The organism is Vibrio sp. St2, from assembly GCF_947311885.1.
GTDB classification, from domain to species: Bacteria; Pseudomonadota; Gammaproteobacteria; order Enterobacterales; family Vibrionaceae; genus Vibrio; species Vibrio coralliilyticus.
In genome coordinates this window covers 1-40,732 of record NZ_CAMZNA010000020.1, presented here as the reverse complement: position 1 = coordinate 40,732, position 40,732 = coordinate 1, and the positions used below count along the sequence as shown (strand labels likewise).

The 40,732-nt window shown below is 47.0% G+C and carries 42 protein-coding genes and 5 tRNA genes; 32 read left to right on the top strand and 15 right to left on the bottom strand.

From position 1 onward, the window contains the following. The first annotated feature begins 106 nt into the window (after nucleotides 1–106). Nucleotides 107–183: transfer RNA gene (locus tag QMA41_RS24995), tRNA-Asp, on the top strand. A gap of 233 nt (nucleotides 184–416) precedes the next feature. Here QMA41_RS24995 and argE read toward each other — a convergent pair. Continuing rightward, nucleotides 417–1,553, bottom strand: coding sequence for an acetylornithine deacetylase (argE, locus tag QMA41_RS24990; protein WP_281630856.1), 1,137 nt, complete (start codon nucleotides 1,551–1,553; stop codon nucleotides 417–419). Between the two features lie 154 nt (nucleotides 1,554–1,707). Here argE and argC point away from each other — a divergent pair, with 154 nt between their 5' ends. The 4 genes from argC (at nucleotide 1,708) to argH (ending at nucleotide 6,962) form a co-directional block, all read left to right on the top strand. Then, complete coding sequence (gene argC / locus QMA41_RS24985; RefSeq protein ID WP_281630855.1) at nucleotides 1,708–2,712, top strand: N-acetyl-gamma-glutamyl-phosphate reductase; 1,005 nt, start codon at nucleotides 1,708–1,710, stop codon at nucleotides 2,710–2,712. Nucleotides 2,713–2,735: 23 nt separating this feature from the next. Then, a complete protein-coding gene (argB, locus tag QMA41_RS24980) occupies nucleotides 2,736–3,530 on the top strand; it encodes an acetylglutamate kinase (protein ID WP_172847971.1) in 795 nt (264 codons plus the stop codon). A gap of 95 nt (nucleotides 3,531–3,625) precedes the next feature. Then, entirely contained in the window at nucleotides 3,626–4,840 is a 1,215-nt protein-coding gene (locus tag QMA41_RS24975) for an argininosuccinate synthase (RefSeq protein ID WP_038164996.1), read from the top strand. A 247-nt stretch (nucleotides 4,841–5,087) separates the two neighbouring features. After that, nucleotides 5,088–6,962 carry an argininosuccinate lyase gene (gene argH, locus QMA41_RS24970; RefSeq protein ID WP_006957168.1) on the top strand — a complete coding sequence of 625 codons (1,875 nt, stop codon included), beginning with the start codon at nucleotides 5,088–5,090 and terminating at the stop codon, nucleotides 6,960–6,962. A gap of 194 nt (nucleotides 6,963–7,156) precedes the next feature. Here the strand turns inward: argH and QMA41_RS24965 are convergent, their stop codons facing one another. Beyond that, on the bottom strand, nucleotides 7,157–7,411 hold the full coding sequence (locus QMA41_RS24965; protein WP_038509266.1) for a DUF3624 domain-containing protein: 255 nt from the start codon (nucleotides 7,409–7,411) through the stop codon (nucleotides 7,157–7,159). Between the two features lie 64 nt (nucleotides 7,412–7,475). Here QMA41_RS24965 and QMA41_RS24960 point away from each other — a divergent pair, with 64 nt between their 5' ends. After that, complete coding sequence (locus QMA41_RS24960; RefSeq protein ID WP_006957166.1) at nucleotides 7,476–7,823, top strand: RidA family protein; 348 nt, start codon at nucleotides 7,476–7,478, stop codon at nucleotides 7,821–7,823. A gap of 58 nt (nucleotides 7,824–7,881) precedes the next feature. On the opposite strand, the gene QMA41_RS24955 is transcribed toward QMA41_RS24960, so the two are convergent. Next, nucleotides 7,882–9,339, bottom strand: coding sequence for a dihydrolipoyl dehydrogenase (locus QMA41_RS24955; RefSeq protein WP_281630854.1), 1,458 nt, complete (start codon nucleotides 9,337–9,339; stop codon nucleotides 7,882–7,884). A gap of 151 nt (nucleotides 9,340–9,490) precedes the next feature. Next, nucleotides 9,491–10,219: a redoxin family protein gene (locus tag QMA41_RS24950; protein ID WP_038509272.1), complete on the bottom strand. Its 729-nt coding sequence runs from the start codon at nucleotides 10,217–10,219 to the stop codon at nucleotides 9,491–9,493. 174 nt (nucleotides 10,220–10,393) lie between these two features. Between QMA41_RS24950 and oxyR the strand changes: the two genes are divergently transcribed. Next, nucleotides 10,394–11,284, top strand: coding sequence for a DNA-binding transcriptional regulator OxyR (gene oxyR / locus QMA41_RS24945; RefSeq protein ID WP_021458430.1), 891 nt, complete (start codon nucleotides 10,394–10,396; stop codon nucleotides 11,282–11,284). A 60-nt stretch (nucleotides 11,285–11,344) separates the two neighbouring features. On the opposite strand, the gene QMA41_RS24940 is transcribed toward oxyR, so the two are convergent. Continuing rightward, a complete protein-coding gene (locus QMA41_RS24940; protein ID WP_281630853.1) occupies nucleotides 11,345–13,867 on the bottom strand; it encodes a PBP1A family penicillin-binding protein in 2,523 nt (840 codons plus the stop codon). A 139-nt stretch (nucleotides 13,868–14,006) separates the two neighbouring features. On the opposite strand from QMA41_RS24940, the gene pilM reads away from it, so the two are divergent. From pilM to trpS, 12 genes are all read left to right on the top strand, one after another. Then, nucleotides 14,007–14,924: a pilus assembly protein PilM gene (gene pilM / locus QMA41_RS24935; protein ID WP_281630852.1), complete on the top strand. Its 918-nt coding sequence runs from the start codon at nucleotides 14,007–14,009 to the stop codon at nucleotides 14,922–14,924. Beyond that, nucleotides 14,914–15,471, top strand: a complete 558-nt coding sequence (locus QMA41_RS24930; protein ID WP_281630851.1) for a PilN domain-containing protein — start codon at nucleotides 14,914–14,916, stop codon at nucleotides 15,469–15,471. Before pilM ends, QMA41_RS24930 begins: the two co-directional genes overlap by 11 nt. Continuing rightward, complete coding sequence (gene pilO, locus QMA41_RS24925) at nucleotides 15,464–16,054, top strand: type 4a pilus biogenesis protein PilO (protein WP_281630850.1); 591 nt, start codon at nucleotides 15,464–15,466, stop codon at nucleotides 16,052–16,054. Before QMA41_RS24930 ends, pilO begins: the two co-directional genes overlap by 8 nt. Continuing rightward, nucleotides 16,044–16,556, top strand: coding sequence for a pilus assembly protein PilP (locus QMA41_RS24920; protein WP_281630849.1), 513 nt, complete (start codon nucleotides 16,044–16,046; stop codon nucleotides 16,554–16,556). The genes pilO and QMA41_RS24920 overlap by 11 nt, the downstream gene beginning before the upstream one ends. 93 nt (nucleotides 16,557–16,649) lie before the next feature. After that, on the top strand, nucleotides 16,650–17,939 hold the full coding sequence (locus QMA41_RS24915; protein ID WP_281630857.1) for a type IV pilus secretin PilQ family protein: 1,290 nt from the start codon (nucleotides 16,650–16,652) through the stop codon (nucleotides 17,937–17,939). Nucleotides 17,940–18,115: 176 nt separating this feature from the next. Beyond that, on the top strand, nucleotides 18,116–18,634 hold the full coding sequence (aroK, locus tag QMA41_RS24910) for a shikimate kinase AroK (protein ID WP_006957155.1): 519 nt from the start codon (nucleotides 18,116–18,118) through the stop codon (nucleotides 18,632–18,634). Nucleotides 18,635–18,665: 31 nt separating this feature from the next. Further along, on the top strand, nucleotides 18,666–19,754 hold the full coding sequence (aroB, locus tag QMA41_RS24905) for a 3-dehydroquinate synthase (RefSeq protein WP_021458026.1): 1,089 nt from the start codon (nucleotides 18,666–18,668) through the stop codon (nucleotides 19,752–19,754). Nucleotides 19,755–19,795: 41 nt separating this feature from the next. After that, nucleotides 19,796–21,280: an AAA family ATPase gene (locus QMA41_RS24900; protein ID WP_281630848.1), complete on the top strand. Its 1,485-nt coding sequence runs from the start codon at nucleotides 19,796–19,798 to the stop codon at nucleotides 21,278–21,280. 69 nt (nucleotides 21,281–21,349) lie between these two features. After that, nucleotides 21,350–22,177, top strand: coding sequence for a Dam family site-specific DNA-(adenine-N6)-methyltransferase (locus QMA41_RS24895; protein WP_006957149.1), 828 nt, complete (start codon nucleotides 21,350–21,352; stop codon nucleotides 22,175–22,177). 102 nt (nucleotides 22,178–22,279) lie between these two features. After that, a complete protein-coding gene (gene rpe, locus QMA41_RS24890) occupies nucleotides 22,280–22,951 on the top strand; it encodes a ribulose-phosphate 3-epimerase (protein WP_006957145.1) in 672 nt (223 codons plus the stop codon). A 4-nt stretch (nucleotides 22,952–22,955) separates the two neighbouring features. Continuing rightward, nucleotides 22,956–23,636, top strand: a complete 681-nt coding sequence (locus QMA41_RS24885) for a phosphoglycolate phosphatase (RefSeq protein WP_019278104.1) — start codon at nucleotides 22,956–22,958, stop codon at nucleotides 23,634–23,636. A 115-nt stretch (nucleotides 23,637–23,751) separates the two neighbouring features. After that, nucleotides 23,752–24,789, top strand: a complete 1,038-nt coding sequence (gene trpS / locus QMA41_RS24880; RefSeq protein WP_281630847.1) for a tryptophan--tRNA ligase — start codon at nucleotides 23,752–23,754, stop codon at nucleotides 24,787–24,789. 69 nt (nucleotides 24,790–24,858) lie between these two features. Here the strand turns inward: trpS and trmL are convergent, their stop codons facing one another. From trmL to QMA41_RS24860, 4 genes are all read right to left on the bottom strand, one after another. Beyond that, the gene (trmL, locus tag QMA41_RS24875) at nucleotides 24,859–25,335 is read right to left on the bottom strand and encodes a tRNA (uridine(34)/cytosine(34)/5-carboxymethylaminomethyluridine(34)-2'-O)-methyltransferase TrmL (protein WP_021458024.1); all 477 of its coding nucleotides are present in this window, start codon (nucleotides 25,333–25,335) and stop codon (nucleotides 24,859–24,861) included. Nucleotides 25,336–25,421: 86 nt separating this feature from the next. After that, nucleotides 25,422–26,039, bottom strand: a complete 618-nt coding sequence (locus QMA41_RS24870) for a superoxide dismutase (protein ID WP_281630846.1) — start codon at nucleotides 26,037–26,039, stop codon at nucleotides 25,422–25,424. 73 nt (nucleotides 26,040–26,112) lie between these two features. Further along, nucleotides 26,113–27,498 (bottom strand): envelope stress sensor histidine kinase CpxA, encoded by a 1,386-nt coding sequence (gene cpxA, locus QMA41_RS24865; protein WP_281630845.1) that lies wholly within the window; start codon nucleotides 27,496–27,498, stop codon nucleotides 26,113–26,115. Next, entirely contained in the window at nucleotides 27,498–28,184 is a 687-nt protein-coding gene (locus tag QMA41_RS24860) for a response regulator (RefSeq protein ID WP_281630844.1), read from the bottom strand. Before QMA41_RS24860 ends, cpxA begins: the two co-directional genes overlap by 1 nt. 189 nt (nucleotides 28,185–28,373) lie before the next feature. Between QMA41_RS24860 and QMA41_RS24855 the strand changes: the two genes are divergently transcribed. From QMA41_RS24855 to pfkA, 3 genes are all read left to right on the top strand, one after another. Continuing rightward, nucleotides 28,374–28,871 (top strand): CpxP family protein, encoded by a 498-nt coding sequence (locus QMA41_RS24855; RefSeq protein ID WP_006957137.1) that lies wholly within the window; start codon nucleotides 28,374–28,376, stop codon nucleotides 28,869–28,871. 107 nt (nucleotides 28,872–28,978) lie between these two features. Further along, nucleotides 28,979–29,887 (top strand): CDF family cation-efflux transporter FieF, encoded by a 909-nt coding sequence (gene fieF / locus QMA41_RS24850; protein ID WP_006957136.1) that lies wholly within the window; start codon nucleotides 28,979–28,981, stop codon nucleotides 29,885–29,887. Nucleotides 29,888–30,174: 287 nt separating this feature from the next. Beyond that, nucleotides 30,175–31,137 carry a 6-phosphofructokinase gene (gene pfkA, locus QMA41_RS24845; protein WP_281630843.1) on the top strand — a complete coding sequence of 321 codons (963 nt, stop codon included), beginning with the start codon at nucleotides 30,175–30,177 and terminating at the stop codon, nucleotides 31,135–31,137. A gap of 42 nt (nucleotides 31,138–31,179) precedes the next feature. On the opposite strand, the gene QMA41_RS24840 is transcribed toward pfkA, so the two are convergent. The 3 genes from QMA41_RS24840 to epmB form a co-directional block, all read right to left on the bottom strand. Beyond that, complete coding sequence (locus QMA41_RS24840; protein ID WP_281630842.1) at nucleotides 31,180–31,695, bottom strand: MgtC/SapB family protein; 516 nt, start codon at nucleotides 31,693–31,695, stop codon at nucleotides 31,180–31,182. A gap of 82 nt (nucleotides 31,696–31,777) precedes the next feature. Then, nucleotides 31,778–32,269: a type II secretion system protein gene (locus tag QMA41_RS24835; RefSeq protein ID WP_281630841.1), complete on the bottom strand. Its 492-nt coding sequence runs from the start codon at nucleotides 32,267–32,269 to the stop codon at nucleotides 31,778–31,780. A 2-nt stretch (nucleotides 32,270–32,271) separates the two neighbouring features. After that, a complete protein-coding gene (gene epmB / locus QMA41_RS24830; RefSeq protein WP_281630840.1) occupies nucleotides 32,272–33,294 on the bottom strand; it encodes an EF-P beta-lysylation protein EpmB in 1,023 nt (340 codons plus the stop codon). Between the two features lie 33 nt (nucleotides 33,295–33,327). Between epmB and efp the strand changes: the two genes are divergently transcribed. From efp to rraA, 3 genes are all read left to right on the top strand, one after another. Next, nucleotides 33,328–33,894, top strand: a complete 567-nt coding sequence (gene efp / locus QMA41_RS24825) for an elongation factor P (protein WP_021458016.1) — start codon at nucleotides 33,328–33,330, stop codon at nucleotides 33,892–33,894. A gap of 114 nt (nucleotides 33,895–34,008) precedes the next feature. Continuing rightward, nucleotides 34,009–34,926 carry a 1,4-dihydroxy-2-naphthoate polyprenyltransferase gene (locus tag QMA41_RS24820; RefSeq protein WP_095573419.1) on the top strand — a complete coding sequence of 306 codons (918 nt, stop codon included), beginning with the start codon at nucleotides 34,009–34,011 and terminating at the stop codon, nucleotides 34,924–34,926. A 76-nt stretch (nucleotides 34,927–35,002) separates the two neighbouring features. Next, nucleotides 35,003–35,521 carry a ribonuclease E activity regulator RraA gene (gene rraA, locus QMA41_RS24815; protein ID WP_006957124.1) on the top strand — a complete coding sequence of 173 codons (519 nt, stop codon included), beginning with the start codon at nucleotides 35,003–35,005 and terminating at the stop codon, nucleotides 35,519–35,521. Nucleotides 35,522–35,567: 46 nt separating this feature from the next. Here rraA and QMA41_RS24810 read toward each other — a convergent pair whose 3' ends face one another. After that, entirely contained in the window at nucleotides 35,568–36,911 is a 1,344-nt protein-coding gene (locus QMA41_RS24810; RefSeq protein WP_281630839.1) for an MATE family efflux transporter, read from the bottom strand. Nucleotides 36,912–37,021: 110 nt separating this feature from the next. Further along, complete coding sequence (gene tpiA / locus QMA41_RS24805) at nucleotides 37,022–37,792, bottom strand: triose-phosphate isomerase (protein WP_281630838.1); 771 nt, start codon at nucleotides 37,790–37,792, stop codon at nucleotides 37,022–37,024. 287 nt (nucleotides 37,793–38,079) lie between these two features. Between tpiA and QMA41_RS24800 the strand changes: the two genes are divergently transcribed. Both QMA41_RS24800 and QMA41_RS24795 read left to right on the top strand, forming a co-directional pair. Next, nucleotides 38,080–38,427, top strand: a complete 348-nt coding sequence (locus QMA41_RS24800; RefSeq protein ID WP_172845094.1) for a 5-carboxymethyl-2-hydroxymuconate isomerase — start codon at nucleotides 38,080–38,082, stop codon at nucleotides 38,425–38,427. Nucleotides 38,428–38,453: 26 nt separating this feature from the next. Beyond that, nucleotides 38,454–38,879 carry a DUF805 domain-containing protein gene (locus QMA41_RS24795; RefSeq protein ID WP_281630837.1) on the top strand — a complete coding sequence of 142 codons (426 nt, stop codon included), beginning with the start codon at nucleotides 38,454–38,456 and terminating at the stop codon, nucleotides 38,877–38,879. A 75-nt stretch (nucleotides 38,880–38,954) separates the two neighbouring features. On the opposite strand, the gene coaA is transcribed toward QMA41_RS24795, so the two are convergent. Beyond that, a complete protein-coding gene (gene coaA / locus QMA41_RS24790) occupies nucleotides 38,955–39,878 on the bottom strand; it encodes a type I pantothenate kinase (protein ID WP_281630836.1) in 924 nt (307 codons plus the stop codon). A gap of 208 nt (nucleotides 39,879–40,086) precedes the next feature. On the opposite strand from coaA, the gene QMA41_RS24785 reads away from it, so the two are divergent. The 5 genes from QMA41_RS24785 to QMA41_RS24765 form a co-directional block, all read left to right on the top strand. Beyond that, a tRNA-Thr gene (locus tag QMA41_RS24785) sits at nucleotides 40,087–40,162 on the top strand. A 34-nt stretch (nucleotides 40,163–40,196) separates the two neighbouring features. Beyond that, nucleotides 40,197–40,281, top strand: a tRNA-Tyr gene (locus QMA41_RS24780). A gap of 35 nt (nucleotides 40,282–40,316) precedes the next feature. Beyond that, nucleotides 40,317–40,391 (top strand) — tRNA-Gly (locus QMA41_RS24775). A 13-nt stretch (nucleotides 40,392–40,404) separates the two neighbouring features. Beyond that, nucleotides 40,405–40,480, top strand: a tRNA-Thr gene (locus QMA41_RS24770). Between the two features lie 136 nt (nucleotides 40,481–40,616). Beyond that, nucleotides 40,617–40,732: GTP-binding protein (locus QMA41_RS24765; protein WP_004743179.1), on the top strand; the 116-nt coding region annotated here is incomplete at its 3' end.

Here is a 40,732-nt window from a genome sequence, read left to right as displayed (position 1 = left end):
GAACTCAGAAGTGAAACGCAATAGCGCCGATGGTAGTGTGGGGCTTCCCCATGTGAGAGTAGGACATCGCCAGGCTTTAAATTTAGACTTAGAGTCTAACCAGTGCGGAGCGGTAGTTCAGTTGGTTAGAATACCGGCCTGTCACGCCGGGGGTCGCGGGTTCGAGTCCCGTCCGCTCCGCCACTTATTTAGAAAAAGCCCTAACAGCGATGTTAGGGCTTTTTCGTATCTGCAGTATTATTTTTTGGTCTATGGCCAACGAGTCCAGTTTTAGCGCAAACTCGGACTCTGTTATCACTTATTAGGGTCAACCACTTATTGAGAAACCCAGTCGAACTGAAATTTAAAGCCCGTTACTGACGCAACGGGCTTGTTTGTGTCTGGAGATGAGTGCTGAAGTATTCGTCTTAGGTTGGCTAGAAGCAATATTTATACATAGCCTTGGAAAGTATCTCGACAGTAGGGTCGATAAACTCAAACGCCAGAAATTCATCCGGTTGGTGAGCTTGGTCAATAGACCCCGGGCCAAGTACTAGCGTTGGACATAGCTGTTGAAGGAAGGGGGCTTCAGTACAGTAATTGACAGTTTCTGAGTCAGTGCCACATATCTCTTCCACGCCTCCTATAAAAGGATGATCATGCTGACATTCGTAACCAGGAATCGGTTCGTGTAGAGGTGTTATATCAATCCGGCCAGGCCATTTGGTCTCGATTTCTTTTAAGGCGCCACGAAGCATGTTATCCAAGCCATCAAGGCTTATCCCAGGCAGAGGGCGTACGTCATAATGAAGCTCACAACAACCACAGATGCGGTTAGCGCTGTCTCCACCATGAATGTGACCAAGGTTAAGTGTTGGGCTTGGAATCGCGAACCCAGGATGGTGATACTCTTTGATGAGCTTGTCACGCAACTGCATCATGGCAAAAAGGATTTCATGCATGATTTCAATGGCGTTGACTCCTAAAGTCGGATCTGACGAATGGCCAGATTTGCCTGTGACTCGAATAGCATTGGCAACATGGCCTTTATGGCCTCGTATCGGAACCAAACTAGTAGGCTCCCCGATAATGCAATAGTCCGGCTTGAATGGTGCATTATCGGTAAAATGACGTGCACCAAGCATGGTTGTCTCTTCATCACAAGTCGCTAAGACATATAACGGCTTACTTTGTTTACTCCAGTCAACCTTCTTTACTGCTTCAAGAATGAAAGCAAAGAAACCTTTCATATCAGCCGTTCCTAGACCATAGAAGCGGTTATTCGCTTCGGTGAGGGCATGAGGTTCGTAATTCCAGCGGCCTTCATCGAAAGGTACTGTATCGCTGTGACCAGCCAGCATAAGCCCTCCTTCACCGCTTCCTATTTTACCTAGCAGATTAAACTTCCCGGGTTCGACTTCGATAATGTCGACTTCAAAACCTATGTCTTGCATCCAACTGGCAAGCTTTTCAATGACTTTTGCATTCCCTTCATCCCAACTTGGATCGGTTGAACTGATGGAAGAGGTAGAAATCAGGCCTTTGTAGACCTCAAGAAAACTGGGTATTTGCATATTAAGTTCGCTTTGCCTGTTGACATAAATCAATAATGAAGGTAAAACACATAATAAATCAGTTTTAATGAATAAAAAACCATTAAAAGCTAAGTTTATTAAATTTATAGTCACTGGTTGTGTGACGATTTTAAGGTCTTAATGGATGTCTGAGATGCTCAAAACTACAATTATTGGCGCCAGCGGTTATACCGGAGCTGAGTTAGCACTGATGGTGCATAAACACCCACAACTTACGCTATCAGGTTTATATGTATCCGCCAATAGTGTTGATGCCGGTAAATGTATCTCTGAGCTACATGGAAAACTGGCAGGTATTATCAGTCAGCCTGTAGAGCCTTTGAAAGATATCAATGATGTAGCGGCGGAAAGCGATGTGGTTTTTCTTGCTACTGCCCATGAGGTCAGCCACGACATCGCGCCTACGTTTTTGACACAAGGTTGCCAGGTATTCGACTTGTCGGGCGCTTTCCGAGTTAAGAAACACGGCTTCTATAACGAATTTTATGGCTTTGAGCATCAACATGAAAATTGGCTAGATAGCGCAGCTTACGGTCTTGCTGAGTGGAACCACAACGCTATTAAACACAGCCAGCTCATTGCTGTGCCGGGCTGTTACCCAACAGCCTCACAGCTTGCGATTAAACCTTTGGTCGAGGCGGGTTTGCTGGATTCTGTTCAGTGGCCAGTAATCAATGCAACCAGTGGTGTCTCGGGAGCTGGTCGAAAAGCATCGAAGACCAACAGTTTCTGTGAAGTGAGTTTGCAGCCTTATGGTGTGTTCAGCCACAGGCACCAACCTGAGATCGCGACTCATCTGGGGACTGAGGTAATTTTCACCCCTCACTTAGGTAACTTTAAACGTGGCATCCTTGCGACCATCACTATGAAGTTAGCTAGCGGAGTGAGTGAGCAGCAGATCTCAAAAGCATTTAATACGGCATATGAGAATAAACCTGCGGTGCGCCTGCACCAAGCGACGTTACCAAGTATTCAACATGTTGAAAATACACCTTTCTGCGATATTGGTTGGAAGGTACAAGGCGAGCATATCATTGTCGTTTCTGCGATTGATAACTTGCTTAAAGGCGCATCGAGTCAAGCGATGCAGTGTTTAAATATCCACTACGGATTTCCAGAGTTAACTGCCCTTGTATAAGCAAGTCGGTAAAGGGAAAAGTAATGACAGATAACAAACCAACTCCATTAGTGATCAAATTGGGCGGTGCTGCCCTTTCGTGTACTGAGACGTTAAGTCAGGTTTTTAGTGCAATTGCTGACTATCAGAAGCAGGCTCAGCGACGAATCGTGATCGTCCATGGAGGAGGTTATCTTGTGGACGATCTTATGGCCCAGCTTCAGATTGAAACGCTGAAGAAAGACGGGCTTCGTGTCACTCCCTATGAGCAAATTCCCTTGATAGCAGGTGCTTTAGCCGGTACGGCGAACAAGATGCTTCAGGGGCAGGCGATCAAAGACGGTTTGAATGCTGTTGGCTTGTCCCTTGCTGATGGTGGGCTGTGTCAGGTTGAAGAGTTGGATCCAGAACTTGGTGCTGTTGGTAAAGCGACGCCGGGTAACTCTACGGTATTACAGGCGATTTTAGCGGCTGACACATTGCCAATCATTAGCTCAATTGGCCTGACTGCAGAAGGCCAGATGATGAACGTCAACGCTGACCAAGCTGCAGTTGCCGTTGCTGGCGCCTTGGATGCTGAGCTTGTTTTGTTGTCAGACGTGAGTGGCGTTTTGGATGGCAAAGGGCATCTGATCAAAAGCTTAGATGAGCAAGAGGCGCAAAGTCTGATTAATGGGCAGGTAATCACTGACGGTATGATCGTCAAAGTCAATGCAGCACTGGAAGCGGCTAATGATTTAGGCCGACCAATAGAAGTTGCTACCTGGCGTTATCCAGAAAAGCTTAACGAGCTGTTTGCTGGGCAAAGCATCGGAACACAATTTTTACCTAAGAATTAGTCGCTTGTGTTAAGACACGAGCACAACAAAAAGAACGAAAAGTCACCCGTAGCACTGACCGCCACGCGCAGAGCTGGGATTTTGGAGAAAAGAAAATGAGCAAGTTAAAAGTAAATAAAGTAGTAGTCGCATATTCTGGCGGTCTGGATACTTCAGTGATTATCCCTTGGTTGAAAGAAAACTATGACTGTGAAGTGGTCGCGTTTGTTGCCGATGTTGGCCAAGGTGCAGAAGAATTAGAAGGCATCGAAGCAAAAGCGAAGGCTTCAGGTGCATCTGAGTGTTATGTCGCTGACCTGAAAGAAGAAATGGTCGCAGACTACATCTACCCGACGCTGAAAACAGGTGCTTACTACGAAGGCAAATACTTGTTGGGTACATCGATGGCTCGCCCAATCATTGCGAAAGCTCAGGTTGAGGTTGCGCGTAAAGTAGGTGCTGATGCCCTTTGTCATGGCTGTACAGGTAAAGGTAACGACCAAGTACGTTTTGAAGGCGCTTTTGCCGCTTTGGCCCCTGATCTTCATGTGATTGCCCCTTGGCGCGAATGGGATCTGGTTAGCCGTGAAGAGTGTCTGGACTACCTTGCTGAACGCAACATTCCTTGTACGGCTTCACTAACGAAGATTTATTCACGTGATGCTAATGCATGGCACATCTCAACAGAAGGTGGTGTTCTGGAAAATACGTGGAATGCGCCTAATGAAGACTGCTGGGTTTGGACAGCCGATCCTGAGCAAGCTCCGAATGAAGCTGAATACGTGACGCTGAAAGTCGAAAAAGGCGAAGTGGTTGGCGTGGATGGTGAAAACATGACGCCATACAACGCACTTGTTTACCTGAATGAAAAAGGTGCTAAGCATGGTGTTGGCCGTATCGATATTGTAGAAAACCGTCTGGTTGGTATGAAGTCTCGTGGTTGTTATGAAACTCCGGGTGGTACGATTATGATGGAAGCGCTGCGTGCTGTTGAGCAGCTGGTACTGGATAAGACCGCATTTGAATTCCGTGAAGAACTAGGCGTTAAGGCTTCTCATCTTGTATACGACGGCCGTTGGTTCACACCATTGTGTAAATCCATTCTCGCAGCGTCAGAAGAACTGGCTCAAGATGTAAATGGTGAAGTCGTGATTAAGTTGTATAAAGGTCAAGCTACGGTGACCCAGAAGCGCTCAGTGAACAGCCTTTATTGTGAAGAGTTTGCTACTTTTGGTGAAGATGAAGTTTACGATCAAAGCCATGCAGAAGGCTTCATTCGCCTTTACTCACTGTCTAGCCGTATTCGTGCGCTGAATAGTCAGAAAAAGTAACCCTTAACTTATCTAGCTGACGAGCCCATTTGCTTAGCAAATGGGCTCGTTGTTTTTTGGTAACCAAAACAACAGCGCTTAAAATGTCCATGAATAAATATGTAGAAATAATGAATTAATACTTTATTTTTGGTTTGAATTGCCGTAAGTTTGAACCATCAGAAAAATACTGGGTTTCACCCAGAAATAGCAATAGATCAAAAACTGTTCGCACTGACAGTGAGCACCGGTAATCAGGAGATACGCAATGGCATTATGGGGCGGAAGATTTACCCAAGCAGCAGACACGAGATTCAAAGAATTTAACGATTCATTGCGCTTTGATTACCGATTGGCAGAACAAGATATTGTGGGCTCAATCGCTTGGTCGAAAGCGTTGTTATCAGTGGATGTGCTTAATGAAGAAGAGCAACAGAAGCTAGAACTGGCGTTGAATGAACTTAAGCTAGAAGTGATGGAAGATCCTCATCAGATCCTTCGTTCTGACGCGGAAGATATCCATTCATGGGTTGAGCAACAACTGATTGGCAAAGTGGGTGACTTAGGCAAAAAACTGCACACAGGCCGTTCTAGAAACGATCAGGTCGCGACTGACCTTAAACTCTGGTGTCGTCAGCAAGGTCAACAGCTACTGATGGCATTGGACCGTCTGCAATCTCAAATGGTATCGGTCGCGAAAGAGCATCAGGCAACGGTTCTGCCGGGCTACACGCACTTGCAACGTGCCCAGCCGGTGACGTTTGCTCATTGGTGTTTGGCTTATGTGGAAATGTTCGAGCGGGACTACTCGCGTCTTCATGATGCCATCGAACGTTTAGATACCTGCCCGCTTGGCTCTGGTGCTTTGGCGGGAACGGCTTATCCTATCGACCGGGAGCAACTGGCACATAACCTTGGCTTTCGCCGTGCGACACGTAACTCACTGGATTCGGTCTCCGACCGTGATCATGTTATGGAGCTGATGTCGGTAGCTTCTATCTCTATGCTTCACTTGTCGCGTTTGGCAGAAGATATGATTTTCTACAACTCGGGTGAGTCAAACTTTATTGAGCTGGCGGATACTGTGACCTCTGGATCGTCGTTGATGCCACAAAAGAAAAACCCAGATGCGCTGGAGCTGATCCGTGGTAAGACAGGGCGGGTCTACGGCTCACTGGCTGGCATGATGATGACGGTGAAAGCATTGCCGCTCGCTTACAACAAAGATATGCAGGAAGACAAAGAAGGGCTGTTCGACGCACTAGACACCTGGAACGACTGTATGGAAATGGCAGCGCTTTGTTTTGATGGCATCAAAGTAAACGGCGAGCGCACATTGGAAGCCGCGAAACAAGGCTATGCCAATGCCACTGAGTTGGCAGATTATCTGGTGGCTAAAGGCATCCCATTCCGTGAAGCACACCATATTGTGGGTGTTGCAGTAGTGGGGGCCATTGCGAAAGGTTGTGCGTTAGAAGAACTGTCGATTGCGGAACTGAAAGAGTTCTCCTCAGTTATAGAAGAAGATGTTTACAGCATACTGACGATAGAATCATGCCTTGAGAAGCGTAGTGCACTGGGCGGGGTCTCTCCAAAGCAAGTCGCTCATGCGGTCGAGCAAGCGGAAGGGCGCCTTATCAAACGGGATACCTCTGCGGTGAATGTTCGACCTGCGCGCTTAACGGATATTGAAGCGCTAGAAGGTATGGTGACCTACTGGGCGAATATGGGGGAGAACTTACCTCGTTCACGCAGTGAATTGGTGAGAGATATTGGCTCTTTCGCGGTCGCAGAGCACCATGGTGAGGTGACCGGATGTGCATCGCTTTATGTCTATGACTCTGGGCTGGCCGAAATTCGATCTCTGGGTGTCGAAGCGGGTTGGCAAGGACAAGGTCAGGGAAGCGCGATTGTACAGTACTTGGTGGAAAAAGCGCGCCAGATGGCGATCAAGAAAGTGTTCGTCCTGACTCGTACGCCTGAATTCTTTATGAAGCAAAGTTTTCTACCGACATCGAAGTCGCTATTACCGGAGAAAGTGCTTAAAGATTGTGATCAGTGCCCTCGTCAGCACGCTTGTGATGAAGTGGCGCTAGAAGTGAATCTGGTTGAGAAATCCATCGCGCGAGCAAATGTTGCTTAACGCATTGATGGTTAAGGTTTTCGAAGAAAGATCAAAAAAGATCGAATGTTTTTGGGAACCTTATTCAAAAGGCAGGGTCTATTAAAGTACCACTGCTTTTTCTTAGAAGAATCTAAGAGAGCCCCAGAATCGACGTTGATTTTGGGGCTTTTTTCTTTTCTCGTACCAAGAATGTTTCTCCAAACCCATTACCTCTAACCTTTTTTGTTTCTGCGTCGCCAAGGCAAAATGACAAAGCGCATCCAGAGGTGAAGGAATAACAAGCCGTTAAATGCGAACCCTGCGATGATCAAAGCGATGGACTCTATGCTTTGAGGGCTATCCCTGAAGGCAAACCACCAGATAACCCAGCACAATACCGATAGCACAGTAAGCTGATCCATACATCGTTGACAACGGCCTATTTTTTTCCAGAACCAGTTGCTGTTTTTACAGTAGTCGCATGTCATGAGCATCGTTTATTGGGTAACATGTGCTTTGATAATATCTCAAGCTAACGTGAAAGTGATAAAAATGATCGAACGTCAACAAACTAAACAACGTATGAGCCGTATCGTGAAGCATAACGGTACGATTTACCTATGTGGACAAGTGTGTGCGGATGCGACTAAAGGCATTACTGAACAGACGCAAACCATGCTCGACAAAGTTGAAGAGCTGCTGCTTGAAGCGGGCAGTGACAAGGAGCATATGTTGTCTGCGACGATTTATTTGAAGGACATGAAAGACTTCCAGGAAATGAATGCGGTGTGGGATGCATGGGTTCCTGAAGGTCATGCTCCAGCTCGAGCATGTGTTACTGCTGATATGGCGCGTGAAGCCTTGTTGGTGGAGATCTCTGTGATTGCAGCAGAGAAATAACGAGGTCTATATGATAAAAAACGAGCCAATTGGCTCGTTTTTATTTTTTTGTTTAGGGTTAGCAACCCGGTCCACAATCAAGACAGTGTTTAATCATCTCTGGGCCTAAGTGCAGTTTCGCATTCAGGTCGCGTAGAGCAGTGCGAACTCCTTCTTCAATCACTGGGTGATAGAAAGGCATATCGAGCATTTCTGAAACGGTCATCTTATTTTGATGTGCCCACGCCAGTAAGTGTGCAAGATGCTCAGCATTAGGTCCTATCATTTCGGCCCCTAGGAAACGCCCGGTACCTTGTTCACCATAGACATGCAAGATGCCTTTGTTGCGTAGCATAACGCGAGAACGACCTTGACCTTCAAATGACACTTCCCCTGTCGCAAAGCAGCCACAGTTACCTAGACGAGTTTCAAGTTGCTTAAAGGATTCACCTACCATTGCAATCTGAGGGTCAGAGAATACCGCCGAGATTGACGAACGACGTAATCCTGCTCGGATATCTGGATAGCGACCTGCATTGTCACCGGCAATTCGGCCTTGATCTGCCGCCTCATGGAGCAACGGAATCTGGTTACTGGCATCGCCGGCGATAAAAATATTGTCTACCGATGTTTGCAGTGTGTAATGATCGGCTGTTGGTACGCCGCGTTCATCAAGGGCAACTTGGGTATTTTCAATTGCCAACTGATCGACATTTGGACGGCGACCCGTCGCAGCAAGTACATAGTCAACAATGAAGGTTTCCAGCTCGCCATCGTGATTGATGAATTGGATCTCGACTTTATCTTCACCTTCTACGCGTCGCATGCTTTCGACTTTCACGTCAGCATCAAGATAGAACTCTTCTTTAAACACTTTGTCGGCATAGGCCATGACTTCAGGGTCCGTCAGCGGTCCTACCTGACCACCGAGGCCGAACAGTTTGACTTTCACCCCAAGCCGATGCAGTGCCTGCCCCAGTTCGAGGCCGATCACTCCCGGTCCAAAGACGGCTACCGATTCAGGCAGATCATCCCAATCAAACACATCATCATTAATGACCAAACGATCCCCTAGCTCATTCCAGACACCCGGATAAGCCGGGCGAGAGCCTGTTGCAATCACAATACGTTTGGCCGTGATCTGGGTATGGTCATCCACCATCAATGTGTTGTTGTCGACAAATTTAGCGTAGCCCGCGATTTTGTCTTCAGCTGGGATCTCATCCACGCCTTCAAGTACAAAGCCAACGAAGCGATCACGCTCTCTCTTGACGCGATCCATGACTTCACGGCCATTGATGACAACCTCACCTTGTGGATGGATACCAAAGCCTGGTGCTTTTTCTATCTGATGTACACTTTCTGCAGCCGCGATCAGCAGCTTGGAAGGCATACAGCCCACTCGAGCACAGGTTGTTCCGTATGGTCCACCTTCAATCATAACGACACTAGAGGTATGCGCTTTGGCTGAGCGATAGGCGCCTAGACCGGCTGTACCACCACCTATAATGGCGACATCGACATTGAGCTGTTTCATTGTGAGTTCTCGCTTTGTCTGTCCAGGCTTCCTAGCCAACCTGGGGAGATGAATATGATTCCGCTACCAGAGTAAAATTCAGATAGCGGCTGGGTTCTGGAATAGACTCCCCGACCTTAGGTAAGGCCGGAGAATCGAGGTAGCGATATAATTAGCCTAGGTAAGATTCAAGCTCTTCGCTGCCACCAATGTGCTTACCACCGATGAAGACTTGAGGTACCGTTGTACGGCCTGAAATAGCACGTAAACTTACTGTTGTTGCATCTTTACCCAGAATCACTTCCTCATACTGAAGACCGTGGTCGATAAGATTTTGTTTCGCCTTGGCACAGAAAGGACAGCCTGGTTTAGTGAATACAGTGATCGATTCCTGTGTTTTGTAGTTAGGTGCGATGTAATTCAGCATAGTATCTGCATCAGACACTTTGAACGGGTCGCCTGGCTCGTTTGGTTCAATGAACATTTTCTCAACCACGCCATCTTTAACCAGCATGCTGTAGCGCCATGAGCGTTTGCCAAAGCCAAGATCGTTCTTGTCAACCAGTAGCCCCATACCATCCGTGAATTCACCGTTACCATCTGGTAGGAAAGTGATGTTGTCTGCTTCCTGGTCATTTTTCCAAGCGTTCATCACAAAAGTGTCATTCACAGAGACACAGATAATTTCGTCGACGCCGTGGTCTTGAAAGACAGGGAACAACTCGTTGTAGCGAGGTAGGTGACTCGATGAACAGGTTGGTGTAAATGCACCTGGTAGACTGAACAGGATCACTGTCTTGCCTTTAAACAGCTCATCGCTGGTGACATTAACCCAAGCATCACCTTGACGAGTTGGGAATGTAACTTGTGGAACGTTTTGACCTTCTTTTGACGCAAACATAGTAGTGTCCTTTGGTAGATTCTGATTAATTCGTATTAGAGCTTAGCGTGTTTTTGCTAAGTGACTTTGTTTCGATGAGGTTATTATTCTAAATTTTCTTTGATAGCTCTAATCGTTTAATGCTATGGTTTTGATAGATGTTTTCTATCGTATCGAGATAGGTAAATTAGCAAGATGAATATCCGTGATTTTGAGTATCTGGTAGCGCTCGCTGAGCACAACCACTTCCGTAAGGCCGCTGAAGCCTGCTTTGTCAGCCAACCGACGCTGAGCGGGCAGATCCGTAAATTGGAAGACGAATTGGGTACCGCTTTACTGGAGCGCAGCAGTCGTCGAGTATTGTTTACTGATGCTGGTCTACAGCTAGTGGATCAGGCCAAACGTATTCTGTCAGAAGTAAAAACCTTTCGTGATATGGCGAATGGCCAAGGTGAAGCCATGACAGGGCCAATGCACATAGGTTTTATTCCAACAGTTGGTCCTTATCTATTGCCGAAAATCGTACCGACGTTGAAGGAACAGTTCCCAGAGCTAGAACTGTTCTTACATGAAGCACAGACTCACCAGCTGGTACGTCAGTTGGAAGATGGCAAGCTCGATTGTCTGGTTTTAGCATCGGTAGCAGAAACGGCCCCATTCAAAGAGATTGCAGTATATGAAGAGCCATTGAGCGTGGCCGTACCGTGTGATCATGAATGGTCTGCTCTTGAAGAGATCGACATGCTGGAGCTGAATGGCAAAACCGTGCTCGCACTGGGTGATGGGCACTGCCTGCGTGATCAGGCGCTGGGTTTTTGTTTTGCCGCTGGGGCAAAAGATGATGAGCGTTTTAAAGCGACGAGTCTTGAAACTCTGCGTAACATGGTTGCTGCAGGGGCAGGTATCACTCTGTTACCCGAGTTATCGCTACCGAAAGAAAAGCAAAAAGATGGTGTGTGTTATGTCCGAGCGACTAACCCAGTGCCTTCTCGTAGCATTGTTCTAGCGTACCGCCCTGGTTCGCCGCTGCGTGCGCGTTTCGAACAGCTGGCTGAAGCAATAAAGCAACAGCTTGAAGCCAAGTAAATCTTAGCTAATAAAAAAGGGCGGATGTCATGACATCCGCCCTTTTTGTTTTGATGCTGGTTAGAACAACTCTTCACTTTCAGCAGAGGTATAGATGCTGTCAGTAATTTCATCAGTGACGTATTCGGTAGGCTCCGTCCCTTCAAGGAAGTACTCAAACATCGAGCTAGAGTCGAACTTGTTGGTCAGTAGCCCTGAATCACGGTCAATTCTTACGCGAACAATATTTGGTGGTATGACTTTCTGCTGAGCAGGTACACCCGCTAGGGCGGTGTGCATAAAGTCAACCCAAGCTGGCTGAGCGGTTTTCGCGCCAGCTTCGGCACCGGAAATTTGTTCTTTGCCTAAATTGCTGTTTGGTTTAGTGCGGCCAAGCTTACGATTGTGGTCATCAAAACCGACCCAGGATACTGCGACCATGCCCGGTCCGTAGCCGTTGTACCACGCATCTTTTGAGTCATTAGTGGTACCCGTTTTACCGCCGACGTCACGACGTTTTAGGGCTTGTGCTCGCCAGCCGGTACCATTCCAGCCAGTACCATCGCGCCAGTTACCGCCACCCCAAATGTTGCTGTACATCATTTCACGCACGAGAAACGCAGTCTGTTCAGAGATCACCTGCGGCGCGTATTGAGGTGTTTGATCATCTTGAGGCTCAACGTCTTGTTCCTGGAACTCGTTAGTGGCGGTTTCCGTCGCTGTTTGTTCACAGTCTTGACGACAGATGGATTTCGGTGTCGCTTCAAACTCTACATCACCAAATGGGCCTTCCACTTTGCTGATGTAATGCGGTTCGACGTAGTAGCCACCATTAGCAAACACTGAATAGCCTTGTGCCATCTTCATTGGTGTCAGACTGCCTGCACCAAGAGCAATCGTCTCAGAGCGAGGCACCTGATCAATATCGAAGCCAAATCGAGTCAGATACTGGCGCGTTTCATCTAAGCCCACTTCACGCAGCACGCGCACTGCCATGACGTTTTTAGATTGCGCTAAGCCGATTCTTAATCGAGTTGGACCGATATAAGTCGGAGGCGAGTTTTTCGGGCGCCAGGCTGTCCCTTGGCTCTTATCCCATTGGTTAATTGGCGCATCGTTGACCAATGTCGCTAGAGTCAGACCCTTATCGATTGCCGCCGAGTAAATAAATGGTTTGATACTGGAGCCAACCTGACGTACGGATTGTGTCGCACGGTTGAATTTATTGTGAACGAAGTTGAAACCGCCAACCAGAGACAAGACTGCGCCATTTTCTGGGTCCATAGCAACAAAAGCGGTATTGGCATTTGGCACCTGGCTTAAGTGCCAAGCTGTTTGCACTTCATCGTCTTCAACAGGTGTCTCTACCTGACGGACCCAAATTTGTTCACCTTCTTCCAGTACATCCGTGGCCGCTTTTGGTGCTGGGCCTTGGCGGTCATCGGTGAGGAATTTACGCGCCCACTTGATGCCATCCCATTCGAGCGTTTTTATGCCTTGGTTTTTCACCCAGATAGTTGCTTGTTGAGCTGTGACTTGCGTGACGACCGCGGGGAGTAGGGAGCCGTAGGTTGGCACTCGGTCCAAAGTGTCATCAATTTTTTGTTCATCGAATGCTGTCTGACCTGCTTTCCACAGGACTTTTTCAGCGCCGCGGTATCCGTGACGTTCATCGTACGCTAGCAGGTTATTGATCGCTGCTTCATTGGCTGCAGACTGCAGTTTAGAATCCACGGTGGTGTAGACATTCATTCCTGAGCTATAAGCTTCTTCACCGTAACGCGCGACCATCCATGCACGAGCCAGCTCTGCCACATAAGGCGCACTCAGTTCAATCTCTGCGCCATGGTAGCGCGACATGATCTCTTCAGCACGAGCCTGTTGATACTCATCTTCAGTAATGTACTTTTCATCCAGCATACGCTTAAGAACAACGTTGCGACGGCTGGTGGCACGCTGAAGCGAGTAGATAGGGTTCATGGTTGACGGGGCTTTTGGCATGCCTGCCAAGGTGGCAATTTCACTCAACGTTAGGTTCTGTAGATCTTTGCCAAAATAAGTCTGCGCTGCTGCGCCAAAGCCATACGAACGGTAACCTAAGAAAATTTTATTCACATACAGCTCAAGGATCTCTTCTTTACTCAGCAGTTGTTCAATGTGAATAGCGATAAAGATCTCTTTGATTTTTCGCATGATCTTTTTGTCATTGGACAAGAAGAAGTTACGCGCCAGCTGCTGAGTGATCGTGCTCGCACCTTGCTTGGCCGAGCCTGAAAGAGCAACTACAACGGCGGCACGTGCGATACCAATAGGGTCGATACCGGGGTGATCGTAGAAACGGCTGTCTTCTGTCGCGATCAGCGCTTCAATCAGGTGTGGGGGAATTTCATCATAGGTGACCGGAATACGTCGCTTCTCACCAAACTGTGAGATCAGCTTGCCGTCTTGAGTGAATATCTGCATTGGTGTCTGCAGTTTGACATCTTTTAAAGTCGCCACATCGGGCAACTCTGGTTTTACGTAGAAGTAGAAACCAACAATGGTCCCGACCCCAAGTACCGTGCAAACCAATACGAAAATAAACAATCGCTTTATGAACTTCACCGGAGAATCCCTGATTAATTAAGCTTACGTTATGCAAACCTAGGTAGTTTAAGCTAAAACGTAGCTCAAATCTGTTTATGTGCTTACTAAATCAACGATTTAAGCCTAAGCGCTAAGCAAGTTTATGGAGCTGAGCTATATGGGTAAATCACTAATTACAGGCATAGATATCAGCCACCAGAGTATCAAAGCGGTGGTCTTAAAACCTGAAAAAGACACTTTTGCACTTGTTGGTTATCACCAAATGCCAGTCGAAGCGGACATTTTCACTGATAACTACAGGTTAAATTATCAGAAAATTGTAAAGAAACTCAAAGAACTAAGAAAGGCTTTGCCACTATTTAGTCGCAAAGTGTGTCTGAGTGTTCCTGATAGTTCAGTAATAAGTAAGCAATTACAAATAGATAGCAATTTGAGTGACGCAGAATGCCAGTTCGCGATTACTCAAGCTTTTGCGAGGCAGTCGTCTGTGGATGTGGAAGCGCTGTATTTGGATTTTACCTTACTGTCCCACGATAAGGCGCAAGAGTACCAAGTCTACGCGGTGAGAAAAGGGGGGGTGGATAGTCGGGTTGCGCCATGCCTTAAAGCGGGTATGGAGCCTGTTCTGATCAACCCCTATTCACATAACCTTGCTCAGCTATGGCGACGTGCTGAAAAACAATATCAACAGTCCAATTGGTTACTGATTGACTTCAACTGGCACGGAATCGCGATGTATTGTGAAGCTGAGCCACTACGCCTGATAGACAAAACGTTCAGCTTGGAAAGTCTGGAACATGACGTTATTTGCAAAACGTTAGAAAAGTTAGTTCTCCATATTCGGCTACTGGATATCAAACCTGACGGGATTTGGTTAAGTGGTGAAATCCATTTTTTCTCTTCGTTTATCCAAACAATGCAGTCCGATGCGGGACTAACGTGTATTCCGCTTAAGCTGGGTGATTTGTTCCGCTGCAAGCAAGAAACGAGAGCAGACTTCGGCCCTCAATTCTCCCAAGCACTTGGGCTGGCGTTAAGTGGTGCTTCTTGGTTGGAGAAGCATAATGCAGCTTAATATCAATCTGATGCCTTGGCGTGAAAGACAACGTCAGATGCAAATCCGTCGATTCCTGCTGGGTCTTTTTGCAGTGAGTGTTGTTGCTGTGCTTAGCATCGCGAGCGTGAGCCGATATTTGCAGTCACAACTGGATATTCAACAGGGGCGAATTGAGCAACTAACTAGGTGGGATAGCAAGCTAGGGCAGCAACAAGCGCAGTTAAGTGCCCTCGAAAAAGAGATAGAGGAATTGAACAGTGAGTTTGCTGCTTTACGCAGTTTGGACTCTAGGCGTTATCTAACCACCCTGCTAGTGAGTCTATTGCCAAGCGTACTCCCAAACGATATCTATCTAGAGCAGATACATACCACAGGCAGGCAAGTCAGGCTGCATGGCAATGCATCCTCAACAGAGCAGCTGTCTATGTTGTTAGAGCAGCTTAAGCGGTCGCCTATGGCTGAGTCGGTCGCCATGCAATCGGTGTTACACCATCAGTCACAGAGTGAGCAAAACTATCAGGTTTTCACATTGACCTTTGAGTTAGTGGGACCAGAATATGATTGATCTACGTGATATTGAACTGGTAACGCTAGCTCAGCTACCTAAGTTCCAGCAACATATCATGTTAGGTACTTATCTACTGGTATTGTTGTTATTGGGTTATGCCCTTCTCCTGTCCCCACAACTCGCCCGATTGGATTTGCAACTGGCTAAGGAGAAACAGCAACTAAGTGCTATTCAGTCGAAAAGTCACAATGTGTCGTCTCTAGAACAACGTAAAAGTGAGCTCGAGTCGCTGCGGAAAAGAAAACACTTGCTGGAAAAACAAGTACTGCAGCCGATGGAATTAACCCAAGTTTTGAGTGACCTTCATCAGATTGCGGAGCAACATGATTTGGTGTTTCCACGCATAGTTCAGGGAAGTCAAACACATGCTGATTCCTACCTACAACGCTCGCTGCAATTTGAGCTCACAGGGCGCTATCGTCAAATTACGGCCTTCTTTCGATCAATCTTAACGTTATCTTATCCGGTTCACTTTGATGCCTTACACTGGCGAAGAGTACAGGCTGGTAGTAATAAGCTGCATGTCAAAGGCCACATCTATCTCTTTCAATCTAACCATGAGGTGAGTGATGCCAACTAAGTTCGTCATGCCATTCATAACACTGATATTGATCGGATGTAGAGCAAATCAACAACCTCTTGAATTGCTTGTGCCTAAAGCAGCACAGCATCAACAGGACGAGAGCTCGGACTTTATCCCTGCTATTGGTCAAGCCCATCTGCGAGTGGTGTCCGATTTTCAATCAGAGCGAGATCCTTTTGCATTGCCTCAGAGCATTTCACGCGTTCGTACCGAGAAGCCACTTTGTCAGTTGAACCCTAACGTCGCCTCAAAGGGTGAGCTGGCAGGCTATCCTCTTCAGCAACTGCGGCTGGCTGGTACGATGGGCAAAGAGCGCGAACACACTGCACTGATCGAGCTTCCTTCCGGGAACATTATTAAATCGAAGCTCGGGCACTCAATTGGTGTCAATAAAGGTACGATCATTAGCATTTCCTCAGATGTGATTCATGTTCGTGAGATGGTGAAAGATCATCAAGGGTGCTGGACAGCCAGAAGTGTCAGGTTAGCGATGAACTAGGTGATATCGAAAATGGTTTGTAAGAGAGCAAGGTGGCTCAGTGTGCTGCTGTTTAGTTTGATGGTTACGCTTAATACCGCAAGAAGTGAAGAGATGAAGCCTGAGCTTGAGGTAGAAGAAAGCAGGACAGACAAGCTTTCCGTCAATTTTCAGGATATTCCGGTGCGCCATGTATTGCAGCAGATTGCGGATTACAACGATTTTAATCTGGTTGTTTCAGATGGCGTGTCTGGCAATCTGACCCTAAGAGTGAAGGAGGTTCCGTGGCCACAGTTACTCGATATCATTTTGCGTATGAAGGGATTAGAGAAGCGCATGGATGGCAGTGTGTTGCTGGTGGCAACGGCGGCTGAAATTGCTCAGTTCAGACAACAAAAGTTGGAACAGGAGAAAGTCACGGCTGAGCTTCAACCGTTAGAATCTGAGATTATCGCTATGAGGTTTGCCAAAGCGGCAGATATTGCGGCATTACTGAGCGATAGCGATAGCGCTGCGACGCGGATGTTGTCTGAACGAGGGGCGATTTCAATCGATACTCGAACCAATAGCCTGTTAATTCGCGATGTTGCTATCAATATTCAAGCGATGAAGGCGATCATTACGGCATTAGATGTGCCGGTGAAACAAGTACAAATTGAGGCGCGCATAGTCAGCTTGAATGAAGGTGATTTACAGGAGTTGGGTGTGCGTTGGGGGTTCAGTTCGACCAACGGCAGTCACAGTGTGGGAGGCTCGATAGAAAATAACTTAGCCAATCTCAATCTGTATGGGGATTCGGACTCGTCACTGGACGATTTTCTCAACGTCAACTTAGCGGCGACGTCCGTGAACGCTTCGACGATTGCTTTTCAGGTCGCTAAGCTGGGCAGTGACACTTTACTGGATTTAGAATTGTCAGCGTTGCAAAGGGAATCGAGAGCAGAAGTTATATCCAGTCCGCGTCTGATTACCACCAACAAGCAACCGGCTTACATTGAGCAGGGGACTGAAATTCCTTATTTAGAGGCGGCCTCAAGCGGTGCAACCAGCGTGAATTTTAAAAAAGCAGTGTTAAGTTTAAAAGTCACCCCGCAAATCACATCGGATAACCGTTTGATTCTCGATCTGAATGTCACCCAAGATAGGCCGGGTCAAGTGGTCAAAACCGGCACTGGGGAAGCTGTTGCGATAGACACGCAACGTATCGGTACTCAGGTCCTGGTCAATAATGGCGAAACCATTGTTCTGGGAGGCATTTATCAGCACAGTGTTTCGGATACGGTCGACCAGGTACCGTTGTTAGGCGACATTCCTTTGCTAGGTGCGCTTTTTCGACGAACTTATCAGCAAATGGGTAAGAGCGAGTTGTTGATTTTTGTAACGCCAACAGTGGTTGCGCCTTAATCAATCAACAAACAGGCAAAAATAAATTTGCATTAGTGTCACCTTATCTAGATAATTTCGGGTCTTATCACGAATTATCTGTGAGGAATAGGTGCCACAAGCATATCTTTGACCAGAGAAATCTTGGTTTTCTTGTGGCGATGTCATTGAATTAACGTTGTAAATTACTGCTGAACATGGCTGAAAAACGCAATATTTTTCTTGTTGGCCCAATGGGTGCCGGCAAAAGTACAATTGGTAGACACTTGGCTCAACAACTTCATATGGAGTTTGTTGACTCGGACACTGTGATTGAAGAGCGCACTGGCGCAGATATCGCTTGGGTATTTGACGTAGAAGGCGAAGAAGGCTTCCGTGTCCGTGAAGAAAGGGTGATCAACGACCTGACAGAAGAACATGGTATTGTTCTGGCAACAGGCGGTGGCTCTATCAAGAGTAAAGAAAACCGCAACCGTTTATCGGCTCGCGGTATCGTCGTTTATTTAGAAACAACGATTGAAAAGCAACTTGCACGTACCAACCGTGACAAGAAACGTCCTCTGCTACAGACGGACAACCCTCGTGATGTGTTGGAGTCACTGGCTGGTGAACGCAACCCTCTTTACGAAGAAATCGCGGATTACACAGTACGTACTGACGATCAAAGTGCAAAAGTGGTAGCCAACCAGATCGTAAAAATGCTAGAAGAACGTTAATACGTTAAATTTTAGCAACTGGAGAATACCCATGGAACGGATTACGGTCAGTTTAGGTGAGCGTAGCTATCCAATCTCAATTGGTGCCGGATTATTCAATGATCCGGCCCACCTTTCATTTTTATCAGCGAAACAAAAAGTTGTCGTGATTACCAATGTCACGGTAGCGCCTTTGTATGCGGATAAAATCTTATCTCTTCTTGAGCAAGTGGGCTGTGAAGCCTCAGTTCTTGAGCTACCAGATGGCGAACAGTACAAATCGCTGGATACTTTCAATACCGTGATGAGCTACCTTCTCGAAGGTAATTTCGCTCGCGATGTTGTTGTCATTGCCCTTGGTGGTGGTGTGATTGGTGATTTGGTTGGCTTCTCTGCGGCGTGTTATCAGCGTGGCGTCGACTTTATCCAAATTCCGACCACTTTGTTGTCTCAGGTGGATTCGTCGGTTGGCGGTAAAACGGCGGTGAACCACAAGCTGGGTAAGAACATGATTGGTGCCTTCTACCAACCAAAGTCAGTGATCATTGATACCGACTGTCTTGCGACACTGCCTGAACGCGAGTTTGCTGCTGGCATTGCCGAGGTGATCAAGTACGGCATCATCTACGATCAGGACTTTTTTGTCTGGTTAGAAGAGAACCTTAACAAGCTGTACGAACTCGATGAGCAAGCATTGACTTATGCCATTGCACGCTGCTGCCAAATTAAGGCGGAAGTGGTGGCTCAAGATGAAAAAGAGTCCGGCATTCGTGCATTACTGAACCTAGGTCATACATTTGGTCATGCGATCGAAGCTGAGTTAGGTTATGGTAAATGGCTACATGGCGAAGCGGTTTCTTCCGGCACTGTGATGGCAGCAAAAACTGCGCAGCTTCAAGGGCTTATCACAGAGCAGCAAGTAGAGAGAATTCTCTCTATACTGAAGAGAGCACAATTGCCTGTGCATACACCAGACACTATGACTTTTGACGACTTCATGAAACACATGATGCGCGATAAAAAAGTGCTCTCTGGTGAACTGCGTTTAGTGTTGCCAACCAGCATCGGCAGCGCAGAAGTAGTTAAAGGTGTGCCTGAATCGGTCATCAAGCAAGCGATCGATTTTTGTCGCGATATCTAAGTTCTTTTCTTTAGACAGTGGACTGTCATTAGGATGGTTGAATGAGTTTGACGCATGAATCCCGTGTGTTGGAGTTAGATTCTCAAGTAGAATTGCTTGAGCGAATGCAATTGCTGACTAACTTCGGGTCAAACTTAGTCACTGTTGGCGGTGCATCAGGAGCCGGTAAATCTTGGCTCGCCCAACGCTACCTTGAAGCGTGGGCGTCAGATAAAAACCAATCGCTCCTGATGTGTCATCCAAGTCAGGATGACCAACAACGCCGCACTATGATTCTGACTCAGCTCTTTTCTGAGCCGATGTTCAATCCTGCCGACCCATTAGCCGAAAGTTTTGCTCGCCAGATGGAAGGGGAAAGCTGCGATGCTGTTATCGTCGTTGATGATGCCGATTTACTGCAGGAATCCTTTGTCTCTGAATTGTGGATGTTGATTCTCGAAGCGCAGGAAAATCCGGCTTGGACAATCAACGTGGTTTTGTTCGCTCAGTCCAATAGTCTTGATGTGTTGTTGACCCGCCTTAGCTATGGTCAGGATCACAAGCCGATTGATTTAGAGATTGAACCGCTGACCCAGGATGAAGCGGATCGATTCTTTGAACACCTGGTGATTCGTTTTGTCGAAGATGAGAGAGAGAAGCGTGTACGTAACGCATACCGAACTGTTGCCCGTCGTCCGGGGGAGATTATGGCTTTAGGGGATCATAAAGTGGAAAAAAGGATCATTATCCGCTCAATCATTGGTTCACCAATCAATATTGCATTGGTGGTGATTACGTTGCTGGTGCTGATAGGTGGTGGTTACTGGTGGATGATGAGCCAACCTTCTCCAGATGACAAAGCGCAGCAGGTGACAGACTCTATCGAGCAGACTGTGATTCCAACGTTACCGGTTGATGCTCAATCTGACGCTGAACAGCAAGGCTCAATAAGTGAAGAGCCGGTTTCTGATCCTATGTTGTCTTCGGCAGAAGATGATTCGGAATCCCTTCCTCCGGCAGTGACCGAGCAAACTTCGAGTGTAGGTAATGCTTCGGATGATCATCAGCGCGTTGTGATTACCTCAGAAGTCGTTGATGCACTGTTGGAAGGTAAGCCTGAGAAAGTCGACACGACAACGATACAAGAAGTGGTTGAGCAATCAGTCCCTAAAGCGGATGTACCTGACACAACAGCGAGTGCGGTGGCTGAGCCTGCCACTCAGGTAGAAAAGCCGATTGTGAAGTTTTCTTTCACGAAAGATGAGCTGAAGAGCTTCTCCCCTCGCAGTTATACCCTTCAATTAGCCGCTGTGCGTTCTCTGGAGGATGTACAAGTCTTCTTAGATAAGCACAACTTGGCTGCCAACGTGTATATATACCCGACTGTTCGCAACGAAGTAGAGTGGTTTATCATCACTTATCAAAACTATCCAACCATTCAGGTGGCGAGAGATGCCGTTGAAGCGCTTCCAGCTGATTTACAGCAGCTGGATCCTTGGGCCAAATCTCTCAGTCAGGTCCACCGTGAAATTGATCGAGTGAAATAACGCTGAGCTTAGCAGGAAAATATGTTACATTCCGCAGCCTTAATTTGTGGTTGATAGATAGAGCAGTAGATGAAGAAGCAGCGTGCCTTCCTGAAATGGGCAGGTGGAAAATACGGACTTGTCGAAGATATCCAGCGATACTTGCCCGAAGGGCGTAAGCTGGTTGAACCGTTCGTTGGCGCTGGTTCGGTTTTCCTGAATACTGACTATGAGCAGTACCTGCTTGCAGACATCAACCCGGATTTGATTAATCTCTACAATTTGCTCAAAGAGAGCCCGGAAGCGTACATTTCCGAAGCGAAGCGTTGGTTCGTGCCTGAGAATAATCGCAAAGAAGCTTACTTGTCGATCCGAGCGCAGTTTAATGCGACAGACGACGTGATGTACCGTTCTTTGGCTTTTCTGTATATGAACCGCTTCGGTTTTAACGGCCTATGTCGCTACAACAAGAAAGGTGGCTTTAACGTTCCTTTTGGCTCGTATAAAAAGCCATACTTCCCTGAAGCTGAGCTGGAATTCTTTGCCAAAAAAGCCAAGAAAGCGACGTTTGTATGTGAAAGCTATACCGATACCTTTAAACGTGCTCGTAAAGGCAGTGTAGTGTATTGCGACCCGCCGTATGCGCCACTGTCTAATACCGCCAACTTTACCTCCTATGCCGGTAACGGTTTTACGTTAGACGATCAGGCTGCGCTAGCGGATGTAGCGGAAAGAGCGGCAAAAGAGCGTCATATTCCGGTTTTGATTTCTAATCACGATACCACGCTCACTCGCCGCTTGTATCATGGGGCGGAACTCAACGTGGTTAAGGTGAAGCGCACCATCAGTCGCAATGGCGCTGGCCGCAATAAAGTGGATGAGCTACTAGCATTGTTTAAGCCAGACGATCAACACTAACGACATTTCTCTTATCTAATCTATCTTCTGACCTTTAGCTTCGGTAGAATTGCGCTCAACTTGTATTCAATGGTTTTGCCCAATAAATTCTAGAGGTCAGGTATGAAAGATTTCCTTATCGCTCCATCCATTTTGTCTGCAGACATGGCTCGTCTTGGTGAAGATGTTGAAAAAGTGCTCGCAGCGGGTGCGGATGTGGTTCACTTCGACGTTATGGATAACCATTACGTTCCTAACCTGACTTTTGGTGCTCCTATCTGTCAGGCACTACGTGATTACGGCATTACTGCACCGATTGATGTGCATCTGATGGTGAAGCCAGTTGATCGTATTATCCCGGATTTTGCCAAAGCCGGTGCGTCTATGATTACCTTCCACATTGAAGCGTCTGAACACGTTGATCGCACACTGCAACTGATCAAAGAACATGGTTGTAAAGCGGGTGTGGTACTAAACCCAGCAACACCACTTTCTCACCTAGAGTACATCATGGATAAGATCGATATGATTCTTTTGATGTCAGTGAACCCAGGCTTTGGTGGTCAATCTTTCATCCCTAAAACATTGGATAAGCTACGCGCAGTACGTAAGATGATCGATGAGTCTGGCCGCGACATCCGTCTGGAAATTGATGGTGGTGTCAAAGTGGACAACATTCGAGAAATAGCTGAAGCGGGTGCGGATATGTTTGTGGCAGGTTCCGCGATCTTCAACCAACCTGACTACAAAGAAGTCATCGACCAGATGCGTGCTGAATTAGCAAAGGCAGAGTAATTGAATGAGCAATATTAAACTTATCGCGTTTGACTTGGATGGAACGTTATTGGATAGCGTTCCTGACTTGGCCGTTGCTGCTGACCAAGCCGTGCAAGCACTAGGTTACCCAGCAGTAACAGAAGAGCAGGTGCGAGATTACGTAGGCAACGGCGCTGATGTTCTTATTGGGCGCTCGCTGAGTCGCAGCCTAACAGTATCGCCCGATTTAGACCCAGAACTGCATGCCAAAGCTCGTGTTCTGTTTGATGACTATTACGAGCAAAGCGGACATAAGCTAAGCCACCTTTACCCTGCGGTTAAAGAAACCCTAGCAGAGCTACACAAAGCGGGTTTTACAATGGCGCTGGTGACCAACAAGCCTTCGAAGTTCGTACCTGATGTGTTGGCAAAGCACGGTATTGATAAGTACTTTGTTGATGTGATTGGTGGTGATACTTTCCCAGAGAAAAAACCGAACCCAATGGCATTGAACTGGTTGCTTGAGAAACATGGTTGTCAGCCACAAGAAATGTTGATGGTGGGCGATTCCAAGAATGACATTCTGGCAGCGAAAAATGCGGGTTGCGCTTCGTTCGGTCTAACTTACGGATACAATCATGGTGAGCCAATTTCGCAGTCTCAACCGGATTTTGTTGCAGACACAATCGCAGATCTAGTGGATGTGGTAGCGGTTTCCGCTTAGTAGCAACAAAAGATCTTCCAAAATACTCGTTAATGAGTACACTGAGTGAACCGTGTGGCTAGAATCCACACGGTTTTTTTCATTTTTTAGATAAGAAGTCAAAGGAACTATTCCCATGAGCAAACCCATTGTATTGAGTGGTGTTCAACCATCAGGTGAACTAAGTATCGGTAACTACTTGGGTGCTCTACGTCAATGGCAACAGATGCAAGACGATTACGATTGCCAATATTGTGTTGTAGACCTTCATGCGATCACGGTTCGTCAGGACCCGAAAGCGCTGCATGAAGCGACTCTAGACGCATTAGCAATCTGTCTGGCAGTTGGTGTTGATCCACAAAAGAGCACGCTATTTGTTCAGTCACACGTACCAGAGCATGCTCAACTTGGTTGGCTTCTTAACTGTTACACCCAGATGGGCGAGCTGAGTCGTATGACTCAGTTTAAAGATAAATCTGCCCGCTATTCGAAAGACAGCTCAAGCCAGTTTGGCGACGTGAACGTTGGCCTGTTCGATTACCCTGTACTAATGGCAGCGGACATCCTGCTATACGGTGCACACCAAGTACCTGTGGGTAGTGACCAGAAACAGCACCTTGAGCTAGCTCGTGATATCGCTAACCGATTCAACAATATCTACTCGCCTGAGCAGCCAATCTTCCAAGTGCCAGAACCGTACATTCCGACTGTGAATGCACGTGTTATGAGTCTTCAGGATGCGACGAAGAAGATGTCGAAATCAGACGATAACCGTAAGAACGTGATTACTCTGCTCGAAGAGCCTAAATCGATCATCAAGAAGATCAACAAAGCTCAGACAGATGCAGACACGCCACCACGTATTGCCCATGATTGGGATAACAAAGCGGGCATCTCTAACTTAATGGGTCTTTACTCGGCAGCAACAGGTAAGAGCTTTGAAGAGATCGAAGCGCAATACCAAGGCGTTGAGATGTACGGTCCATTTAAGAAAGATGTGGGTGAAGCGATTGTAGCGATGCTGGAGCCTATTCAAGCTGAATATCATCGTATTCGTGCAGATCGCGCATACATGGATCAAGTGATGAAGCAGGGTGCTGAAAAAGCCTCGGCTCGCGCAGCAGAGACGCTGAAGAAAGCATACGAAGCGGTAGGTTTTGTGGCTCGCCCATAGACCTATCTGATTCGGTAAATATAAAAAACGGACTCATTTGAGTCCGTTTTTTATATCCAATTTTTGATGCTATTGAGCACCTTCAAAGCCCATCTGACGCCAAGCTTCAAAAGCAATAATGGCGACTGCGTTAGATAAATTGAGGCTGCGAGCATCAGGCATCATTGGGATACGAATACGCTGTTCCATTGGCATGCTCTCAATCAGCTCTGCTGGCAGGCCGCGGGTTTCTGGGCCAAACAATAAAACATCGCCTTGTTGAAAGTTAGCGTCGACGTGATGACCGGTTGTTTTTGTCGTACAAGCAAAAATGCGGAAGGTTTCGCGCTCTTTTTCTAGGTACTCAACAAACGCCTGATAGTTTTTATGGCGAGTAACACGTGCCAGATCATGGTAGTCCAGCCCAGCGCGGCGGACTTTTTTCTCTTCTAAATCAAACCCTAATGGCTCAATTAAATGCAGGTTTGCACCACAGTTGGCACACAGGCGAATGATGTTCCCTGTATTTGGGGCAATTTCAGGCTCATAAAGGGCGATATCGAACATAGTGTTAATTTCTTATCATCAGCTGGGAAGCTAAGCAGTATAAGGCGGCTTTAAAATGCCGCCAAGCCTGAAGTGGTGAGTTTTTGCTATGCGTTTTGCGCTAGTGCTGCTGCATAGTTCTCGCTTACCGCATCCCAGTTAACCACATTCCACCAAGCGTCGATGTATTCAGGGCGACGGTTTTGATAACTGATGTAGTAAGCGTGTTCCCATACATCCAGCGCTAAAATAGGCTCACCTTGAACGCTCGCAACATCCATCAAAGGATTGTCCTGATTGCTGGTGGAGGCAATGTGCAGCTTGCCGTCTTTGACAACTAACCAGGCAAAGCCGGAGCCAAATGTATTGATGGCTGCTTCGGCAAACAGAGATTTAAACTGCTCGAAGTCACCGAAAGTCGCGTCAATTTCCTTGGCTAATTCACCTTTAGGTTCGCCACCTGCACCGGGTGCCATGCAATTCCAGTAAAGGATATGATTGTAGTAGCCACCACCATTGTTGCGTACTGCCGGAGCGTGCTGAGATATATTGGCGAAGATGTCGCTCAGTGAGGCATGTTCCAGTTCCGTCCCTTTGACCGCAGCAACGAATTTGTCGAAGTAAGTGCGGTGATGCTTGCTGTAATGGACTTCCATGGTTTTAGCATCAATGTAAGGTTCGAGTGAGTCGTATGCGTAAGGCAACTTTGGGAAAGTGTGAGACATAGTAAATCCTCCGTAATAGAAGGATTTACTTTAAATGATAATGAGATCTATTATCAACTGTGTTTTTATAAGGTTATTGCATGGGTACGAGTGGTAGGCGGATTTCGACTCTCAAGCCACCGAGCTCACTGCGCAGCGCTTGTATAGAGCCACTATGCTGTCGAATCGCGTTTTCTGTGATCGCTAACCCTAAACCTGTGCCGCCGCTGTGACGATCTCGTGCGGTCGAGACACGATAGAAAGGCCGGAAAATGGCTTCCAGTTCTTGCTCGGGCACACCTTCGCCATTGTCGTCGACAGCAATCGTAAGTTGATCGGCATGGATGCTCAGTGACACCTGAATGACGTCTTTTCCGTAATAGATGGCGTTACGCACAATATTGTCGACGGCACTCATGAGCAATTTCGGATTGCCCGAAATGGTACGATCTGGAATCGCGTCATAGCGGAGTGTTTTGTTCATCTGCTCGGCTTCAAATTGTGCATCCGAGAGAATCGCTTCCCACAGACTACCAATGGGTTGTTGCTCACGCTCTACATGACTGTCGACCTGCATTCGAGATAGCTCGAGAAGCTCGCCGATCATCTGTTCTAATCGCTGAGCTTCGGTATCGATTCGATTGAGTTCAGGGCTTTCTCCTTGTTTACGTGACGCCAAGGCCGTGGCCATTCTCAATCGAGTCAGGGGAGAGCGCAACTCATGCGAAATGTCGGATAACAAGCGCTGTTGACCAGAAATCATCTGGTTTACCGCTTCAACCATCTGGTTAAAGCTTTTACCGGCCTGACGGAATTCAGACGTGCCTTTTTCCAGTTGTGGGTCGACAAAAAATTCGCCTTTTGCGACCCGTTTAGCGGCGCGCTCCAACTTACGAGCGGGTTGACTTAACGCCCATGCTAACCAAAGCAGTAGAGGAGTGCTGACCAGCATCACTGCGAACAGCAGCTGAAATGGTTTATCAAACAGGCGAATCAAAAACGGTGATGGTTGATTCCATTTCATGCCGACGTAGAGCAGAAGATCTCTCTGAGCCAGAGTAATGGGAAGTGGGCCTGCCACCATATAGTGACCATATAACCTCTGCTTGGGATGCTCAGGGTTTTCGATACTAGTGATAAAGTTCTGAACGGCTTTGAGTTTGAAATCTTTGCGGTCACGCGTGGTCAGAATATTGCCTTCCAGATCGGTCAGAACAAAACGTGGGCGAGGATCGCGGGGTGAACGCTTTGGCCCTTCAAGCTGAAATATAATCCGGCGAAGATCCTGTTCGCGAGCAAAGTTCTTCTCTATCTTCTGTTTGATTCCGATGAGTTTTTTATAATGATCGGCCGGAATATCCCTCGATTTTCGTGGGTCCAAATGAGGTAACGACAGTACGGCGATCAGCACCAGAAACATGGTAAACCAGAAGATGGCAAAGATACGCCCGTACAGGCTGGTGATCTTAGGCAGACGCATCAATTTTCCTCAACCAGCAAATAGCCGCGTCCGCGCAGCGTTTTAATACGAGACTTGCCATCTTCGCGCTCTGGCAGTTTTTTGCGTAGGTTGGATACGTGCATGTCAATAGCGCGGTCAAACGCCGCTAAGCGTTTGCCCAGTACATCTAAGCTGAGTGTTTCCTTGGTCAGTGTTTCGCCTGGATGCTGGACAAAGTGGCTCAGGAGCGCAAACTCTGTGGTGGTCAGGTCTAGGTATTGTTCTTGGCAGTAGGCTTCCTGTTTACCCGGATAAATTTTGATGTCCTGATACTGAATGCAATCACTGTTTTTGTTGCCGCCTTTCGATTGAGTGCGACGCAAAATAGCGCGGATTCGGGCCAGCAATTCACGGTCACTGAAAGGTTTTGGTAGATAATCGTCAGCGCCTAGTTCCAAGCCAATGACACGGTCAATTTCTTCGCCTTTCGCAGTCAGCATCAAGACAGGGGTTTCCCAGTGTTCACGCAAGCGCTTAAGGGTTTCCATTCCATTCAGCTTAGGCATCATGACATCGAGCAGCACTAAATCTATGCTGTCGTCAATGGCTTCAAGCCCTGCTTCTCCGTCGTTGGCTTCAGATACGCGATAACCTTCAAATGTCAGTACTTCTTTGAGCAGGCTGGTCAGTTCGATGTCATCGTCAATCAATAGGATGTTGGCCATGGAATACGTCTCTCAATCATATCGGTTACACTAATATTACTGATTATTCGTCGAGAGCTTTAGTTTAATTTTTGCTCTTTACGATTCTTTACGCTCTCTAGACGTCACTTTACGTTGCAGTTCGTAATCTACACTCAAGCGCTGTCGAGACAGCTTGATTCCATCCCTCTGGATATGAAAGGTACGATTATGAAAACTGCAAAGAAACTGGTATTGGCTGCTGTTGTTCTTCCCCTCACATTAGGTACCGCGAGTGCATTTGCTTACGGTGGTAAAGACCACAAGAAAGGTCCACATGGTGAATTTGGCTTTGACCGCGGCATTATGCGCCAGCTGGACTTGACCGATGCGCAAAAAGATCAACTGAAAGAAATGCGCCAAGCCAACAAAACGGAAATGAAAGCGAAGTTCAAAGATAACTTTGAAAGCCATCATGCTGAGATGCAGGCTAATAAAGAAAAGGTTCAGGCGTTGCTACTCGCTGATACATTCGATGAAGCAGCAGCCAACGAGCTGGCTAAGCAAATGGTTGAGAAGCAGACTGAGCGCAGAGTGAAGATGCTTGAAAAGCAACATCAGATGCTGAGCATTCTGACACCGGAGCAGAAAACCAAATATGTTGAGCTGCAGAAAGAGCGCTCTGAAAAGCGTTTAGAGAAGATGCAGGAGCGTTTTAGCGACAGCTGATATTTGTATGCAGATTCAGGCGGCCAATTGGCCGCCTTTTTTGTATCATTTTTATTCAATAATTTGCGGGTTATACTTAAGGTAATGTTTTTCAAACGCTTTACTTTATGAAACACGAATATGCGCGCTTGGTGACACTGGCTGCTTGGACAGCTACGATTGTCGCGACGTTACTGCTGGTGGTAAAACTGGCGGCGTGGTGGGTAACGGGCTCGGTCAGCTTACTCGCCTCATTGATTGACTCTATGCTTGATATTGCCGCGTCTCTGGTCAACCTTTTTGTCGTCAGGTATTCACTGCAACCTGCCGACAGGGAACACACCTTTGGCCACGGCAAAGCGGAGTCTCTGGCTGCATTGGCTCAGGCGATGTTTATCTCTGGCTCTGCGGTATTTCTTATTCTCAATGGTGTTGAGCGCTTCTTCAGGCCTCATGAATTGCAATCTCCCGAGTACGGGGTGTACGTCAGTATGTTTGCCATTGCGGTCACTTTCGCTCTGGTGCAGTTCCAGAAACATGTTGTGAGGAAAACGGGCAGCCAGGCCATTGCTGCGGACTCTTTGCACTATCAGTCCGATTTGTACATGAACGCTGCGATTATGTTGGCGCTTGGTTTGAGTTGGTTCGGTGTAACTCAGGCAGATGCCGTGTTTGCAGTGGGCATTGGTCTGTACATTCTTTATAGCGCTGTGCAGATGGTACGGGAAGCGATTCAGACCTTACTGGACCGTAAGTTGCCAGATGAAGAGCTGGAAGCGATCAAAGCATGCTGCCTGTCTGTCGATGGAGTTTTAGGAGTTCATCAATTGAGGACCCGTATGTCAGGTCCAACACGTTTCATTCAGCTGCACTTGGAGCTTGAGGATCAGATTCCTTTGATTGAAGCACATCGCATTTCCGATCAGGTTGAGAATCAGCTACTTGAGCTATTCCCCCATGCCGATGTATTGATCCATCAGGATCCTTATTCCGTAGTTTTCGGGCCAGAGAAAGAGCAAAAAATCCAAGATTGGTAAACTAGGATTAGGAAGGGTTAGCCCGCAGCGACAAAATCGCGCTTATTGACTATCTTTTCATCGGGACGACAATTCACTGTGATCCTGATATGTATCAAATCAGTGAAAGCGCAAAGCTGTAATACTCTTACATAAGTAGAAAAGTTACATAATTTCGTGCAAATAAAAGTAGTATTCCTTGCCCGTCAAGGTAACATATTGCGCAGCTATAAGAATCTTGTCAGTAATTTGGCTGAAAATTGCTGACGTAAAAATTGAAATAAGATTCCCAAAAATCGAGGGTGAGCATGATTAAGAAGATCGGTGTTTTGACAAGTGGCGGTGACGCACCAGGCATGAACGCGGCAGTACGCGGCGTGGTTCGCACAGCTCTATCGGAAGGTTTAGAAGTTTTCGGCGTTTATGACGGATACTTGGGCCTGTATGAAGACCGTATCAAGAAGCTTGATCGTTCAAGCGTATCTGATGTGATCAACAAAGGCGGTACTTTCCTAGGCTCTGCACGTTTCCCTGAATTCAAAGACGTTGCTGTGCGTGAAAAAGCGATCGAAAACCTTAAAAAACATGGTATTGAAGCGTTAGTTGTTGTTGGCGGTGACGGTTCATACATGGGTGCGAAGAAACTAACAGAAATGGGTTACCCATGTGTTGGTCTACCAGGCACCATCGATAACGATATTGCTGGTACTGATTACACTATCGGTTACCTGACGGCGCTCAACACTGTTATTGATGCGATTGACCGCCTGCGTGATACCTCTTCATCTCACCAGCGTATCTCTATTGTAGAGATCATGGGTCGTCATTGTGGTGATCTTACGTTGATGTCTGCGATTGCTGGCGGCTGTGAGTACATCATCACACCAGAAACGGGACTGGATAAGCAGAAGCTGATCAACAACATCCAAGACGGCATCAAGAAAGGTAAGAAGCACGCGATCATTGCTCTGACTGAGCTGATGATGGACGCCAATGAGCTGGCTAAAGAGATTGAATCGGCAACAGGCCGTGAAACTCGTGCGACAGTATTAGGTCACATCCAACGTGGTGGTCGTCCAACCGCATTTGACCGTGTATTAGCTTCTCGTATGGGTAACTATGCTGTCCACCTACTGATGGATGGTAAAGGCGGCCGTTGTGTCGGTATCCAGAAAGAACAACTGGTTCATCACGACATTATCGACGCGATTGAAAACATGAAACGTCCAGTACGTGAAGACCTTTACAAAGTTGCGGAAGAGCTATTCTAAGCCGCAATGAATCAAAGAAAACCACCCAATTGGGTGGTTTTTTTATACCTCGTGCGAAGGGTTCTTCTCTCTGGCGCTTGAGCTCCTGCGCCGCTGAATTTTCTGATGCACACCACGACGTAGTGCCTGAATTCGATTTTCGGCTTTATCGACTCCGAACAAAACAACCAGTGCTAGCACTGTAATGACAACAGACTGCTGCAAATAGCCGAGACCAATCATCAGCCCCAAGGCGGCCAGCAACCAAATCACGGCAGCTGACGTTACGCCATGAATTTTGCCATCCAATGTCATCATCACACCAGCACCTAAGAAGCCAACACCAGTAATGATCTGACCCAGCACGCGCGCTTGATCTAAGGTGTTTGGTGAAAGAGAGACCGCCATCGACATAAACAGGTAAGTACCAGCGATGATCAGAATGGACGTTCTGATACCAACAGGTTTGCCTCGTGTCTGACGTTCAGCGCCAATGAGCAGACCATTGATCGCGCAGCACAGGAGGGCTGGCCAATCAAACGGACCAAGGTCGAGCAGCGAATCTGGCAAGATGTACATAGTGTTCTCCTAAACCGCGGAGTATGCCGAGTGGCCTCGGTTTAGGCGAACAAAAGATATTTATCTTGAGGATAAATAGTGGTTAACAGCCGGAAGTGGTCAGGCTAAATCTCGGTTCTGAGGAGGAGGTGGCTTCAGTGTATTGAAGGTAGCAATTTTGTGCCGTCTGGCGTCGGTCGGCTGGGAGGTAAAGAATCACACCATCATTGGGATTGGTATTGCTGAAATACCAATCGGCACCGTCTGACCCAAATGTGGCGTCTTCAATGGTGGTTTCCAGTAATTGTGACCAAGCGTTAGCATTGTCTGCTTTCGGGTAACCGTAAACGATCGCGACGTCATCGCCTTCAATGGTTAGTGTTGCGCTGGAAAGCGCATTTAGGTTCTCTACCGATGCCAGACCAATCACCTGCTCATTGGCACCCTGCATGGCTCCTTTCAAACCCTGCAAAGCCGAAGTACGGGCATTGGACTGCAAATTGAGCAATCGAGGCAGGGCTGTCACGGCCAAAATGCCGAGAACCACAATTACGATCACCAGTTCAATCAGAGTAAAACCTTGTTTGTTTTTCATCATTATTCTAAATGTAAATCCAGTGGCGTTTTACTGGTTCGGCCGCCGATTTCACGGGTGAGTTTCGGTACCAGATAACCAGAAACCCGTTCAATGACGCCCGCCATGATCTGTTTGGCTTGCTGATCAGAGATAAAAAAGTGCGCTGCGCCCTGAACCTTATCTAATACATGAATGTAGTAGGGCAGCACGCCTGCATCAAATAACGACTCGCTGAGTGCCACCTGAGCTTCAACACTGTCATTGACGCCTTTAAGCATGACGCCTTGATTGAGAAGAGTAACACCCTCACGGCGGAGTGAACTTAACGCATCTCTCAGTTCCTGATTGATCTCATTGGCGTGATTAATGTGTGTGACGAGAATAACCTGCAGGCGAGTATCGGCGAGCAGTTTGGTGAAGGCGGTGGTGATGCGAGCTGGAATCACAACAGGCAGGCGAGAGTGAATTCTCAAGCGTTTAATGTGCTGAATATCTGCAATTTGCCCTATGAGCCATTGAAGTTCTTCATCTTTGGCCATTAGAGGATCCCCTCCTGAAAGAATGATTTCGTTCAGCTCTGGGTGCTGTCGTACATAATCTAGGCTCTGCGACCATACAGATTTATTGCCTTTGTTTTCGTTATATGGGAAATGACGACGGAAGCAATAGCGACAGTTGATTGCACACCCTCCTTTCACGATCATCAATGCTCGGTTACGATACTTATGCAGTAGCCCCGGTACCTGATTGTCTTGTTCATCGAGAGGATCGGTTGAATACCCAGAATGCACATCGAATTCTTCTGAGAGTGGTAAAACCTGACGCAGCAAGGGATCAAACGGATTGCCTTTCTCCATTCGATCAACAAAACTTTGCGGAACTCGTTGGGCGAATAGCTTGCGCGCTTCAAACCCGCTCTGCCACGGAGAAGGATCAATTTCCAGTTGCAGCAGAAGTTTTTCAGGATCAGAGATCCCATTCGCTAGCTGTTTGAGCCAGTTTTGCTCAACAGATTCGACTTTTCGGGTTATGATGTGCGGCATTAAATTTAACTCGAAGAATGGTAAGAGGAAAAAATGGCTACTGTTAGCACGAATGAATTCAAAGGCGGTCTTAAAATTATGCTTGATAATGAGCCTTGTGTCATTCTCGAAAACGAGTATGTAAAACCAGGCAAAGGTCAGGCATTTAACCGCGTTAAAATCCGTAAACTGCTTTCAGGCAAAGTTCTAGAGAAAACATTTAAGTCAGGCGACACTGTAGAAGTTGCGGACGTAATGGATATCGATCTGGACTACCTGTACAACGACGGTGAATTCTACCATTTCATGAACAACGAAACATTCGAACAAATTGCAGCGGATGTAAAAGCAGTTGGCGAAAATGCGAAGTGGTTGGTTGAAAACGACTCTTGTATGCTAACTCTTTGGAACGGTAACCCAATCGTTGTAACGCCACCAAACTTCGTTGAGCTGGAAGTAACGGATACCGACCCAGGCCTTAAAGGTGATACTCAAGGTACAGGTGGTAAGCCAGCAACACTAACAACGGGTGCTGTTGTACGAGTGCCTCTGTTCATCTCTATTGGTGAAGTGATTAAAGTGGACACTCGCTCTGGTGAATACGTAGGTCGCGTTAAGTAAGCGTAAACTTACTCAAGATTTAGAAAAGGTCACTTCGGTGGCCTTTTTTTGTTTCTACGCTAACTTTGATGTGCCACAATTCTAGCACTCGATTATGAGACTACACTAGTCAGTATGAAACAGTCCTTACGTATCTGGCTCGACGCTGCTCGGCCAAAAACACTTCCATTGGCACTGGTATCGATCTTAACCGGTAGTGTGCTGGCATATTCTACTCATCAGTTTTCTTGGATGATTGCTATCTTAGCGTTTCTCACTGCGACGTTATTGCAGATCCTATCCAACTTGGCCAACGATTATGGTGATGCGGTAAAAGGCACAGACAACGACAAGCGTCTCGGACCAATGCGCGCGATCCAGTCGGGCGCTGTGACTCAGGCTGACATGAAACAGGCGATCGTGATTAATATCATTTTGACCATGCTTGCTGGTTTAGCCCTCGTGTTTTATGCACTCGACAGCCTACAAAGTATTTTGGCTTTCATTGGCTTAGGTGTGCTGGCTATCGTTGCTGCCATCGCCTACACCGTAGGTAATAAGCCTTATGGTTATGTCGGGCTGGGTGATGTGTCCGTTTTTATCTTTTTTGGTTTGCTTGGCGTTGCCGGCACTTTCTTTCTCCATACCGGTATCGTCGCGCCTTTGTTGGTTTTACCCGCTATAGGTTGTGGTTTACTCGCCGTCGCTGTATTGAACATTAACAATATGCGAGATATTGAAAACGATGAAGAATGCGGAAAGCGCACAGTTGCGGTGCGCCTTGGGCAGAAGAATGCTAAGCACTACCACACGATGCTATTGGCTGGGGCTGTCGTGGCGTTTATTGTCTATCTGCTGCTTCAGCCGGTACCTGTTTGGCTGAGCTTACCGTTCTTATTGAGCGTGCTGGTGATTTACAAGCATGGTAAAGCCGTGTGGCAGGCAGAGCAGCCTGCGCAAATCGCCCCTATGATGCCAGTCATTGTGAAGTGCTCGCTGGTGACTAACTTATTGTTTGCTGGTGTGGTTATAGCTCAAACTCTGGCCAGTTAATTGAGTCTTGTCATTGCAATGACTTAATGTCCCTATATACTCGATGGAGATGACGAACCGTATGGGAAGGAACACTATGGAATACAATACGTCGGCTTTATGTGACATTTACTCAGAACAAGTAGATGTAGTAGAACCTATGTTTAGCAATTTTGGTGGCAGCGCCTCATTTGCTGGACAGATCACGACGGTGAAGTGTTTTGAAGACAACGGTCTGATTCGAGAAGTACTCGAACAGGATGGTTTAGGTCGGGTACTGCTGATTGATGGTGGAGGTTCATTACGTCGTGCTTTGATTGATGCAGAATTGGCGTCACTGGCTGAAGAAAACGAATGGGAAGGCCTAGTCGTTTATGGTTGTGTTCGTGAGGTCGATGAACTGGAAGACATGAGTATTGGCATTCAAGCTCTCGCTTCAATTCCGGTTGGGGCGGTATCGCAGAGTGTGGGTGAGGTGGATGTGCCAGTGAATTTCGGAGGCGTCACCTTTATTCCCGAAGATTACCTCTACGCTGATAATACTGGGGTCATCTTGTCTCAAGAACCGTTGGATGTTGAGCTCGACACCGAAGAAGATGAGCTTATCGCCGACTAAGCGGTAAAGAATCAAAAAAACACCGACCTTGAAGGTCGGTGTTTTGCTATGTGGCTTCTGCTAAGAATTGGCGTCGGACTCTCAACGCGTAAAGATAGCCTAGGACGCCACCCAATATATTGCCGAGCGCAATGCCTATAAATAGCCCTTCAATATCGTACAGGTAGCTACCAATCCATGCACAAGGTAAGGTAAAGATGAACAGGCGCATAAAGCTCCATTGGAATGCTTTGAGCGGCTCATGCAGTGCATTCAGGCCAGACACCAACATCATGATGATTCCCTGAAAACCGTAACTAAATGGTACTACAAGCAAATAGTGCCAAAGCAGATCTTTCACCGCTTGTTCTTGAGAGAAAAGCGCCGCAAGTGGAATACTCAGCGGAACCATCATGACAAAAATCCCAAATTGGAAAAGCAGCGAGAAGCGCATGCTGAGAAATAGCCCAGCGAAGCTACGTTGAGGGTTATTCGCCCCAACATTCTGAGCAATAAATGGTGTCAAAGTTGAAGTTAGCGACATCAATACAATGATGAGGATGGATTCAACCCGCTGGGCAGCACCATAAGCGGCCACTGCCGCGGTGCCGTGGCTGGAGAGTAGCATCATCAGAATGGCACCGGACAACGGGTTCATCGCGTTGGAGAGTGCTGCCGGAGTGCCAATTTTTAGGATTTGTCGCCAGTCAGCCCATAGCGTTTTGAAGTGGGGTAAGGCGAGAAGTTTTTCTCTTTTCACCAACACATACAGTGAGCCGATTAAGGCGCCAAACCAGCTTAGGGCACTGGCGATGGCGGCACCCTGAATCCCAAGCTCTGGAAATGGCCCATAACCAAAAATCAGTAACGGATCGAGCACGCCATTGATCAAGCCTGCCAGCATCATGATTTTGGCTGGTGTTTTGGTATCCCCAGTCGCACGAATTGCGCTATTGCCTGCCATGGGGACGACAAGTAATGGAATCGTCAGGTACCAGATATGCATGTACTGGTTTATCAGGGGCAGCAGTTCTTGTTCTGCCCCTAGTGCTAGGAACAATGGCTCAATGGTGAAGTAACCTAAGCCAGATGCAAGCGCGACTAACGTTACCGCTAGAACCAATCCATGACTTGAGAAGCGTGCTGCATCTTCTGACTGTCCTTGCCCGAGCAGGCGGCCGATATTGGCTGATAGGCCGACACCAATCCCCATCGTGATGCAGTTGACCGCAAAGGTTACTGGGAAAGTGTAGCTGATGGCAGCAAGGGCTTCAGTTCCGAGCAGAGAGATAAAAAAGGTATCCACTAAGTTGAACATCAGAATAGCCACCATGCCGAAAGTCATCGGAATGGTCATCTGACGGAGCACGAGAGGGATGGGGCCAGTCAAAAGGCCGTGCTTATCCTGCATTCGGTACAACTACTTTTGGGGCGGAAAAGCGTAGGATACTTGATTGATGTGTGAGACACAAAAAAGGCCAGCTTGCGCTGACCTTAATAAGAATTTTCCTAAAGGAAAAATTACGCTTTAGCTGCTGCCGCTGCTTTAGCAATTGCTGCAAAGCTCTTCGCATCAAGAGAAGCACCGCCCACTAGAGCACCGTCGATGTCTGGTTGTGAGAAGTAAGCTTCAGCGTTTTCTGGCTTAACAGAGCCACCGTACTGGATGACAACTTGAGCTGCAACTGCTTCGTCTTTCGCTGCGATTAGTGCACGGATAGAAGCGTGGATGCGCTGTGCATCTTCAGCAGTTGCTGCTTTACCAGTACCGATAGCCCAGATTGGTTCGTATGCGATGATAGCATCGTTAAGTGCTTCAACACCGTATGCATCGATAACTGCGTTGATTTGGCGAGCACATACTGCTTCAGTTTCACCAGCTTCGTTTTGAGCTTCAGACTCACCGATACAGAAAACAGGTTTTAGACCGTTCTCTTTTAGGAAGTTGAATTTCTTAGCGATGAACTCGTCAGATTCGTTGTGGTATTCACGACGCTCAGAGTGGCCGATGATGATGTGAGAAGCATCGAAGTCTTTCAGCATTTCTGGAGACATGTCGCCAGTGAATGCACCGCTGTTGTTCAGGTCAGTGTTCTGAGCACCTAGGATGATCTTGTTACCGCCTTCTGCGATAACGCGCTCAGCAAGATCAATGTAAAGCGCTGGTGGAGCTACTGCTACGTCAACACCTTCAACACCTTCAAGTTCCGCGTTAAGGCCAGTTAGCAACTCTTTTACCATTGCTTTGCTGCCGTTAAGTTTCCAGTTACCCATCACTACAGGACGACGCATAGGAATATCTCCCTTTGTATTTAATGTAGAAAGTTCATTAATGTAAAAAATCTTCGTAGGAATATAACAGATTAAAGCGACCAAATCATGACTAGTATCATGTCTTGTTCGGTTCTGACTTAATGGTTACCGCTATAGCCGCGCATAAATGGTATAAGCTTTGTTCTCAGCAGTGATCCATAATGCATTATGCTGGTTTTACGCTCGGAAATAGCAGCTGAAATTGGTAATAGTGTTGGGGGTCTTTTTAGTGATTTTTTGAAACTCTCTTACATTTGAGGACTACAATGCCAAATCTAGTAATGGAATACTCTAACTCCGTCGATGAACGCGTGAATGTGCAAGGACTATTGGAGGACCTGCATCAAGTGGCGCTTCAATGCGGGCTTTTTGACGCGCCTTCCGTAAAATCCCGAGCGCTACGCTGCCATAATTGGCTGATTGGAGAAGATGGCGATAACGTTGACTTTATCCATATTAGTTTTGAACTGCTTGATGGGAGAACAGCGGAACAAAAGCGCGACCTCTCACGCCAGTTGATGGATGTGTTGCAGAAGCAAGCCAGCCATGTTCATAGTTTGACGGTCAATATTCGAGATATGGATAAAGAGTGTTTTCAAAAAGTGGTAAATTAATATTTTTGATTTTTAGGTAAGTAATCATGTCGATGAAAGAGCTGTTGTTTTCATTTCAAGGGCGAGTAGGGCGAAAGATCTACTGGATATGGAATGTGGTCTATTACACATTAATTGTGGGTTTTGCCGCTGGCATGAATGTGTTGTTTCCCAGTCAGGCGCATTTGCTTTTGCCCGTGTTTTTGATTGTTGTTCTGATCCCAGATTTAGCAATAACGGCCAAGCGATGGCATGACAGAGGTAAATCGAGCTGGTGGCTACTATTGAATGTTCCCTTGGTGATAGGGCGCATGACAGTACCAGCTGGCGATCCCACGCAGATGGCACAGTCGACCACGTTGCAAGCCGTCAGTTCATTGGCTGCATTGATATGTGGTGTTTGGATTCTTGTGGAGTGCGGTTTCCTCAAAGGAACAAAAGGTGAAAACCAGTACGGCGCCGAGTTGAAATAGGGCGTCGAGAAGGTTGAACCCTTTACGCTAGTTGCAAGGGTTGAGGTTTTGACATCAACCCTTGATAGATTCTCGCTATTTTCGCAACAGCACTTCTTCGACTCTGTGGTCGCGAGCTTTCTTTAAGATAAGGTGAGCACGACCTTTGGTCGGCAAAATATTAGCCGTGAGGTTGATGCCGTTAATTGATTGCCAGATTGAGTGCGCTTTCTCTATCGCCGCTTTCTCAGTCAGTTCGGTATAGTGACTAAAGTAAGAACCGGGTTTGGTGAAGGCTCCTAAGCGGAATTTCAGGAAGCGTTCCACGTACCATTGTTCTATAACATCACACTCTGCATCGACATATAAAGAGAAGTCGAGGAAATCAGAGACAAACACACGATGGGGATCGTGTGGATAGTCCATACCACTTTGCAGAACATTGAGTCCTTCAATGATCAACACATCTGGGCGGTCTACCACTTTGACATTGTCGGTAATGTCATAAGTGATATGTGAGTAGACAGGAACTTCGAGATTGGGCTTGCCTGCCTTCACATCCGAAACAAACTCAACCAAACGCTTGATATCATAAGATTCGGGAAAGCCTTTACGATGCATGATCCCGCGATCGTGCAATACCTTTTTAGGGTAAAGAAAACCGTCTGTCGTCACCAGTTCAACCTTTGGGTGATTTTCCCAGCGCGAAAGTAGCGCTTTAAGTAGACGAGCAGTTGTGCTTTTCCCCACCGCGACACTGCCTGCAATGCCAATAATAAAAGGTGGCGCACTTTCCTGATTGTCCAGAAAGTTGTTGAGAACAGAGTTACGGCTTTGTCTGGCGGCAACATACAAGTTGAGTAGACGCGCAAGTGGCAGGTAGATCTCAACCGCTTCTTCCATGGTTAGGCTTTCATTGACGCCTTGTAGCTCAATGAGATCCTCTTCGGATAGCGTCATCGGGACGGAATTACGCAATTCGGCCCATTGCTGACGATTAAAAGAGAGATATGGCGTCATAGTCTTCCTAACTGAGATTCGCGATAGAGAGCTGCGAAAATACAACAACCCGCGCAAATTGCCAAATAACTCGGCGGAGATAAAACGCTTTTATCGAGTAAATTGTGCGATTTTTCAGCAAATAAGCAGAAACTGGTTAAAATCGCATTTTTTTTTAATTTAGCTATTGCAAGGTAGAGATTCCTTCAATAGAATGCGCACCACTTATGCCGACTTAGCTCAGTAGGTAGAGCAACTGACTTGTAATCAGTAGGTCACCAGTTCGATTCCGGTAGTCGGCACCATTTCTCCTTTATGAGTGAAATGGATTAAAAATTTGGAGGGGTTCCCGAGTGGCCAAAGGGATCAGACTGTAAATCTGCTGGCACTGCCTTCGATGGTTCGAATCCGTCCCCCTCCACCATATTCTTAAGGAAATAGCTCACAGAGTTACGTGTTGCGGGCATCGTATAATGGCTATTACCTCAGCCTTCCAAGCTGATGATGCGGGTTCGATTCCCGCTGCCCGCTCCACTCTAATTTGAGTGCTGATATAGCTCAGGTGGTAGAGCGCATCCTTGGTAAGGATGAGGTCGGCAGTTCGAGTCTGCCTATCAGCACCAGCTCTTAAGCAACGTTTTCCTTTTGATACTTTCTTTTAACTAAACTACGTTTAGTGATTAAGAGAAGTTTATCACCAATACTTTTTGGTTGCGTGGTCATCAAAGCCACCTAAATCCGTACCTAGAGGGACAACTCATGTCTAAAGAAAAATTTGAACGTACGAAACCGCACGTAAACGTTGGTACTATCGGCCACGTTGACCACGGTAAAACAACTCTAACTGCTGCAATCTGTACAACTCTATCTAAAGT

What these genes read in the sequence shown, in the direction of transcription:
- argE (WP_281630856.1), bottom strand. Translation starts at nt 1,553, where the DNA reads ATGCAAATACCCAGTTTTCTTGAGGTCTACAAAGGCCTGATTTCTACC.
- argC (WP_281630855.1), top strand. Translation starts at nt 1,708, where the DNA reads ATGCTCAAAACTACAATTATTGGCGCCAGCGGTTATACCGGAGCTGAG.
- argB (WP_172847971.1), top strand. Translation starts at nt 2,736, where the DNA reads ATGACAGATAACAAACCAACTCCATTAGTGATCAAATTGGGCGGTGCT.
- QMA41_RS24975 (WP_038164996.1), top strand. Translation starts at nt 3,626, where the DNA reads ATGAGCAAGTTAAAAGTAAATAAAGTAGTAGTCGCATATTCTGGCGGT.
- argH (WP_006957168.1), top strand. Translation starts at nt 5,088, where the DNA reads ATGGCATTATGGGGCGGAAGATTTACCCAAGCAGCAGACACGAGATTC.
- QMA41_RS24965 (WP_038509266.1), bottom strand. Translation starts at nt 7,411, where the DNA reads ATGACATGCGACTACTGTAAAAACAGCAACTGGTTCTGGAAAAAAATA.
- QMA41_RS24960 (WP_006957166.1), top strand. Translation starts at nt 7,476, where the DNA reads ATGATCGAACGTCAACAAACTAAACAACGTATGAGCCGTATCGTGAAG.
- QMA41_RS24955 (WP_281630854.1), bottom strand. Translation starts at nt 9,339, where the DNA reads ATGAAACAGCTCAATGTCGATGTCGCCATTATAGGTGGTGGTACAGCC.
- QMA41_RS24950 (WP_038509272.1), bottom strand. Translation starts at nt 10,219, where the DNA reads ATGTTTGCGTCAAAAGAAGGTCAAAACGTTCCACAAGTTACATTCCCA.
- oxyR (WP_021458430.1), top strand. Translation starts at nt 10,394, where the DNA reads ATGAATATCCGTGATTTTGAGTATCTGGTAGCGCTCGCTGAGCACAAC.
- pilM (WP_281630852.1), top strand. Translation starts at nt 14,007, where the DNA reads ATGGGTAAATCACTAATTACAGGCATAGATATCAGCCACCAGAGTATC.
- QMA41_RS24930 (WP_281630851.1), top strand. Translation starts at nt 14,914, where the DNA reads ATGCAGCTTAATATCAATCTGATGCCTTGGCGTGAAAGACAACGTCAG.
- pilO (WP_281630850.1), top strand. Translation starts at nt 15,464, where the DNA reads ATGATTGATCTACGTGATATTGAACTGGTAACGCTAGCTCAGCTACCT.
- QMA41_RS24920 (WP_281630849.1), top strand. Translation starts at nt 16,044, where the DNA reads ATGCCAACTAAGTTCGTCATGCCATTCATAACACTGATATTGATCGGA.
- QMA41_RS24915 (WP_281630857.1), top strand. Translation starts at nt 16,650, where the DNA reads ATGAAGCCTGAGCTTGAGGTAGAAGAAAGCAGGACAGACAAGCTTTCC.
- aroK (WP_006957155.1), top strand. Translation starts at nt 18,116, where the DNA reads ATGGCTGAAAAACGCAATATTTTTCTTGTTGGCCCAATGGGTGCCGGC.
- aroB (WP_021458026.1), top strand. Translation starts at nt 18,666, where the DNA reads ATGGAACGGATTACGGTCAGTTTAGGTGAGCGTAGCTATCCAATCTCA.
- QMA41_RS24900 (WP_281630848.1), top strand. Translation starts at nt 19,796, where the DNA reads ATGAGTTTGACGCATGAATCCCGTGTGTTGGAGTTAGATTCTCAAGTA.
- QMA41_RS24895 (WP_006957149.1), top strand. Translation starts at nt 21,350, where the DNA reads ATGAAGAAGCAGCGTGCCTTCCTGAAATGGGCAGGTGGAAAATACGGA.
- rpe (WP_006957145.1), top strand. Translation starts at nt 22,280, where the DNA reads ATGAAAGATTTCCTTATCGCTCCATCCATTTTGTCTGCAGACATGGCT.
- QMA41_RS24885 (WP_019278104.1), top strand. Translation starts at nt 22,956, where the DNA reads ATGAGCAATATTAAACTTATCGCGTTTGACTTGGATGGAACGTTATTG.
- trpS (WP_281630847.1), top strand. Translation starts at nt 23,752, where the DNA reads ATGAGCAAACCCATTGTATTGAGTGGTGTTCAACCATCAGGTGAACTA.
- trmL (WP_021458024.1), bottom strand. Translation starts at nt 25,335, where the DNA reads ATGTTCGATATCGCCCTTTATGAGCCTGAAATTGCCCCAAATACAGGG.
- QMA41_RS24870 (WP_281630846.1), bottom strand. Translation starts at nt 26,039, where the DNA reads ATGTCTCACACTTTCCCAAAGTTGCCTTACGCATACGACTCACTCGAA.
- cpxA (WP_281630845.1), bottom strand. Translation starts at nt 27,498, where the DNA reads ATGCGTCTGCCTAAGATCACCAGCCTGTACGGGCGTATCTTTGCCATC.
- QMA41_RS24860 (WP_281630844.1), bottom strand. Translation starts at nt 28,184, where the DNA reads ATGGCCAACATCCTATTGATTGACGATGACATCGAACTGACCAGCCTG.
- QMA41_RS24855 (WP_006957137.1), top strand. Translation starts at nt 28,374, where the DNA reads ATGAAAACTGCAAAGAAACTGGTATTGGCTGCTGTTGTTCTTCCCCTC.
- fieF (WP_006957136.1), top strand. Translation starts at nt 28,979, where the DNA reads ATGAAACACGAATATGCGCGCTTGGTGACACTGGCTGCTTGGACAGCT.
- pfkA (WP_281630843.1), top strand. Translation starts at nt 30,175, where the DNA reads ATGATTAAGAAGATCGGTGTTTTGACAAGTGGCGGTGACGCACCAGGC.
- QMA41_RS24840 (WP_281630842.1), bottom strand. Translation starts at nt 31,695, where the DNA reads ATGTACATCTTGCCAGATTCGCTGCTCGACCTTGGTCCGTTTGATTGG.
- QMA41_RS24835 (WP_281630841.1), bottom strand. Translation starts at nt 32,269, where the DNA reads ATGAAAAACAAACAAGGTTTTACTCTGATTGAACTGGTGATCGTAATT.
- epmB (WP_281630840.1), bottom strand. Translation starts at nt 33,294, where the DNA reads ATGCCGCACATCATAACCCGAAAAGTCGAATCTGTTGAGCAAAACTGG.
- efp (WP_021458016.1), top strand. Translation starts at nt 33,328, where the DNA reads ATGGCTACTGTTAGCACGAATGAATTCAAAGGCGGTCTTAAAATTATG.
- QMA41_RS24820 (WP_095573419.1), top strand. Translation starts at nt 34,009, where the DNA reads ATGAAACAGTCCTTACGTATCTGGCTCGACGCTGCTCGGCCAAAAACA.
- rraA (WP_006957124.1), top strand. Translation starts at nt 35,003, where the DNA reads ATGGAATACAATACGTCGGCTTTATGTGACATTTACTCAGAACAAGTA.
- QMA41_RS24810 (WP_281630839.1), bottom strand. Translation starts at nt 36,911, where the DNA reads ATGCAGGATAAGCACGGCCTTTTGACTGGCCCCATCCCTCTCGTGCTC.
- tpiA (WP_281630838.1), bottom strand. Translation starts at nt 37,792, where the DNA reads ATGCGTCGTCCTGTAGTGATGGGTAACTGGAAACTTAACGGCAGCAAA.
- QMA41_RS24800 (WP_172845094.1), top strand. Translation starts at nt 38,080, where the DNA reads ATGCCAAATCTAGTAATGGAATACTCTAACTCCGTCGATGAACGCGTG.
- QMA41_RS24795 (WP_281630837.1), top strand. Translation starts at nt 38,454, where the DNA reads ATGTCGATGAAAGAGCTGTTGTTTTCATTTCAAGGGCGAGTAGGGCGA.
- coaA (WP_281630836.1), bottom strand. Translation starts at nt 39,878, where the DNA reads ATGACGCCATATCTCTCTTTTAATCGTCAGCAATGGGCCGAATTGCGT.